This window comes from Hydrotalea sandarakina, assembly GCF_003254115.1.
Classification (GTDB): domain Bacteria; phylum Bacteroidota; class Bacteroidia; order Chitinophagales; family Chitinophagaceae; genus Hydrotalea; species Hydrotalea sandarakina.
Window position 1 is genome coordinate 1 of the sequence record NZ_QKZV01000008.1, and the last position, 57671, is coordinate 57671.

Annotated in this window: 46 protein-coding genes (1 of these 46 running past the window's edge); 17 read left to right on the plus strand and 29 right to left on the minus strand. The window is 36.0% G+C overall.

Annotated features, from left to right (window positions below):
• Window positions 1-99: 99 nt before the first annotated feature.
• Together LX80_RS11455 and LX80_RS11460 are read left to right on the plus strand one after the other, a co-directional pair.
• Window positions 100-1638, plus strand: a complete 1539-nt coding sequence (locus tag LX80_RS11455; RefSeq protein ID WP_111296236.1) for an IS1182 family transposase — start codon at window positions 100-102, stop codon at window positions 1636-1638.
• Window positions 1639-1830: 192 nt separating this feature from the next.
• Window positions 1831-3828, plus strand: a complete 1998-nt coding sequence (locus LX80_RS11460) for an alpha-ketoacid dehydrogenase subunit alpha/beta (protein ID WP_111296594.1) — start codon at window positions 1831-1833, stop codon at window positions 3826-3828.
• A gap of 9 nt (window positions 3829-3837) precedes the next feature.
• Here LX80_RS11460 and LX80_RS11465 read toward each other — a convergent pair whose 3' ends face one another.
• The 3 genes from LX80_RS11465 to LX80_RS11475 are packed head-to-tail and all read right to left on the minus strand — an operon-like array spanning window position 3838 to window position 8684.
• Window positions 3838-6009, minus strand: a complete 2172-nt coding sequence (locus LX80_RS11465) for a penicillin acylase family protein (protein WP_111296596.1) — start codon at window positions 6007-6009, stop codon at window positions 3838-3840.
• A 6-nt stretch (window positions 6010-6015) separates the two neighbouring features.
• Window positions 6016-7194, minus strand: a complete 1179-nt coding sequence (locus LX80_RS11470; RefSeq protein WP_111296598.1) for a dipeptidase — start codon at window positions 7192-7194, stop codon at window positions 6016-6018.
• 2 nt (window positions 7195-7196) lie between these two features.
• Window positions 7197-8684, minus strand: a complete 1488-nt coding sequence (locus tag LX80_RS11475; protein WP_245898052.1) for an N-acyl-D-amino-acid deacylase family protein — start codon at window positions 8682-8684, stop codon at window positions 7197-7199.
• A gap of 188 nt (window positions 8685-8872) precedes the next feature.
• On the opposite strand from LX80_RS11475, the gene prfA reads away from it, so the two are divergent.
• Window positions 8873-9934, plus strand: a complete 1062-nt coding sequence (prfA, locus tag LX80_RS11480; protein WP_111296601.1) for a peptide chain release factor 1 — start codon at window positions 8873-8875, stop codon at window positions 9932-9934.
• Window position 9935: 1 nt separating this feature from the next.
• Here the strand turns inward: prfA and nth are convergent, their stop codons facing one another.
• The 10 genes from nth to LX80_RS11530 form a co-directional block, all read right to left on the minus strand.
• Complete coding sequence (nth, locus tag LX80_RS11485) at window positions 9936-10601, minus strand: endonuclease III (protein WP_111296603.1); 666 nt, start codon at window positions 10599-10601, stop codon at window positions 9936-9938.
• A 39-nt stretch (window positions 10602-10640) separates the two neighbouring features.
• Window positions 10641-11570, minus strand: coding sequence for an alpha/beta hydrolase (locus LX80_RS11490; RefSeq protein ID WP_211307756.1), 930 nt, complete (start codon window positions 11568-11570; stop codon window positions 10641-10643).
• Window positions 11557-11790 (minus strand): hypothetical protein, encoded by a 234-nt coding sequence (locus LX80_RS11495; RefSeq protein WP_146250489.1) that lies wholly within the window; start codon window positions 11788-11790, stop codon window positions 11557-11559. The genes LX80_RS11490 and LX80_RS11495 overlap by 14 nt, the downstream gene beginning before the upstream one ends.
• 110 nt (window positions 11791-11900) lie before the next feature.
• A complete protein-coding gene (locus LX80_RS11500) occupies window positions 11901-12212 on the minus strand; it encodes an FtsB family cell division protein (RefSeq protein WP_111296607.1) in 312 nt (103 codons plus the stop codon).
• 220 nt (window positions 12213-12432) lie between these two features.
• Window positions 12433-13722, minus strand: coding sequence for a phosphopyruvate hydratase (eno, locus tag LX80_RS11505; protein ID WP_111296793.1), 1290 nt, complete (start codon window positions 13720-13722; stop codon window positions 12433-12435).
• A 67-nt stretch (window positions 13723-13789) separates the two neighbouring features.
• Complete coding sequence (locus LX80_RS11510; protein WP_111296609.1) at window positions 13790-14701, minus strand: ATP-binding cassette domain-containing protein; 912 nt, start codon at window positions 14699-14701, stop codon at window positions 13790-13792.
• 77 nt (window positions 14702-14778) lie between these two features.
• Window positions 14779-16044, minus strand: coding sequence for a DUF3570 domain-containing protein (locus tag LX80_RS11515; RefSeq protein WP_111296610.1), 1266 nt, complete (start codon window positions 16042-16044; stop codon window positions 14779-14781).
• A gap of 89 nt (window positions 16045-16133) precedes the next feature.
• A complete protein-coding gene (locus LX80_RS11520) occupies window positions 16134-16352 on the minus strand; it encodes a DUF4266 domain-containing protein (protein ID WP_111296612.1) in 219 nt (72 codons plus the stop codon).
• A gap of 4 nt (window positions 16353-16356) precedes the next feature.
• Window positions 16357-17307 carry an FAD:protein FMN transferase gene (locus LX80_RS11525; protein ID WP_111296614.1) on the minus strand — a complete coding sequence of 317 codons (951 nt, stop codon included), beginning with the start codon at window positions 17305-17307 and terminating at the stop codon, window positions 16357-16359.
• 1 nt (window position 17308) lies between these two features.
• Complete coding sequence (locus LX80_RS11530) at window positions 17309-17755, minus strand: thioredoxin family protein (protein WP_111296616.1); 447 nt, start codon at window positions 17753-17755, stop codon at window positions 17309-17311.
• 229 nt (window positions 17756-17984) lie between these two features.
• Between LX80_RS11530 and acs the strand changes: the two genes are divergently transcribed.
• Window positions 17985-19922 (plus strand): acetate--CoA ligase, encoded by a 1938-nt coding sequence (acs, locus tag LX80_RS11535; RefSeq protein WP_111296618.1) that lies wholly within the window; start codon window positions 17985-17987, stop codon window positions 19920-19922.
• A gap of 18 nt (window positions 19923-19940) precedes the next feature.
• Here the strand turns inward: acs and LX80_RS11540 are convergent, their stop codons facing one another.
• Complete coding sequence (locus LX80_RS11540) at window positions 19941-20996, minus strand: alkane 1-monooxygenase (RefSeq protein WP_111296620.1); 1056 nt, start codon at window positions 20994-20996, stop codon at window positions 19941-19943.
• Window positions 20997-21070: 74 nt separating this feature from the next.
• Here LX80_RS11540 and LX80_RS11545 point away from each other — a divergent pair, with 74 nt between their 5' ends.
• The 8 genes from LX80_RS11545 (at window position 21071) to LX80_RS11580 (ending at window position 31193) form a co-directional block, all read left to right on the plus strand.
• A complete protein-coding gene (locus tag LX80_RS11545; RefSeq protein ID WP_111296622.1) occupies window positions 21071-22516 on the plus strand; it encodes a POT family MFS transporter in 1446 nt (481 codons plus the stop codon).
• 222 nt (window positions 22517-22738) lie between these two features.
• Entirely contained in the window at window positions 22739-24034 is a 1296-nt protein-coding gene (purD, locus tag LX80_RS11550; RefSeq protein ID WP_111296624.1) for a phosphoribosylamine--glycine ligase, read from the plus strand.
• Window positions 24035-24268: 234 nt separating this feature from the next.
• Window positions 24269-25294: a rod shape-determining protein gene (locus tag LX80_RS11555; RefSeq protein ID WP_068245144.1), complete on the plus strand. Its 1026-nt coding sequence runs from the start codon at window positions 24269-24271 to the stop codon at window positions 25292-25294.
• A gap of 87 nt (window positions 25295-25381) precedes the next feature.
• On the plus strand, window positions 25382-26233 hold the full coding sequence (gene mreC / locus LX80_RS11560; protein ID WP_111296626.1) for a rod shape-determining protein MreC: 852 nt from the start codon (window positions 25382-25384) through the stop codon (window positions 26231-26233).
• Complete coding sequence (locus tag LX80_RS11565) at window positions 26226-26759, plus strand: rod shape-determining protein MreD (RefSeq protein WP_111296628.1); 534 nt, start codon at window positions 26226-26228, stop codon at window positions 26757-26759. The genes mreC and LX80_RS11565 overlap by 8 nt, the downstream gene beginning before the upstream one ends.
• A 139-nt stretch (window positions 26760-26898) precedes the next feature.
• Window positions 26899-29007: a penicillin-binding protein 2 gene (gene mrdA, locus LX80_RS11570; protein WP_111296630.1), complete on the plus strand. Its 2109-nt coding sequence runs from the start codon at window positions 26899-26901 to the stop codon at window positions 29005-29007.
• Window positions 29000-30355: a rod shape-determining protein RodA gene (gene rodA / locus LX80_RS11575; RefSeq protein WP_111296632.1), complete on the plus strand. Its 1356-nt coding sequence runs from the start codon at window positions 29000-29002 to the stop codon at window positions 30353-30355. Before mrdA ends, rodA begins: the two co-directional genes overlap by 8 nt.
• Before the next feature lie 91 nt (window positions 30356-30446).
• Window positions 30447-31193: an MBL fold metallo-hydrolase gene (locus tag LX80_RS11580; protein ID WP_111296634.1), complete on the plus strand. Its 747-nt coding sequence runs from the start codon at window positions 30447-30449 to the stop codon at window positions 31191-31193.
• 21 nt (window positions 31194-31214) lie between these two features.
• Here LX80_RS11580 and LX80_RS11585 read toward each other — a convergent pair whose 3' ends face one another.
• The 3 genes from LX80_RS11585 to LX80_RS11595 are packed head-to-tail and all read right to left on the minus strand — an operon-like array spanning window position 31215 to window position 33026.
• Entirely contained in the window at window positions 31215-31631 is a 417-nt protein-coding gene (locus tag LX80_RS11585; protein ID WP_111296636.1) for a hypothetical protein, read from the minus strand.
• A 31-nt stretch (window positions 31632-31662) separates the two neighbouring features.
• Window positions 31663-32442 (minus strand): hypothetical protein, encoded by a 780-nt coding sequence (locus tag LX80_RS11590; protein WP_111296638.1) that lies wholly within the window; start codon window positions 32440-32442, stop codon window positions 31663-31665.
• 38 nt (window positions 32443-32480) lie between these two features.
• Window positions 32481-33026: an RNA polymerase sigma factor gene (locus LX80_RS11595; protein ID WP_111296640.1), complete on the minus strand. Its 546-nt coding sequence runs from the start codon at window positions 33024-33026 to the stop codon at window positions 32481-32483.
• Window positions 33027-33136: 110 nt separating this feature from the next.
• Between LX80_RS11595 and LX80_RS11600 the strand changes: the two genes are divergently transcribed.
• The gene (locus tag LX80_RS11600) at window positions 33137-33568 is read left to right on the plus strand and encodes a YybH family protein (protein WP_111296642.1); all 432 of its coding nucleotides are present in this window, start codon (window positions 33137-33139) and stop codon (window positions 33566-33568) included.
• Here LX80_RS11600 and LX80_RS11605 read toward each other — a convergent pair.
• Window positions 33565-33795 (minus strand): hypothetical protein, encoded by a 231-nt coding sequence (locus tag LX80_RS11605; RefSeq protein WP_111296644.1) that lies wholly within the window; start codon window positions 33793-33795, stop codon window positions 33565-33567. The genes LX80_RS11600 and LX80_RS11605 overlap by 4 nt on opposite strands.
• Window positions 33796-33834: 39 nt before the next feature.
• Complete coding sequence (locus LX80_RS11610; protein WP_111296646.1) at window positions 33835-34806, minus strand: M23 family metallopeptidase; 972 nt, start codon at window positions 34804-34806, stop codon at window positions 33835-33837.
• 344 nt (window positions 34807-35150) lie between these two features.
• On the opposite strand from LX80_RS11610, the gene alaS reads away from it, so the two are divergent.
• The 4 genes from alaS to LX80_RS11630 all read left to right on the plus strand — a co-directional run bounded on the left by alaS (window position 35151) and on the right by LX80_RS11630 (window position 41685).
• Window positions 35151-37778, plus strand: coding sequence for an alanine--tRNA ligase (gene alaS / locus LX80_RS11615; protein WP_111296795.1), 2628 nt, complete (start codon window positions 35151-35153; stop codon window positions 37776-37778).
• A 164-nt stretch (window positions 37779-37942) separates the two neighbouring features.
• Window positions 37943-38929: a PDZ domain-containing protein gene (locus LX80_RS11620; protein ID WP_111296648.1), complete on the plus strand. Its 987-nt coding sequence runs from the start codon at window positions 37943-37945 to the stop codon at window positions 38927-38929.
• Window positions 38930-39076: 147 nt separating this feature from the next.
• The gene (gene gatB, locus LX80_RS11625; RefSeq protein ID WP_111296649.1) at window positions 39077-40522 is read left to right on the plus strand and encodes an Asp-tRNA(Asn)/Glu-tRNA(Gln) amidotransferase subunit GatB; all 1446 of its coding nucleotides are present in this window, start codon (window positions 39077-39079) and stop codon (window positions 40520-40522) included.
• Between the two features lie 38 nt (window positions 40523-40560).
• On the plus strand, window positions 40561-41685 hold the full coding sequence (locus LX80_RS11630) for a TlpA disulfide reductase family protein (RefSeq protein WP_111296651.1): 1125 nt from the start codon (window positions 40561-40563) through the stop codon (window positions 41683-41685).
• Between the two features lie 228 nt (window positions 41686-41913).
• Here the strand turns inward: LX80_RS11630 and LX80_RS11635 are convergent, their stop codons facing one another.
• The 10 genes from LX80_RS11635 to LX80_RS11675 all read right to left on the minus strand — a co-directional run.
• Window positions 41914-43317 (minus strand): RagB/SusD family nutrient uptake outer membrane protein, encoded by a 1404-nt coding sequence (locus LX80_RS11635; RefSeq protein ID WP_111296653.1) that lies wholly within the window; start codon window positions 43315-43317, stop codon window positions 41914-41916.
• 30 nt (window positions 43318-43347) lie between these two features.
• Complete coding sequence (locus tag LX80_RS11640; RefSeq protein ID WP_111296655.1) at window positions 43348-46368, minus strand: SusC/RagA family TonB-linked outer membrane protein; 3021 nt, start codon at window positions 46366-46368, stop codon at window positions 43348-43350.
• Window positions 46369-46601: 233 nt separating this feature from the next.
• Complete coding sequence (locus LX80_RS11645; RefSeq protein WP_111296797.1) at window positions 46602-48083, minus strand: RagB/SusD family nutrient uptake outer membrane protein; 1482 nt, start codon at window positions 48081-48083, stop codon at window positions 46602-46604.
• A gap of 28 nt (window positions 48084-48111) precedes the next feature.
• On the minus strand, window positions 48112-50952 hold the full coding sequence (locus tag LX80_RS11650) for a SusC/RagA family TonB-linked outer membrane protein (RefSeq protein WP_211307757.1): 2841 nt from the start codon (window positions 50950-50952) through the stop codon (window positions 48112-48114).
• 30 nt (window positions 50953-50982) lie between these two features.
• Entirely contained in the window at window positions 50983-51273 is a 291-nt protein-coding gene (locus tag LX80_RS14585; RefSeq protein WP_211307758.1) for a carboxypeptidase-like regulatory domain-containing protein, read from the minus strand.
• 148 nt (window positions 51274-51421) lie between these two features.
• Window positions 51422-52906 carry a RagB/SusD family nutrient uptake outer membrane protein gene (locus LX80_RS11655; RefSeq protein WP_111296657.1) on the minus strand — a complete coding sequence of 495 codons (1485 nt, stop codon included), beginning with the start codon at window positions 52904-52906 and terminating at the stop codon, window positions 51422-51424.
• A gap of 27 nt (window positions 52907-52933) precedes the next feature.
• Window positions 52934-55417, minus strand: a complete 2484-nt coding sequence (locus LX80_RS11660) for a SusC/RagA family TonB-linked outer membrane protein (protein ID WP_262509763.1) — start codon at window positions 55415-55417, stop codon at window positions 52934-52936.
• Window positions 55418-55446: 29 nt separating this feature from the next.
• Window positions 55447-56001, minus strand: coding sequence for a carboxypeptidase regulatory-like domain-containing protein (locus LX80_RS14670; protein WP_111296661.1), 555 nt, complete (start codon window positions 55999-56001; stop codon window positions 55447-55449).
• A 180-nt stretch (window positions 56002-56181) separates the two neighbouring features.
• Complete coding sequence (locus LX80_RS11670; RefSeq protein ID WP_111296662.1) at window positions 56182-57213, minus strand: PorP/SprF family type IX secretion system membrane protein; 1032 nt, start codon at window positions 57211-57213, stop codon at window positions 56182-56184.
• Window positions 57214-57283: 70 nt separating this feature from the next.
• Window positions 57284-57671 carry part of the coding region annotated (locus tag LX80_RS11675; RefSeq protein WP_170120450.1) for a PKD domain-containing protein on the minus strand (this coding region is incomplete at its 5' end). 1625 nt of the annotated region lie beyond the right edge of the window, so 388 of the 2013 annotated nt are shown.

Here is a 57671-nt window from a genome sequence, read left to right on the forward strand (position 1 = left end):
AGAAGCCGTCTCACAACTAGAGACGGTTTTTTTATGTTTTTTTCTTGTATAAAAGAGTGATTTTTTGTATATTTATATCTGATTTACAGACGATTATATATGAATTTTAAACATTACAATCAACGACAAATCACACTTTTGCCCTATTCGTTTGACGACCTTATTTCTAAGAAACATCCTGTTCGAGTAGTTGACCAAGTTGTGGAATCTATCAACATCCAACCATTATTAAAAGCATACAGTAAAGAGGGTAATCCAGCTTACCATCCAAAAATGTTGCTCAAAGTAATGTTGTATGCTTACATGACTAATACGTATTCTTCCAGGAAAATAGAATTAGCCATTAGAGAAAACATAAATTTTATGTGGTTAACCGGAATGACCATAGTTGATCACAACACTATTAATAGATTTAGAAGCAATAAGTTAAAGGATAGTTTTAAAGAAATTTTCAAACAAGTAGTATTAATGTTGGCTTCTGAAGGATTGATTTCATTAAAACAAATTTATATCGATGGCACAAAGATAGAAGCACAAGCAGGAAGATATACCTTTGTTTGGGGTAATAGCATCAAAACAAACAAAGCTAAAATGCTTACTCAGTTAGAGGAATTATGGAATTATACTCAAAGCATCTCCAATGATGATGACCCAAATCCAGAACCACCTGAGTTTAAAGAAATCAGTAAAGAAGTTATTCAAAAAACGGTAGAACAAATCGATGCCAAGCTCTCAGGGAATGAAAAAGCTACATCAAAAGCCAAAGCAAAACTGCGTTACATCAAACAAAATTTTGAAAAAAATCTTCAAAAATACGAAGAGCAAGAAGCTAATTTGGGTGAAAGAAACTCCTACAGTAAAACTGATCCTGATGCTACTTTTATGCGAATGAAAGAAGATCACATGCAAAACGGACAACTAAAACCAGGTTACAACGCACAAATATCTACTGAAAATCAAATCATCGTTAATTACACATTACACCAAAATCCAACAGATACTAAGACCTTACAACCACATTTAGAAAACTTCAAAGAAACCTACGGCGAAGAAGTATTTAAAGAATTAGAAGACATCACCGCTGACGCTGGTTATGGAAGCGAAGAAAACTATGATTACCTTGAAAAACAACAATTAACGGCTTATGTGAAGTACAATACTTTTGACAAAGAACAAGACAAAAATTATCAAAAGGAACATAAACCCTTTAGCAAAGAAAATCTTCATTACAACCAAGAAGAAGATTATTATGTATGTCCGATGGGACAAAAAATGCACAAAACTCACGAAAGTAAAAAAACTACCGAAGCTGGATACACACAACATTTATCACATTACCAAGCCAAAAACTGCGAAGGTTGTCCACTGCGAGTTCAGTGTTTTAAAGGAAAAGGAAATAGGAGTATAGAAAGAAATCACAATCTTGAAAGACACAAACAAAAAATAAGAGAACTACTTACAAGTGAAAAAGGTTTACAAAAAAGAAAACAACGCACAGCCGATGTTGAACCTGTATTTGCACAACTCAAACACAACCATAATTTTAGACGATTTTCTTTAAAGGGAATCCAAAAAACAGAACTTGAGTTCGGTTTAATGGCTTTAGCACACAATTTAAGAAAGAAAATTGCCGCTTAAAACTAAATTTTTCATTTATATATAAAAAAATAAACTTTTATCGAAGATATTGAAAAATAAAAAAACCGTCTCAAATTTTAGTAATGAGACGGCTTCTTTTTTATTTTTATTCATTTAGCATTCACTATTTTCAATTTGTTGTATTTGCCATAAAAAATATCAGGTAATTTTACGGCACAAAAATTTGCTGCCATGCAATTCAATAGAAAGGCATTAACCAATGCACAACTGATCAATTTTTATCATGAATTATTATATCCCAGACTAATTGAAGAAAAAATGTTGGTGTTATTGCGTCAGGGAAAAATCAGTAAATGGTTTAGTGGCATTGGTCAAGAAGCCATTGCAGTTGGTGCTACCTTAGCTTTGGAAAGCGATGAATGGATAATGCCCTTACACAGAAACTTAGGAGTATTTACTTCCAGAAAAATGCCTTTGCACAAATTATTCATGCAATGGCAAGGCAATCATGAAGGGTATTCTAAAGGAAGAGAAAGAAGTTTCCATTTTGGTTCTAAAGAACATTTTATTTGTGGCATGATTTCACATTTAGGTCCACAATTGGCCGTAGCCGATGGTGCAGGATTAGCCAATCAATTACAACAAAAACATAAAGTTGCATTAGCATTCACCGGCGATGGCGGTACAAGTGAAGGCGATTTCCATGAAGCCCTAAATGTAGCTGCCGTTTGGAACTTGCCGGTTATTTTTATTATTGAAAATAACGGATACGGACTTAGCACACCTGTTAATGAACAATACCGCTGCAAAAATTTGGTTGATAAAGCCATTGGTTATGGAATGGAAGGCGTTCAAATTGATGGAAATAATATTTTAGAAGTGTATGATACAATTAGCGGCGTAAGAAAATATTGTATTGAACAACAAAAGCCCTATTTAATTGAATGCATGACTTTTAGAATGCGCGGTCATGAAGAGGCCAGTGGCACAAAATATGTTCCCAAAGAGCTATTTGACATTTGGGCGGAAAAAGATCCAATAAAAAATTATGAAGAATATTTATTGAATGAGCAAATCCTTACCCCATCAGCCATTGAAGATATAAGGCATAACATGAAATTGGCTATTGAAGAAGAATTACAAATTGCTTATCAGGCAGCACCTATGGTTGCCAATACACGGGAAGAGTTGGCGGATGTTTATGCCCCTGCCCCACCTGTTGAAGAGCCTTCCGAAAACATGCGTAATAATTCAGCAACTACTGAGAAACCACATCGTTTAATTGATGCGCTTAAGGATGGTCTTGATTTGGCCATGCAAAAACATGATAAACTCATTTTAATGGGTCAAGATATTGCAGAATATGGTGGTGCATTTAAGATTACAGAAGGCTTGCTTGAGAAATATGGCAAAAATAGAGTACGCAATACACCCTTATGCGAAAGCGCCATTATTGGTACTGCATTAGGTTTAAGTTTAGAGGGGTTTAAGAGCATGGTTGAAATGCAGTTTGCCGATTTTGTTTCTGTAGGATTCAACCAAATAGTAAACAACTTAGCGAAAATACATTACCGTTGGAATCAAAATGCCGATGTGGTTGTTCGAATGCCAACCGGTGCAGGGGTTGGTGCCGGTCCCTTTCATTCACAAAGCAATGAAGCTTGGTTTACACATGTGCCCGGTTTAAAAGTGGTTTACCCGGCAACGCCGTTCGATGCAAAAGGCTTACTGTTGGCATCATTTAATGACCCCAATCCAATTTTATTTTTTGAACACAAAGCTTTGTATAGAAGTGTAACCGGTTATGTACCTAATGAGTATTATGAGATACCAATAGGTAAAGCAAGAGTTGCGCAAAGTGGAAGCGATTTAAGCATTATAACCTATGGTGCGGGTGTACATTGGGCATTGCAATATTGTGCTGAACATACCGATTCCTCAATTGAAATTATTGATTTAAGAACATTATTACCACTGGATTATGATAGTATTCGTAACACCGTTTTAAAAACAGGCAAAGTGCTGGTGTTGCATGAAGACACACTTACCGGCGGCATTGGCGCTGAAATAAGTGCCTGGATAACAGAACATTGTTTTGAACACTTAGATGCACCCGTAATGCGCTGTGCCAGTTTAGATACGCCTGTCCCTTTTAACACAACACTTGAACAAAACTTTTTAGCACATGCCCGATTAGCAGAAACTATTGAGAGATTGCTTAATTATTAAAGCACTCAACTACTCACCGGGATGATACTGTTTTGTAACGTGTTTTAATACATCATCTTTATAAAATAAAACATCTTTAAAAACACCATTGGTGTACATAGCTGCCTGGTCGGTAAAATGAGGTGAACTAACATGGCCGCTTTCACCACCGGTTAATAATGATTTAGCTTTCACTGTTTTACCAAACTCTACTGCACAAATAAAACTATTGCCATTATAACCATAACGTTTTTTAGTTCCATTGAAAGTTTTACTTACGAAAGAAGGAATGCAACCCCATGTTGAGGCCGCAAAGCCAACAGGTAAACTAGGCTTGTTATCATCAAAAATTTCATTGACATTACCCGTTAATCGTTGGTAACGATTAATATCGCCCCAAGCAACTTGCCAGCTTCCAAAATTTTGTGTTAGTTGTTCAATAACTCTTTGCAAGGGTTGCAATAAACTAACGGAACTGGCTTGCTGTGCAAAACGAATTGTTTTTTCAACCTGATCTGCTTCATCCTCTTCATCTTTATTTTTCATAATTTCAGGCAAAAGCTTTTGCCCCCATTCAATAGCCAAAGTTGTGGCAACAGAGGTTGCTGAGGCATTCCTATTCCAATGCTGTAATAGTTCAATGGGTTGCTCTAAATTCGGATAATTATTTTTTTCAAGATCATACGCTTTAAGCAAAGCCGGAATTAAAATGTCAAAGGCTGACAAATGGGTATTATAAGCAGTTTTAATTACCTTATCAAGCGTTAGCTGCGTAGCATTTTCCCACAATTTTACGGCCAACACGCCACGAAAATTTTGACCATCAGGTGCCATGTAGTGGGGATAATTTTGTTTTAAGGGGCTACTTGAACCTGAAACTGTAAACGGTGTAGAATTACAATTTTCTATAAAACCGGTGGCCGGATTATAAACATGAATTATCTCATTCAAAGTATGTAACCCTTTCCATTCGGTTGCAGCAATAGTTCCATCTACCGGCAATGCCCAATTGTACGCAGTATCGCGTCGTGGCATAAAATTACCATGCCAATAAGCTATATTTCCTTTATCATCAGCATAAACAGTATTGTTAGATGTGTTAGAATAGAGTTCCATTGTTTTTTTAAACTCATCAAAGTTGTTGGCTTTGGTTCGCATCCATGATTGGATAAGGCTATTCATGGAACGATTCATGGCTTTTACTGCAATCCATTGATGGTTGCGTTGTGCCATAACCGGACCATGATGTGTAAAATAGGTTGTAAATGTTTTAGCAATTTTATTGCTGCCATTCGAATAATAAATGGTTATTTGCTTTTGTTGAACGGGTAGCCATTGATGATTGTAATAATACATCCATTTCCCATTTTGTTGTTGCACCTTCTCGGCATATAAATCTGCTACATCTGCATAACTGGAAGTATGCATCCAACCACAATGTTCATTAAATCCTTGATATACAAAAAACTGCCCCCAGGTTACAGCACCATATGCATTTAACCCTTCCTTGCTCACCACCTGCACTTCGGGGCGAAAATAAAAAGTTACATGTGGATTAATGTATAAAATGGCATTTCCAGAAGCTGTTTTTGAAGGCGCAAAGGCAAACCCGTTAGAACCGGAAGTAAGTTGTTCATTTTCGGAAAATATTTTTGCAGTGGGTAAATGTTCATTACCATAAAAATTTTTAAGTTCATTAGTAGTAACTCCACCAATATCAATTGCGCCAATACTTCCATCCGTCCACAATAACGGATACCAAGGCTTGAATGGATTTAATAAAACAGGTTTTACGTCGGGATGTTTGAATAAATAAAAATTGATTCCATCGGCATAAGCATCCAATAATTGCTTTAGCCATGATGGTGCCTTTGCATAATCATTCTTTGCATCAATTGAATCAATTTGTAAACGAATCAATAAGTCATCATATAGGGAAGATTCTCCTTTTACTTCCGCCATTCGCCCCAGTTTTTCAATATAATTCATTTCAACCCTTTGAAAATCATCCTCACATTGCGCATACAGTAAACCAAAAACTGCAGCAGCATCGGTATTTCCATAAACATGCGGAATTCCCCAGTTATCGCGAATAATTGTTACTTGTTTGGCCATATTTTCCCAACGTTGTATGTTGGTTGCATTATTTTGTTGCGCATTTAGTTGCAATGGAAGCAAGAACAATAGCCATAAGTATTTCATACGCTTTTAATTTTCATTTTGTTTTAGCACTCTAAGTAAGTTTCCACCCAAAATTTTTTCAATATCTTTTTTGTTGTATCCTCGTTGCATTAAACCTTTGGTTATAAGGGCATAACTGGTAACATCATCCAATTGTTGTGGGGCTGAATTAATGCCATCAAAATCAGAACCCAAACCAACATGGTCAACTCCAATTAATCGAACAATATAATCCAAATGATCGAGTAATAAAGATAAAGATGGTCGCCAACCGTTTACTTCAGTTGCATATTTTTGAAATAACCATGTTAATGCATAATCGCGTTGCATGCCCTTATGTATTAAACTATCTAACTCCATTTTATGGCTTACAGAAAACTGTTGTTGCTTTTGCATGAAGGTGCTATCTAAAAATCCGGAATAAAAATTCAACTGAATAACACCGCCATTTTTACCAATTGCTTTTATTTGCTCATCTTTTAAATTTCTAAATACCGGGCAAATATTATACACATCACTATGCGATGCAATGATGGGCTTTGTAGTGGTATGAATAACATCCCAAAAAGTTTGTTCGCCGGTGTGTGATACATCAATCAACATTCCCAATGCATTCATGTGTCTTACTACTTGTTTGCCAAAATCGGTTAAACCCTTGTGTGTTATGGTTTTTGCATTCAGGGTTTCATCCATTGCCGAAGTAGCCCAGCTGTTAGAATTATTCCAAGTTAATGTTAAATAGCGTGCACCCCGGTTATATAAACTATCCAACTTTTTCAAATCGTTTTCAATCATGTGTCCACCTTCAACGCCAAACATTGCAGCCAGTTGATGTGCTTTTACTGTTTGCAATAGTTGTTGATAGTTTTTTACAATTACAATTTTATTCGGATTTCTTTTGGCTACAGCATATAAAGTATCCATTTCTCTATTAGCAAAGTCAAATGGATTCCGTTGGTCGCCATCGCACCATACAGAAAAAAACTGAACATCTACACCACCCTTTTTAAATCTATTTAAATCGGACATTGTAATATTCGTTAAATCATTATCTAACGAAACCTTTTTTTCAATACATGCGCTTAAGATATCGTTATGTGTATCAACCAAAATGGCATTTTGAGTAATACGTTCGTAGCGTTGCGCATGCACAGATAATCCAATGCAAAAGACAAAAAACAGTAAGCCGATTTTTGTATGAATCATTATTATAAATTTTGTAATGTATTATTTTTTAAAGTCACCCCATTACGTACTCCGGTATGCTTGCCATTTTGCAATGTAACAGCTCCATTTACAATAACGTATTGCACACCTTCTGAATATTGATGTGGACTATCATAAGTTGCTTTATCTATAATGGTGTTAGGATTAAAAACAACTACATCTGCCGCATAACCCGGCAATAATAAACCCCTATTGTATAAATGAAATTTTTGTGCAGGCAAGCCGGTCATTCTTCTAATAGCTTCTTCCCAACTAAATAAATGCAATTCCCTTACATATTTACCCAAAATTTTTGCATTACTACCGTAACCTCGGGGATGGGGTACCCCTTCGCCAAACACCCGAATGCCGGCATCGCAACCAAACATACAGAAAGGGTATTGCATAATGTATTGCACATCGCCTTCACTCATACCATGAAATACCATTGCAGCACCGCCATGTTGCATCATTTCTAAAACTGTTTCAGCTTCTGCTTTAGCAGTATGTTTTCTTCCTTTTAAAACATTAATGGCTTCAATACTTTTACCATTTAAAGTTGTATCGAAGTTATAATAGGCTACCACCGGATAACTAAAATGTTTCAGTTTTCGCTTATGCAGCCTTTCCAACATATAATCAATACACTGTTTACGAATAGCAGCATTACTGAGTCGGGCATTAATAGAATCTTTCCCATCCGCTAAAACCCAATCGGGCAGCAAGGTTCCCAAATTAGTACTGCTGGCTGTGTAAGGATATTGATCAATAGTTACGTCAATGCCATTACGTCGTGCATCTTTTATTAAGGCCAAAGTTTCTTTACTTCTACCCCAGTTTTGCTGACCACTTAATTTAAAATGCGAAATCTCAACAGGCAAACCGGCTGTTTCACCAATATACAAAGCCTCTTTAATAGCCGGTACAACGCTATCGCCTTCGTTGCGCATATGAGTAGCATAAACACCATTGTAAGCTGCAGCAATTTTAGCCAATGCCACAACTTCATTGGTATTGGCATAGGCACCCGGTATATAAATCAATCCTGTTGATAGTCCAACCGCCCCATCTTGCATGGCTTTTTGCATTATTTTTTCCATTTGCTGCATTTCCTGCGGTGTAGGTGCACGGCGGGCAGTACCCATTACAGCTTTACGAATGTCATTGTGACCTATTAGCGAAGCCACATTAGTGGAAAGGTGTACACTATCTAAAAAATGAAAATAGGCACCCATATCCGTTTTAGAAAGGCCGCAATTGCCGGTAATAACGGTAGTAACCCCATCATAAATAAAGTTGTCAGCAGTAGGATTTCTGGCTTCATCGCCTTCAATATGGGTATGCACATCAATAAAACCCGGTGAAACAATTAAGCCGGAAGCATCAATGGTTTGATGCGCTTTCCAGCCCGTTAATTGACCAACAGCTAAAATTTTACCATTAGCAATAGCCACATCGCCATAAAACCAATTATTGCCCGTGCCATTCATAATTTTGCCGTTTTTAATTAAAATATCGGCAGTTTGGGCGTTCAATGTCAAGGAAAAAAGGACATAAAGGCAACAAAATAAGGTACGCATGGTTGTTTTTTTGGGGATATTGAAATTAAGGATTCTTAATGTTACTACAAAGCATTGCTGAAAACTGTACTTTTGCCAACTGAAAATTTTTTGAGGATATGCTGGATAAATTAGAAGCCATTAAGGCAAGGTTTGAACAGGTTGGTATTGCATTAACCAATCCTGAAATTATTAATAACCAAGCCGAATTTGGTAAACTTAGTAAAGAATACAGGGCTTTAGAAAAAATTGTACAACCTTTTGAAGAATATAAAAAAGTGTTGAACGACTATCAGTTTGTAAAAGACAACCTGAATAGTAATGATGAGGATATGAAAGAACTGGCCAAAATGGAATTACCCCAGTTAGAGGAAAAGAAAGAAACCTTAGAAAAAACCCTTACTCAATTACTAATACCCAAAGATCCTCAGGATGATAAAAATGCCATTTTAGAAATTAGAGCCGGTACCGGTGGCGATGAGGCTAGCCTTTTTGCAGGTGATTTATTGGGAATGTATTTACGCTATTGCGCGAAAAAAGGTTGGAAAACAGCCATTGTAAGCGAAAGTGAAGGAACTGCAGGCGGTTATAAAGAAGTTGTAGTTGAAGTTACCGGCGAAGATGTATATGGCACTTTAAAATTTGAAAGTGGAGTACACCGTGTACAACGGGTACCTGCAACTGAAACACAAGGGCGTGTACATACATCAGCAGCTACAGTAGCAGTTATACCTGAGGCCGAAGAAGTTGACTTTGAATTGAAAGAGAGTGATGTAAAAATGGAAACAGCGCGAAGTGGTGGTGCCGGTGGCCAAAACGTAAACAAGGTAGAAACAAAAGTTTTCTTAACCCACATTCCTACAGGCACTGTAGTGGTTTGCCAAACCGAACGTACACAGTTAGGTAATAGAGAAAAAGCCATGCAAATGCTTCGTACTAAATTGTATGAAGAACAAGTACGTAAACAAGAAGAAGAAATTGCCCGCCAACGTAAAACTTTGGTAAGTACCGGCGATAGAAGCGCAAAAATTAGAACCTATAACTGGCCTCAAGGAAGGGTAACAGATCACCGCATTGGATTAACTTCCTATAATTTAGATGCGGTAATGAATGGTGAAATTGATGAATTTATTGAGGCATTGCAACTAGCGGAAAACACAGCTAAAATGGCCAATCAATAAGTTAATTGTTGGCAGTTTTTACATTTACCTTAGCTTGTTTTTTGTAATACAAACAAACTGCTGTTAAACCGCAACTGTTACATTTGGGATTTCGTGCCAAACAAGTATAACGGCCATGTAAAATAAGCCAATGATGCGCCTTATGTATTAAATGCTGCGGTATGTATTGAATCAGTTGTTTCTCAGCAGCAAGAGGTGTGGTAGCTTTTGTGGTTAATCCAAGTCTGGCGCTTACCCTAAAAACATGCGTATCCACAGCCATATTGGGTTGTTCATCAATTACACTGGTAATTACGTTAGCGGTTTTGCGGCCCACACCGGGTAATTGTATTAACTCATTAACAGTCATAGGTACTTCACCCCCAAACTTTTCAATAAGCATATTAGCCATGCCAATTAAATGTTTGGTTTTATTGTTGGGGTAAGAAATACTTTTTATAAGTGGAAACAACTCATCGAAAGTTGCGTTCGCCAATGCCTGTACGTTAGAATATTTTTTAAAGATGGCAGGTGTGGTTTGATTAACCCTAACATCGGTGCATTGTGCTGAAAGAATAACAGCCACTAAAAGCTGAAAGGGATTGGTATATTGTAATTCGGTTTGTGCATTTGGAATATTTTTTTCAAAATAGTCCAGCACAATTTGGTAACGTTCTTTCTTTGTCATGAGTGCAATAAATACAGCAAAAAATAAACGACCGAAATTTTACAAATGAAAACTTTGACCAATGAATTGTAAAGCATCTGTGATGCCTGAACGCCAGTATCCCCAAGTATGGGCACCATCGCGTACACGAAACTCATGTGGCACTTTTTTCGCAGTAAGTGCTAAGTGAAGCATACAGTTTCCTTTGGTTAAAAAGTCGTCATCACCGCAATCAATCCAATAGCGTACTTTTTGTAAGTTATCGGCAGGTGTATTTTCTACAATTTTTAAAACAGAATTTTGATACCAGGCATTATTCAACCGCTGTTTGCCGGGTGGAAAGTTGCCATATAGTTTAGGAAAAGAAAATTTATCCCAATGATCTTGAGGCATATTCATCATTTCATCATCAGTAAATACTGCAGCACTTAAGGGAGCTGCGGCTGAAAACAAATTGGGATATTTCATTGCATAAATTAATGCGCCATAGCCGCCCATTGAAAGCCCTGAAAGTCCTCTAAAACGTTTTTCTGCCTTAATGCGGTATTTTTTTTCAACAGAAGGCATAAATTCTTTTATAAAAAAGTCTTCATAATTTTCCTGTCCATTTAATGCATTTATATACCAGCTAGAATCAGCATTGGGCATAATAATAATCATAGGCGGTATGGTGCCTTCCGCAATAGCTTTATCGGCAAAACGATTTACTTCACCGTATTGTATCCATCCCGTTTCATTATCGGTATAGCCATGAAACAAATACACAACGGGATAATTTCTATTAAAAGTATTATAATCGAAGGGAAGATAGACTGCATATGCTACCTCTTTATGCAAAATGTTGCTTTGCATTACTTCATGCTCAAAAACAGTTCCATGCGATTGCGCATTTAGGCTTCCTACAGAAACAATAAATAGTACTGCAATCAAAAATAATTTCATACGGCTAACTTTTAATGAATCATTAAAAGTAGCATTATTTCTTTGCATGTTTCTTGGCGTAAGCTAAAATACTTTTCACTGATTCTTCGCGGGGAAGTTTGGATTGATTTTTTAAACGTTCCAATTGCTTAATACTGCGTTGTAACATTTTTAGCTTTTCCTGAAGGAAAATGTCATCTTCTAATGCAGCTTCAATTTCGCGAGTTAGTTTGGGCTCTGTTTCTTGATAAAGATATAGGATTAGGGTTTCTTCTGTGAACAAACTCATTGTTTTGAGGGGTTTTTGAATATTATGTTTGGGTAATTTTTTGGGCATTTTGCAATAGCACTAATGGCCTAAGTTAAACGCACATTTATAACAAATATTGCAGGCGTGCATTAATTGTGGATAACATCGCTTTCTACCACAAATACATCTTCATTAGGCTTCTTCATTAAATATTTTTCCCGTGCAAACTTTTCAATAGCGGCAGGATTATTTTGCAAGTTATTCAAATCGCTTTGCGCCATTTTTATTTCATTTTCGTAATATGCCTTCTTTTGTAAAAGCTCCTTTAATTGATGTTTTTGTTGCCAAACATAAAACACATCACGCTGATCGAAAAACAGCATCCAAACCACAAAAAAAGCAATGCTTAAAATGTATTTGTTATAAAAAATGGCGGGAATTTTTTTAAACTTCAGTAACATAATATTTACACAATTTACTAGGGCCTATGAAAAATAAATAATTGTTCAAACATTTAATCGCAATCATTCATTTAAGTATGAATGCCCTTTTTTCAAAAGTTGCTTTATTTTATTTGGTTCATCCTAATAACGAAACGCTTAGCAATTTATTGAGTAAATGGCTGTTAAAAAAAAGAGAGACTTTCGGGAGTCTCTCTTTTTAAGAAATTGGCTGTAAAAATTATTTCGCAAATTTAATTTTGCCGGAAGGGAATAATGCGGAAGCACCTAATTCTTCCTCAATTCTTAATAATTGATTGTATTTGGCTATACGGTCGGTACGAGATGCTGAACCGGTTTTAATTTGGCCGCAACCAAGTGCTACTGCTAAATCGGCTATGGTAACATCTTCAGTTTCACCGCTACGATGGCTCATAATAGTATTATAACCATTGTGCTGTGCCAATGTAACTGCATTAATGGTTTCAGTAAGGGAACCTATTTGGTTTACTTTTACTAACAACCCATTGGCAATTTTATCATCAATACCTTTTTGTAGACGTTGTACATTGGTAACAAACAAGTCATCGCCTACCAATTGAATTTTACTACCCAAAGTTTGGGTTAATAATTTCCAACCTTCCCAATCGTCCTCTGCCATACCATCTTCTATGGAAACAATGGGATAATTTTTTACCCAATTTGCCCAATATTCTACCATTTTCTCAATAGAGAGTTCTTTACCGTCCGATTTATGGAAATGATAAACTTTTTTATTGGCATCAAACATTTCACTTACAGCCGGATCCATTGCAATGGCAATATCAGTACCTGCTTTAAAACCTGCAGCTGCTATTGCTGCCATAACAGTATCAATAGCCTCTTCATTGCTTTGAATATTTGGTGCAAAACCTCCTTCATCGCCTACGTTAGTGCTGTATCCTTTCTTTTTAAGTACTGATTTTAAAGCATGGAATACTTCTACACCCCAACGTAAACCTTCGCTAAAGCTTTTGGCACCTATAGGCATTACCATAAATTCCTGAAAATCTATTTTATTATCGGCATGTGCACCACCATTCAAAATATTCATCATGGGAACGGGAAGTGTTTTTGCATTCACACCTCCGATATAACGATACAATGGCAAACCCGCTTCTATAGCGGCGGCTTTAGCAACTGCCAAACTAACTGCTAATATTGCATTGGCGCCTAATTTAGCTTTGTTAGGCGTACCATCTAAAGCAATCATTGCTTCATCAATGGCCACTTGTTGGTCAACTTCAAAGCCGGTTATTTTTTCTGCAATTGTTTCATTAACATTTTTTACGGCTTGCAAAACTCCTTTACCTAAATATATACTTTTATCATTATCTCTTAATTCAACCGCTTCATGAACACCGGTACTAGCGCCACTGGGTACAGCAGCACGGCCTAAAGTGCCATTATCGGTTAATACATCTACTTCAATAGTGGGATTTCCGCGACTGTCTAAAATTTGGCGGGCATGTACATCTACAATGTAGCTCATGGTTGCTTGATTTTTTGTTTTTAATGGCTGCGAAAATACAGCATCCATGCAACTTTTATCAAGTAATTTAGCTACCAATTGTTAGCTTTCTAAATACCTCTTCTAAACTTTGTTGTTCGGATTGAAGCGCAATAATGTTCAGATTTTCTTGAAGTGCAAACGCCAATAAATGTTTTCTTACCAACTGTTCTTGTCGTGTATACAATTTAAAAGTTCCTGGGGCAGTCATTTCAACCCTATCAACTTCCGGTAGTTGCAATGCTTGAGGTTGTAAATGTTGTTCGCGAAGTGAAATGGTAATAGTAGCAATGTCATTTTTTTGATGCTGCAAATTTTGCAGCGTATCATCTGCTACAATTTTCCCTTCATTTATAATAATGGCTCTGTCACAAATTGCAGTTACTTCCTGTAAAGTATGCGAAGAAAACAAAACTGTTTTTTCCGAACCTTGTTGTTTTATTACATTCCTAATTTCAACTATTTGATTGGGATCGAGGCCACTGGTAGGTTCATCTAAAATTAATACTTCAGGGCTGTTAATGAGGGCAGCAGCAAGGCCTACCCGTTGTTTATAGCCTTTTGATAATTGTGCTATTTTTTTATTTTTTTCAACCTGAAGGCCGGTTAATTCAATCACCTTTTTAATTTCTTGCCATTTGTTTTTTATACCTTTTATTCCTGCAACAAAATAAAGATATTCACACACATACATGTCATAATACAGTGCATTTGTTTCAGGCAGATAACCAATCATTTTTTTTGCGTCAATGGGATTCCGTTGTACTTCTATACCATTAACAGTTACCATACCTTCATCGGGCATTAAATAACCCGTAATCATTTTCATGGTGGTACTTTTTCCAGCACCATTCGGACCCAAAAAGCCGGTAATTTGGCCTTTTTGCAAATGAAAACTAATATTATTTACGGCATATTGTTGGCCATACTGTTTAACCAAATGCTTTACTTCAACCGACATGCATTGTGAATTTGCCCGAAAGTACAATTTTAACTGAATGTAATGCGCAACAAAAAACTTAAAATAAATGCATATTACTATTTAAACTGAAAAGCAAAAGACACAATATTAGCCAACAAGTCGGTGGTTTGTAAATAATGCCCATACCGAACTTCAATATTAGACAAGTGTGTTTTTAAAATACCATCAGGTGGCGACAATCGTAACCCCATGCCAAAAAAATTACTGCTTAAAGCTGATAAGGCATAGTTACTGGTGTAGTATTGGTCGGCTGCTGTATGCATACCATATGGTGCAAAATAACGGGCAGCCGTTTGTATATAATACCTGTAAAAAGGTGATAACGAAAAGAAAGGGGTAATTTTTACAGGTACTTCCAAATCAATTGTATGTGATTGTATGCCCCATTGATCAAAATAATAACGGTAATAAGCACGTATAATTAAATTATCGCCGGCAAAATAATTCAACCGAATACCAATAGGTATTTTATATCGTAAAGAAGGTAGATTTTCAACATGATCGGTACCGTCATTAAAATAAACCCGATGAAACGGCAAACCCAGATAGCCGCTTTGCGAAACCAAATCGAGCATTACACTGGCTTGCAAACGCTTATTAATAACTTGTGAAAAGGTAAGCGATGCATCATAGGTGTTACGAGGTGCTGATGGAATTTTAGGTTTTTCATCCGTATAACCTCCCCCACCACTTAATACTGTATTTCCACTGGCAGTAGTAATGTATGTTGCACCCGAACTGGTGGTTGGTGTACTGCTTACGGGAATAAGTTCAGAGGGATATATTAATTTAACTTGATCGAAGTAGGCCGATATTTTACCATCAAACTGGCCATTATTATTGGTTTTTTTGGAATAACTGGCATCTAACCCCAATGAATGATAGTTGTATTCAGCAGAATAATAGGCTCCCAAGCCAAATGATGTTCCTTTATTTTCATTTTCAACTAACCAATTGAAAGAAGGATAAACTCTTGTACCTCCGGTTTTTGAAGCGCCGGTTTTAGAAACATAAGCAGCCGATGCTGAAGTATGATGATCGAATCCTAGGCCTGCCGTAATAGTATGTTTATTTTTTCTTGCATCCCATCCAACAAAATTCAGTTCTAAACCATTTGCCAAATCCACTACATGCTCATTCCCAATGCCACCCAATATGGCCGAGTGGTCACCATTTTGATTATAATAGCTGGAAACCAAATTAATTTCATCTAACTTAAGTGGTTTGGGTTCATAAGCAGTATCAACGCTATTGCTGGTTTGTGCAAATGCGTGTAATAACAAAATATAAATACCAACTACAGTTAAGCAAATTTTTTTCATGAAACAATTGTTAAGGATGACTTAAGCAGGTTTAACATTGGATGATTCAACAAGATGATTGTGGAATTATAAGGATAAAAGCCATTGTTTTAATTACAACCACAACCTCCGCCTGTTTTTCCACCATTTGCGCCGGCAGAACCTTCACGATAGGTTTGAAAATTCAACTCATTTTTTTGTACTCTTCTACTGGAAAGGCTCATCTCTGCATCATTCAATCGATTTTTTTGGTATTCTTTCACCGGTGTGCAGGCCAATAAACTCATGCATGAAAACACAATTAATATTCCATAATACACTGATTTCATAATTTTAAATTTTTGTATACTTTTGTTTATTAATATGAATATTACGAGAAGTAAAAACCCTATTATCATCATCAACAATAATAGCTTCAATGTTATTCATTTGATTAATCATATTTAAACCGGCATCAACACCCATAATAGTAACAGGTGTAGCCATTGCATCGGCAATTTCAGCATGTGTGGTAATAATGGTAACACTTTTAATACCGGTAACCGGCAATCCGGTTTTAGGATTAATAGTGTGTGAATATTTTTTTCCATTTATCCATACAAACTTTTCGTAATTGCCTGAAGTTGCTACAGCCATATTGCTGATATTGAAATAAGAGAATACGGAATAAGCTGCATCGGGATGCGCAATACCAATTGTCCAAGGCTCACCATTGGGTTGAAAACCCCATGTAATTAAATCGCCGGAAGCATTTACAATACCGCTTTCAATACCACATGCTAATAATACTTGTTTGGCTTTATCGGCAGCATAGCCCTTTCCAATACCTCCAAACCCAATACGCATGCCTTTATGTTTTAACAAAACTGAAAAATCGTTTTCATTTAATTCAATATTTTTGTAATTTATCAGCCGAACCATTTTCTTTGCGGTATGTGCATCGGGTAAGGCTTGCATTTTTAAATTGAAGTTCCATAAGTTTTTATCAATAGAGCCATAAGTAATATCAAATGCACCTTGCGTTACATTTGAAATACGAATAGAACGTTGTATTAATCGAAAGGTTTCTTCACTAACTTGTACAGGATGTATTCCCGCCGCAGCATTAATTAAATTAGTTTCGCTGCAATCATTAAATGTGGTTAATAAATTTTCTATTCGTTTTATTTCTGCAACAGCCTTTGCAATGCAATCATGCGCATAGTTTTTGCTATCGGCAACCACACTAATTTCAAACTGGTTGCCCATTAATTTCATACATTCCTTGTATAATTGTAAAGGCATTTTAAAATGGGTTAGTCAAGGCTATGGCATTTTTCACTTGTTCAACAAAAGCTTCCGGCGATACATTGGGGAAACCATCCCATTCTTTCCAAACCTTTCCATTGGCATCAATCAACAAGGTTAAAGGAAATATGCCCTTTGTATTGTATAAGTCGGCTACGGCATCATTTTGTTTCTGTTGTTGGGCAGACAGCTGATTTTTTTTCATCCTGGGGAAATCGGCATTTACCATAATTAAACTGCTATCGGCAAACTTTTCGAAAACAGGCGTTTCCAATATTTCCTTATGCAGCCGAATACAAGGCCCGCACCAATCAGAACCTGAAAAATTCAATAGAATGAATTTGTGTTGCTTTTGAGCTAGAAGCTTTGCTTCATTAAAATTATTTTGCCAGTGTATGGATAGCGTCAATAAAATAATACCCGAAAGCAGAGAATTCCGAATCATATTATTTCAGTTTTACAGGTGATATAGTTTAATTATTCCTTAACAGATAAACCGCTTTTTATTTTTGATGCTCGCAGCGATCATTAAATTAAGCTTAAAGGGCAATTACTTGCAATAAAAACGAAATACATAATAACGCAAACCTTTGCTTATTCCGTTAAAAAAATCGGTAAAGCTATAGGGCAACCCAATCAATAATCTTAATTTTATTGCCTAAACATTGATTGCCATGTCTTATCCTTATCAAATTAAAACCTTTGAACAATACCAAGCCGATTACAAAAAAAGTATAGAGAATCCGGAAGCATTTTGGAGTGCCATTGCAGAAAATTTTACGTGGCGAAAAAAGTGGGATAAAACCTTAGAATGGAATTTTACAGAACCCAAAATTGAGTGGTTTAAAGGCGGAAAATTGAATATTACAGAAAATTGCTTAGACCGCCATTTAGAAAAAATGGGCAACATGCCCGCCATTATTTGGGAACCCAACGACCCCGAAGAACACCACCGTGTACTTACATACAGAAAATTATATGAAAAAGTGTGTCAGTTTGCCCACGTACTAAAAACCAATGGCGTTCAAAAAGGTGACCGTGTTTGTATTTACATGGGCATGATTCCTGAATTAGCCATTGCAGTGTTAGCCTGTGCACGAATTGGAGCCATTCACTCTGTTATTTTTGGTGGATTTTCTGCTCAAAGTATTGCCGACCGTTTAGAAGATGCAAAAGCCAGTTTCGTAATTACCTGCGATGGGGCTTTTAGAGGCGCGAAAGATATTCCTTTAAAAAGTGTAATTGATGATGCATTAATTGGCAATAAAACGGTGAAAAGAGTAATTGTTGCCACCCGCACCCGCACCCCCGTTTCCATGATAAAAGGACGCGATGTTTGGTGGGAAGATGAAATTAAAAATGTTGAAACTTTAGGACTTACCGATTGCCCCGCCGAAGAAATGGATGCGGAAGATCCCTTATTCATATTGTACACATCCGGCTCAACCGGAAAACCCAAAGGTGTTGTACACACCTGTGGGGGATATATGGTGTACACTAATTATAGTTTTGTAAATGTATTCCAATATCAACCCGGCCAAATTCATTTCTGCACGGCCGATATTGGTTGGGTTACCGGTCATAGTTATATTGTTTATGGCCCTCTTTCTGCAGGTGCCACTACCTTAATGTTTGAAGGTATTCCTACCTGGCCCGATGCGGGAAGGTTTTGGGAAATTGTTGACAAATACAAAGTGAACATTTTATACACTGCACCAACTGCTATAAGAAGTTTAATGGGATTTGGCTTGGGCCCCCTGGCCGGGAAAAATTTGTCATCATTACAAGTTTTGGGCACAGTAGGCGAACCCATTAATGAGGAAGCCTGGCATTGGTATGATGAAAATATTGGAAAAAAGAAATGCCCAATTGTTGATACTTGGTGGCAAACAGAAACGGGTGGTATTTTAATTTCAAATTTAGCCGGTGTAACCCCATCAAAACCGGGATGGGCTACGCTGCCTTTGCCGGGAGTACAAGTAACATTGGTTGATGAAAATGGGAAAGAAATTGAGCAGGGCGATGCCGATATTGTTTCCGGTAATTTATGCATTAAAGCGCCCTGGCCGGGCATTTTGCGTACTACTTATGGCGATCATGAACGATGCCGAACCAATTATTTTGCCACTTATCCCGGTATGTATTTTACAGGCGATGGTGCCATGCGTAATAAAGAAGGCATGTACCGCATTACCGGTCGGGTGGATGATGTTTTGAATGTAAGTGGACACCGAATTGGTACAGCCGAAGTTGAAAATGCTATTAACATGCACGCCGGAGTTGTGGAAAGTGCAGTAGTTGGTTATCCGCATGAAGTAAAAGGGCAAGGCATTTATGCTTTTGTAATCTATCAGGGTTCACATGGACAAGATACACATGGCACAGGCGATTTGGTAAGAAAAGATATTACCCAAACCGTTACCCGTATTATTGGCCCCATTGCCAAACCCGATAAAATTCAATTTGTGAGTGGTTTACCCAAAACAAGAAGCGGAAAAATTATGCGCAGAATTCTCAGAAAAATTGCAGAAGGCGAAACAGATAATTTAGGTGATACCACTACTTTATTGGATCCGGGAGTTGTTGAAGAAATTAAAAAAGGACGATTATAATTTTGAATTGAGCATACTTTACTTTTTTGCAGGCATTAATCCCAATGCCTGCATTTTTTTATGCACCAGGTAAAACCATATTGGCGGTATTAAACTTAAAAGCATCATACCCGGATAACCTGTTGGCATTTGTGGCGATTGTGGCTGATGCCGCAAAATTTGGTATTTACGAGATGCCAAATAATGATGGTCGCTATGACGACTTAATTCAAACAACATCAATCGCCCAATTACATGATTACTATTCCAACTATGCCAAGGCATTGTTCTTTCAAACTGCCCACTGGTTTGTAATTTGCGAAGCAGACCATAATGTTCTATATAATTTACTGTTTCCAGCAACAAGAAACCAATTATGGCGGCAGCTATGTAGTATAATGTAACAATTCCACCAACCGTTACATACAAAAATACCAGCCATAAAACTTGCAACAATTGTAACTGTAACATTTCATTTTTATAGTGTATAATGGGCAATCCTTGCTTTTTCATTTGCTTGTTTACTATTCGCCAGGCATTTATATAAGTACCTGTTACACTTCTTAACCAAAACCGGTAAACTGAAGTATGCAAAGGGGCCGTGCTGGGATCATATGGAGTAGCTACCCATTTATGATGTCCACGATTATGTTCAATAAAAAAATGGGTATATAAGCTGGTTAATAATGCAGCTTTTGCCAGCAATTGCTCATAACGATTAGAACGATGCCCCAATTCATGCGCCACATTTATACCGAACGTACCACATAATAAACCCATGGTAGCAATGCGAGCAATAATAACCTGTAAAGGCAAATCTGGCAATTGCATGCTTCGTAAAAATTGTACCAATAACAAATAATGTAAAACAACTGCTACGTACAATATTATATCGTACATATGGTCATTTTTAGCCACTTGCTCCTCTTGTTCCGTAAGATTGGTGATATCGGGCTTTAAGGTAAGTTCCACCAAAGGAATGAATACCCAAGCATACAACAAAGCACCCCAACACCAAAAATTGGTATGTGTGAATGCCATAAAGGCCAGAAAAAACAGTATAAATGAGATGGTATATTTTAGCCAATGCTTCATAACGAACGTTAATTTACGAAAATTTGGTTCGTGAATACAGAATTCCAATATCTTTAAAACCTTAAAATTGCACTATGAGTGAATTAAAAGAAACGATTGCCCCTAAACCCCGAATGCCAAAATCGGTGCCTTACATTATTGGTAATGAAGCAGCCGAACGCTTTAGTTTTTATGGCATACGATCAATTTTAGCAACTTTTCTGGTTGCCCAATTTTTTAATCCTACCCAAAATCCGGCATTAACCGCCACTGCGGAAGCACAAAGTAATGAGCTTACCCACATTTTCGTATCGCTTGCTTATGTTATGCCTTTAGTAGGCGGTATTATTGCAGATTGGTTTTTTGGCAAATACCTGGTGATTTTCTATGTATCTATTTTGTATTCTTTAGGAAATTTAACCTTAGCACTTTCCACCCATAATCTTTCCCTATTCAATATTGGATTGGTAATTATTGCAGTAGCTGCAGGAGGAATAAAATCCTGTGTTTCAGCCAATGTTGGCGACCAATTTGATAAATCGAACCAAAGCCTAATGAGTAAAGTTTATGGCTGGTTTTATTTTAGCATTAATGCGGGCTCAGTATTTTCTACTTTAATCATCCCTATTCTCTATAAATCATTTGGCCCCTCAGTAGCATTTGGCGTACCGGGCATTTTAATGGTGTTAGCTACATTTATTTTTTGGTTAGGCCGAAAAAAATATGTTCGAGTTCCTCCTGCAGGCATTAAAAAAGAAAACTATGCATTTATTATGGTGACTTACTTGGTTAAAGCCCTTAGTAATAGAAATGGCAAAACCATTTGGGAAGCAGTAGGCGAAACGTATAGCGCAGAAGCTATTGATGGTGTAAAAGCAGTAAACCGGGTATTGATGGTATTTGCCTTTGTGCCAATTTTTTGGGCAATGTGGGACCAAAGTCTTTCAGAATGGGTATTACAGGCCACAAAATTAGACCTGAATATTTTCGGCAAAACTTTCTTGCCCGAGCAAATTCAAACTGTAAACCCCTTGTTTTTATTAATCATGATTCCCATTTTTACCTATGGTGTTTATCCATTTGTTGAAAAAATTGGTATTAAGGTAACTCCGCTTAGAAAAATTGGCGCAGGCTTATTTTTAACCGGTGCATCATTCGTCATTATTGCATTAATTCAAACCAATATCGATCATGGTGGAAAGCCCAGTGTTTGGTGGCAAATCTTAGCTTATGCTGTTTTATCTGCATCTGAAGTAATGGTTTCCATTACCGGTTTAGAATATGCCTATACCAATTCACCCAAATCAATGAAAAGTACCATGAGTGCAATTTGGCTGCTAACTGTTGCCGTTGGTAATTTATTTACTGCATTTGTCAATAGTAGTATAGCTTCCGGAGGTATTTTTTCTAAATTCACCGGAGCCAGTTATTTCTGGTTATTTATAGCCATCTTAGCAGGATTTTTAATTGTGTTCATGGCGGTTGCCAAAATATTACCCGAAAAAAATTATGTATTGGAGGAAGCCAATTCAGATGTATGAACAAATTCATAAAATTATAAACCCAACCGGAAAAGCAGCTGAAAGGCTGCTTTTTTAATGCCTTGTTTTATGCCGGCTTTGAAGAATAATCTGCTACCTTTCTTAGAACGTATTAAATTCGCAACCGATAGTAATGAAGTTTAAAATTTTTTTGTTCATCCATTAGATGAAGAAAGTTTAGCAAGCAACTTATTATTAGCATTTCAAAAAACAAAACCTTACATGAACATTCTATTATTAGGCAGTGGGGGTCGCGAACACGCATTAGCACAAAAAATTGCAGAAAGTTACCACTGTCAACAATTATTTATAGCACCCGGCAATCCTGGTACCCAACAAGTGGGCACTAATGTAAACATTGGCATCAATGATTTTGAAGCAATACGAAATTTTTGCATTGAACAGAATATAGACATTTTAGTAGTTGGACCTGAAGAACCTTTGGTGAATGGCATTTACGACTTTATGCAACAAACCCATGTTGATGGCCAAAAATATTGGGATGGAATTGTTGTAGGACCTTCTAAAAAAGCTGCACAATTAGAAGGCAGTAAAGAGTTTTCAAAACAATTTATGCAGCGGCATCATATACCCACCGCTGCCTATGCCAGTTTTACTGCCGAAAATTTTGAAGCCGGCAAACAGTATATTCAACAACATAGCTTACCCATAGTATTAAAAGCGGATGGCCTTGCCGCAGGAAAAGGGGTAGTTATTTGCAATGATCATACCAGTGCTTTACAGGTATTTGAAAACATGATTCAACATGCGCAATTTGGCAATGCATCTAAAAAAGTGGTAATAGAAGAATTCCTCACAGGCATTGAACTGAGTGTGTTTGTGCTTACCAATGGGGAAGATTACCAAATAATTGGTCATGCCAAAGATTATAAGCGCATTGGAGAAGGCGATACAGGTTTAAATACCGGCGGTATGGGTTGCATTAGCCCTGTTCCATTTGTTGATGATGCATTTATGCAAAAAATTGAAACCACCATTATTCAACCAACCATTAAAGGGTTACAAGAAGAACAGTTGGTTTACAATGGCTTCATTTTTTTTGGTTTAATTAAAGTTGGCAATAATCCTTTTGTAATAGAATACAATTGCCGGATGGGCGACCCGGAAACGGAAGTAGTTATGCCGCGTCTTCAAACCGATTTGGTAGCACTTTTTGCTGCTATGCACAATGGCACTTTAGGAGATGCTAATATTAACATTGATAGCAGAACTGCAGCAACTATTGTTGCGGTGAGTGGTGGCTATCCCGAAGCTTATGCTAAAAACATTCCTATTTATGGCCTAGAAAATATTCCTAAACAAGAAAATATTAAAGTGTTTCACGCCGGCACAACCCTAAATGGCAATCAATTGGTAACCAACGGAGGAAGGGTTTTGGCTGTAACAGCATTAGCCAATCATTTACCCGAAGCTATTAATTTGAGTAAACAAACCTTACAAAACATTACATTTAAAGATATTTATTACAGAAAAGACATAGGTTACGAATTTTTATAAAACTGGCATGATTATTCGTATTTTCTGAGCCAATAAAACAACAAAATTTGCGTTAGGTAGGTTAGAATTGTCTTGCCAATCAGCATTTTAACACTTGCTGCATTTTTTGTGAAAAAAACTTTTTTCAATAAAACAAAAAATGCTGGTAATAAAAATGCAAATGGCTTTGATAGTTCACTTTTTTTCACACACCTTTGCAACTAATTTATTCAACCATAGAGAATCACTATTTACATGGGAGTTTTTAACTTTTTAACCCAGGAAATTGCCATCGATTTGGGTACTGCTAATACCCTTATTATTCATAACGATGAAATTGTTGTGAATGAGCCTAGTATTGTTGCCTTAAACCGTAATAACCCCAAGGAGGTTTTAGCGGTTGGAAAAAAGGCCTTACTAATGCACGAAAAAACCCATGAAAGTATTAGAACCGTTAGGCCGCTAAAAGATGGTGTAATTGCCGACTTTAATGCTGCCGAATTAATGATTCGGGAATTAATAAAATTAGTATATCCCAAAAAGCCACTTTTTCCACCCAGTTGGCGCATGGTAATTTGCATACCTTCATCTATTACCGAGGTTGAAAAACGTGCGGTACGCGATAGTGCTGAACAAGCCGGAGCCAAAGAAGTGTATATGATTCACGAACCGATGGCTGCTGCACTTGGTATTGGTATTGATGTTGAAGAACCCGTAGGAAACATGATTATTGATATTGGTGGTGGTACTACCGGTATAACCGTTATTGCTTTGGCGGGTATTGTTTGCGACCAATCCATACGTATTGCAGGTGATGAATTTACAGCAGATATAATGGAAGCACTTCGCCGTTACCACAGCCTGCTTATTGGTGAACGTACTGCTGAGCAAATTAAAATAAATGTGGGTGCCGCCATGAAAGACCTTGACAATCCACCGGATGATATGCCGGTAAACGGTCGCGACTTGGTAACCGGTATTCCCAAACAAATCATGGTAAGCTACCAAGAAATTGCTGAAGCATTGGATAAAAGTATTTTTAAAATTGAAGAGGCCATTTTAAAAGCATTAGAAACTACGCCACCGGAATTGGCCGGCGATATTTACCGTCGCGGGCTTTACTTAACAGGCGGCGGAGCGCTTTTACGTGGGTTAGATAAACGTTTAAGTGCAAAAATTAAATTACCCGTTCATGTAGCCGACGATCCATTAAAAAGCGTTGTACGTGGCACAGGGCTGGCACTAAAGAACTATCAGCGTTTCCCATTCATTATGCGTTAGCCGTATAACTGTACATAGTAAGCACTTTAAATTTGTGTTGATATGTAATTTTATCGGTTTTTTAAAGTAGCTTCCACATTTCGGAAAATGAAAAATATTTTTCTTTTTATACGGCGCTTCTTCGTGTTTATCTGCTTTATCATTTTACAGATAATCAGCATGGTATTTCTTTCAAAATACAGCCAAACCCATGAAGCTTTTTTTAGTGCCGTAACAGGCGATGTTACCGGGAAAATATATACAAAGTTTAATGATGTGTACAGCTATTTCTCTCTTCGCAAAATCAATCAGCAACTTGCTGAAGAAAATGCCGCTTTACGAAACCGCCTAAAATCTGATTTTCAAATACCGGATACCGGAAAATTCATTTTTACCGATACACTTAAAATTGATTCATTACAAAAAACCCGCAAATATTTATTTCTACCGGCCCGAGTTGTGGGTAATTCAGTTAGTTCTCAAACCAACTATTTAACCTTGCAAAGAGGAAGTAATGGTGGAGTAAAAAAAGGGATGGCTGTTATGGGCCCACAAGGTATTGTTGGCGTTGTGGTTGATGTAAGCCCCAACTACAGCAGGGTTATGAGTTTGTTACATCGCAACAGCCGCGTAAGTGCCATGCTAAAAAAAGATAATAGCTTTGGTAGCATTGAATGGGATGGCGATAGCCCTAATGAATTAACATTACGCAATATTTCTAAGGGTACTACCGTAAACAAAGGCGATACCGTTGTAACCAGCAGTTATTCGGCCAATTTCCCTCCCGGGTTAATGATTGGAACCGTAAGTGGTACAGAAAATGAGGCCTCATCTAACTTTTACACGTTAAAAGTAAAGCCGGCTACCAATTTCTTTACCCTTCAATATGTGTATGTAATTGCCAACAAATACTATAATGAGCAAACCAGCTTGGAAAACAATAAACTGAAAAATGAGTAACCTCATCAAAAATATTATCCGTTTTATCCTGTTCATTTTGGTGCAAGTATTTGTGCTGAATCGCATTCCGCCCATACACCAGTTTATTGTACCATACGTTTATTTTTTATTCATCCTTTGGTTGCCATTTTCAATCAATCGTCTTTTCTTACTGTTCACAGGTTTTGTTTTTGGCCTTTGCTTAGATTATTTTACCGGCACACCGGGCTTACATGCCGCTTGCTGCACTTTAATTGCTTACATACGCCCTTTTTTACTAAACATTTTAATACCCCAGGAAACCACTGAGCAAAGCTATTTAGAACCATCCATCAAAAGCATGGGATGGGCACCTTATAGTTTATACGTATTATTACTAACCATCATTCACAACACTTACCTTACATTAATTGAATGGTTGCAATTTGGAAACCTATTGTATTTTTTAGGAAAAGTAGCCGGTACTACAGCCATTAGTTTGTTACTCATTTTCATTACCGAAATGCTGTTTTTCCGAAAAGCCAAATACCGCACCAATGCTGCTTAAATTTCATTCAACACAGGTATAGTTTCAAAAGTCAATTACACCCAAAATAAATATGCTTTTAGGAAAAGATTATACAGCCATGTGTTGCTTTTGTGCATCTTTGTATTTCTTTATTTAAATTTCAAAATTTCAACAATCAATGCCGGTATTTAACCAAAGCAGAAGCAGGGTTATACAAATTTTATTTGGGGTGGTGTTTATTATCATAGCGGCACAACTGGTGAATCTGCAAGTATTTTCAAAAAAATACAAACTGCAGGCAGAAAACAATGCTATTTACCGCAAAGTAATTTACCCCGACCGCGGCATTATTTTCGATAGAAAGAAAAGAAGTCTATTGGAAAATAGCATTATGTTTGATTTGGTTGTTACCCCCTCAGAAGCAAGAGGAATTGATACTTTAGCGCTTTGTAATTTATTAGAAATAGATACCGCAGAATACAAAAAAAGAATGCGGGATATTATTTTTAAGAATACTTCCGTAAGACCAAGTGTGTTTGAACCATTGCTTTCGCAGGAATTGTATGCCCGACTAAGTGAAAACATATACAAATTCCCCGGATTTGAGCTAAGTGAACGTTCAGTTCGCAGTTATCCTTTACACATTGGTGCAAATTTTTTGGGTTATACGGCTGAAGTAAACCCTGCCTTTTTAGCAAAACATAAAGATGAAGGGTACGAAATGGGAGATTATACGGGTATGACCGGACTTGAACGTACTTATGAAAAGGTATTAATGGGTCAAAGAGGTATTAAGCGCTATATTAAAGATAACCGTAGCCGCATACAAGGTTCGTATGAAAATGGATTATTTGATACTGCTGCCATTGCCGGTAAAAACTTATATCTAAGCCTGGATGCTCAATTACAGGCATTGGGTGAAAAATTAATGACCAATAAAGTGGGAAGTATAGTAGCCATTGACCCCAAAACCGGTGGCATTTTGTGCATGGTAAGTGCCCCCAGTTATGATCCCAATTATTTAACAGGAAGTGAACGCAGCAAACATTTCAATAAATTATACAAAGACCCCCGCTTGCCCTTACTCAATCGCGCTATTTATACTACTTATTCCCCGGGTTCAACTTTTAAAACTGTTGTAGGTATTATTGGTTTATCAGAAGGCGTTATCAATGAACGATTCTCTGTAGTTTGTAATGGCGCTTTTTGGGGTTGTGGTAATGGCAGACCCAAATGTTTAGATAAGGGAACATTTAACCTTACAACAGCTATTGCCCATAGTGACAACACCTATTTTGCTACAGTGTATAAACGTATTCTTGACCAACCCCGTTATGGTGGTGCAGATAGTGCATTAAAAGTTTTTAATACCTATGCCTACACTTTTGGTCTCGGTCACAAGTTGGGAATTGACCTTCCCGGGGAGCAGCCGGGTAACTTACCTGTTTCATCATATTACCGTAAAATTTTTGGCAAAAACTGGAACTCCTGTAACGTTATTTCTAATGCCATTGGACAAGGAGAAGTAAGTACTACCGTTTTGCAGTTGGCCAATGTAATGGCCACAATTGCCAACAAAGGATGGTATTATACACCCCACATGGTTGACTCGATTGAAGGCAATGAATTTGATGACTTACTGGTACGTTTTAAAGAAAAACATTTTACTGATCGTGAAATTCCCGACTCTGTATATGATGCTGTTCAAAATGGTATGCAAGGCGTAATGGAATATGGTACAGGTGCAGCTGCACAAGTACCAGGTATTGTTGTATGTGGCAAAACAGGTACCGTGCAAAATTATTACCATGGAGTTGCACAAAAAGACCACGCCTTTTTTGGCGCTTTCGCACCGCGCAATAATCCTAAAATCGCTATTGCCGTTTTGTGTGAAAATGCCGGATTTGGTGCACAATCTGCCGCACCTATTGCCAGTTTAATGATTGAACAATATTTAAAAGATTCAATACCTGAACCCGACAGAAAACAAAAAGTTGAGGAAATTGCCAAGTTAAACTTAATACCTGCAAGAATGCGAGCTGAAATGAATAGGCTAGATTCCATTAAAATGAAAAAAGAAGAGGAAGAACAAAACAGACAAAATATTCAAGAGCAAATTTTGGATTCTACATCAGCCGAAACAACAATGGTTACACAACCTATTGTTGAACCAACTCAAAAGCCTCAATCCCCGCAAGAGCTTCCTGACAACCATCCAAAATCATGGATGGCCAATTTAATTACAACAGAACATAAAAAAAAGAAAATCACTGATATCAATGCCTAAAAGATACACCGCTACACAAACCATAACACCTGGTATTGACTGGACAGTAGTAATACTTTACCTGATATTGGTATCGATAGGTATTCTTTGCATTTTTATGGTGGAATATAAACCTAATACAGATGTATTGGCAACCTTTATTAGTGGCAAAACCAATTATAGCAAACAACTCATTTTTGCGGGTGTATGTATGGTTGCTGCTATCTTTATTCTGCTCACCGATAGTAAAATTTATACCGCCTTTGCCAATCTTTCATACACCTTTGGAATAATATTAATGCTGGCAACATTTGTTATTGGCAGAAGCATTAACGGTTCTAAAAGTTGGATTCCCATTGGTGGCGGCTTTAATTTACAACCGGCAGAATTATGCAAAATTTTTACTGCATTGGCTTTAGCCAAGTATTTATCACGACAAGAAACAGACTTTTCAAAAATTAAATCGCAATTAATTGGAGGTGCCATAGCAATGGCCCCGGCAGTACTATCTGTTTTTCAAAATGAAACCGGGTTAGCACTCGTTTACCTTTCATTCTTCATTGTAATGTATCGAGAAGGATTACCACCGGGTTTATTAATATTTGGCCTTTCATTTGGCGTGTTGGTAATTGCTACTTTAATTGTTGAGCCCAATATTTTGGCAATAGTATTAACAGCCATTGCCATTATTACTATTTACATTTTGCGAAAACAATTTAAACGCAATAGAAGACTGTTAACCATTATTATTGTTTTATGGGCATTAAGCGTAGGCATACAACGTTTTGCAGTTCCTTACATTTTCAATAACGTTTTTCAATGCTATCAGAGTACGCGCATTTACAGCATGGTTGGTAAGGATTACGATTGCAGTAAAAATCACCACCATACCAATGCTAACAAGGCCAATTATAAACCACCCCGTAAACCGGATGATTACAATGTACGACAAAGTAAAATTGCCATAGGTTCGGGTGGTATTTGGGGAAAAGGTTTTTTGAAAGGTACTCAAACCCGTGGTAAATATGTTCCCGAACAACACACCGATTTTATTTTTACTTCGTTAGGTGAAGCATTTGGCTTAGTAGGCAGTATTATTTTCTTACTGATTTATCTTTTTTTGCTGCTGAGAATTATAGTTATTGCCGAAAGGCAAAGAAGTACATTCAGTAGAGTTTATGCATATAGCGTAGCCAGCATACTATTTTTTCATATTGTGGTAAATGTGTGTATGACTATTGGTTTATTTCCAATTATAGGAATACCACTGCCTTTAATTAGCTATGGGGGTTCTTCATTACTTACCTTTACCATTTTAATTTTTATTATGCTTCGTCTTGATGCAGACCGACAAATGGTTTTACGATAATTCATTTATTAGCAGGATATTTGCGGAATAATTATTACGACTGCTTACCAACTATATAATGCCATTTTATTGAATGAAAATTTAAACACGCATGCAAATTATACCATTATCCGAAGGCAGTTTTACAATAGATAAATCAAAAATTTTTGTTCCTTTTAACCTTAATTCCGATGAGTTGCAAAGCAGACCGGTGGGAAGTTTGCTGGTAGAAGTACAACCTTTTGTTATTATTTCTGAAAATGACGTTTTACTGCTTGATACAGGATTGGGATTTAGCTATAACAATCAATTACAATTGGTTCAAAATTTAATAGCTCACAACATTCAACCCCAACAAGTTACCAAAGTATGGTTAAGTCATTTGCATAAAGATCATGCAGGAGGCATCAGCAAAAAAAATCATTTGGGTTTTTATGAATTAACTTTTCCCAATGCAAAATATTACGTGCAAAAAAAGGAATACGATTTTGCCCTTAGTACCGGCTTCCCTTCATACATGACGGAAGAAATTGAAGTATTGCAAAACAATACGCAGGTAGAATGGCTAAATGGCAATGGCAAGTTAGCTTTTACTGATTATAGTATTGAATATGAAATTACAGGTGCACATAGCCCCTATCATCAGGTATGTACCATTCAAACAGCACAGCAAACCATATTTTTTGGTGCAGATGATGCCCCGCAATTACAACAAATGAAAAGTAAGTTTATTGCCAAATATGATTTTGATGGCAAAAAAGCCATGCAATTAAGACAGCAATGGTGGGAACAAGGAAAAAATGAAAAATGGGCATTCTTGTTTTACCATGATATTAATACCCCCATTTTTCAATCTTAATAAAAATTATTCAAGTATTATTTATTGTTGTGGAGATGCAGCTCTTAGTTGCCTACGTTTTTCCAATTCATTTCTCAAAACCATTCTAAAATTTCTTTCACATAAAAACACCTTATTGGCACGTTCATTAGTACCCAAAATTTGTTTAAACTGATTATAATAGTTTTTTCGAATATTTAAAGTGGCCTCATCTAAAGCCAATGCATTGGTATTGTGCATATTATTTTTTCTAGCCTCTTTTAATTCATCTAAGTACGAATAATATACCGGCCAAAATTGCTGAGCTTCTGTAGTTGATAAATTTAATTGCTTGGTTATATATGCCACTTTTAACCCCTGAATGTTCGCATACCTATTGTTATTAGCAGGTTGCGCAATTAGTGTAAACCCGATAAATACAAACACCATGGTTAAACCTATAATAACAAACTTTTTCATCGCCGTAATTTCAATATATATTAAAAAAAAGTTAAATACCACTCTCTTTTTTTGTTTCTGCTGCCGGGGGTACATTGTTGTTCTCTTCGGTTGATTTTAAATATCCGCTTAATTCCTCATCACTAATATTTTGGAGCCCTTGTTGCACATCGGGCAAAGCTTCATCAGAATCAATGATAGAAGTATCATTAATGTAGTTGGAAGCAGTGACGTCATTATTCAAATAATTCTGAATAGCATCATCGCTAACATTGGTTATTTCTTTGTTTAAGCTGAAAACATTTGAACTATCGGTAAAGCTTGAATTATTCCATAAAGCACCGGTAATAAGCACGCCGGCAATAACAGCCGCAGCAGCGTATGAAAACCATTTTCGCGTATTACGCATGCTAATTACTTTAGCGGTACCATTGTTGTTTTTTTCTGAACCTTTAGCAATTGCAGTAAAATTGCTTTTTTCAAAATAATGAGCCGGAACACTAAAAACAGGCTTTTTTGAAATAGTTAATAAAGCAGGTGCAATTTGTTCCAATTCTTCCGAAACAGACAATGGCTTATTATCCGCTTTAATTTTATTGAGAATTTGCTGCGGTAAACTTTCAAAATAGCCCTTAGGAACAGAAAACGGTTGTTGAATAGCCGGTAATGTTACAGATTCAACAGTATTATCCGATATATTTTCTAATAATTGTTCGGCAAATTTGTCAAAATAGCCATTGGGAACCTTATATACTTGAATTCTGTAGGCTGGCAACAGTGCCGGAAAATGTTCTTTCAATTCCTCCAATATCATATCACTTCGTAACATCATGGTGTAAAGACTAATTTTAAGCTTGTTCGTTTAATTGGTTACATATTTTTAATAATTTCCTCAATTTTTTTGGCAGCATGGTGATAACTGGCTTTTAAAGCCCCCTCACTGGTATCTAATACTTTGCTCATTTCTTCATAGGGCATTTCATCAAAATAGCGCAAATTAAACACTACCCGTTGTTTTTCCGGCAGTTGTTGAATGGCCAATTGTAATTTCCACTCTAATTGATTGGCATTAAAATTTTCATCCGCTTTAATTTTATTACTTAGCCCACTTTCCATTTCATCAAAACTTAAAGCACCTTTTCGTTTTTGTTGCTCTAAATAAGTAAGGCTTTCATTTGTAGCAATGCGATATAACCAGGTGTATAGTTGGCTATCTTCTCTAAAATTTTCTAAACCGCGCCATGCTTTAATAAACACATTTTGCAATACATCATTGGCATCTTCATGGTTTATCACCATTCTTCGTACATGCCAGTAAAGTTTTTCCTGGTATTTTTTTACTATAGCGGTAAAAGCCCTTTCTTTTGTGGCAGGCTCTTTAAATTCATATAATAATAAAGCATCATCATTTTGCATGCAGGAAAATTAATAAAAATTACATTAAGTTGCTAAGACGTAACTTTATTCAAAAAGTTTATTTTTAGCTGTACACCCAACCCAATTGTAAATTTTGAAATGACATTTATATGAAAAAAAGATATTTTTTATTCATTTTGCTTCTGCTGTCCAGTACCTATTTGCCGGCACAAAATGCTAAAGCAACTAAAGCCATTACCAAAATATTACAACAGCAGGAAAATGCCTGGAACAATGGCAACTTGGATGATTTTATGTTGGGATACTGGAAAAATGATAGTCTTCAATTTATTGGCAAAAATGGCCCTGTATATGGATATGAAACTACGCTGAAAAATTATAAAGCGCATTATGCCACCAAAGCAGCAATGGGGCACTTTACCAGTACCATTTTACAAATGAAACCTCTCGGGAAAAAGTTTTACTATGTAACCGGTAAATGGCAGCTGGAAAGAACCGTAGGTAATTTGGAGGGCTATTATACCCTTCTTTTTCAAAAAATAAATGGTAAATGGGTTATTATTGCAGACCACAGCTCTTAATAGGGCAGCTTTATTTTATTGCGCCATAATCGTTTCACATAAAAAATAACTGCTATACCTGTTAAGAGGGCCCAGATATAAAACAACCAATTTATCCATGAAATATGGCTGCCAATTTCTGCCATTCTTAATTTTAAACCCAAGGCCATATTTATAAATAACCAAAGCAAAATGACTGCTATGGTGTTTACAATTCTTAAAAAGAAGGCTTTAATTTCTTTGTCCATTGCATTTTTTTTAAAACAATAACCTTTTTCTGATTAACATTAGTCTAAACTTTGGTTAGCAGTAGCCGCCAGCTTCAAGATTCTATCAAACTGAGCCGGGGTTAAATCATTATAAAAGTAATAAATGGGATCAACGGGTTTACCATTCTTATGTACTTCATAATGACAATGTGGTCCGGTACTTTTACCGGTACTACCTACATAGCCAATTACCTCGCCACGTTTAACAACCTGTCCAACATGAGCTTTAACTTTAAACATGTGCCCATATAATGTTTGATAACCATAACCGTGATTAATAACCACTTCATTTCCATAACCACCGGTATTAAAGCCAGCATTTTGCACCACCCCATCAGCAGTAGCATAAATAGGAGTGCCCATGGGTGCTGCAAAATCGAGACCTGCGTGAAACTTGGTTACTTTATATACAGGATCAATTCTATATCCAAACCCACTGGCTACTCTGTTTAAATTTTTATTACTTACAGGTTGTATGGCAGGTATTGCCAACAGCAATTTTTCCTTGTTTTTAATCATGTTATCAATATCGTTATAGCTTTTACTTTGATAAGCTACTCGCAAGGTTAAATTGTTCAATTGATTTTTAATATTATTCACCAGTTCTGTTTCCGTTTGTCCCTCAATTAATTTAATTTCATTTTTGGTTTCCATAATTTTTGTGCGGGCGCTATCGGGAATGGGGGTTGATTCGAAAATGGTACGATACACATTATTATCTCTATTCTCTAATTCCTGCATTTGCAATTCTAACTGTTTCACCCTTTCTTGAATTAAAGAATAATTTTCAGCCAAATCTTTGTTTTGTTGCCGTAATAATTTTTCTTTTGGGCTATCTACAAATTGAAATACCAGTAACATCAACAAAATACCCGTTACTAATGAAGCTGCTATAAAGCCAATTACCTGTAAAATTCTTACACGTAATGGCACCTCAAGTTTTTCAAAACGTAATGTATGTGTATTATAATAATATTTTATTTTTCGCATATTTAATTTGTTTTTAAAAACTGCATTTTAGCAGTTGGCTGGTTTACTTAAGGTACAGCACATAGAATATTCAATAAATTGGCAAATATTACCTTTCGCCTTATGAAGTGTATTGCCCAAAATGAATGCTGTATAAATTGCAATACAAATTCGAAAATGGTTCATTAAATACATTAACAAAAACATTCATTCAAACAACTGCATATACCTAAAAACTTATTCGTTAAATTTTAGCTATTGGCTACGGTAAGGGTTATGGTTTATACTTACCTTTGGCCACTGCCAAACAATTGGCAAAGGTAATTGTAAAGATTGCTAAACTTTTAGTAAAATTTAAACGCAATATGTTAACATCGGCTGAAATACGTCAACAATTTTTAGATTTTTTTGCTTCAAAAGGGCATAAAATTGTGCCTTCGGCACCCATTGTTTTAAAAAACGACCCCACCTTATTGTTTACCAATGCGGGAATGAACCAATTTAAAGATGTATTTCTGGGTATTGTCCCCCCGGCAGCCCCTCGTGTGGCCGATACGCAAAAATGCTTACGTGTAAGCGGTAAACACAACGATTTGGAAGAAGTTGGGGTTGATACTTACCACCATACCATGTTTGAAATGCTGGGCAATTGGAGCTTTGGCGATTATTTTAAAGCCGAAGCCATTGCCTGGAGCTGGGAATTATTAACTGAAGTTTATAAAATTGATAAAGACAGGCTATATGTTACTGTTTTTCAGGGCGATGAAGCAGAAGGGCTGCCGGAAGATATAGATGCCAAAGCAGAATGGAGTAAATGGATTAGCCCCGAAAGAATATTACCCGGAAATAAAAAAGACAATTTTTGGGAAATGGGCGATACCGGCCCTTGCGGTCCTTGCACAGAAATTCATATTGATTGCAGAAACAACGAAGAACGCCAAACTACCGATGGTAAATTATTAGTGAATAAAGATCATCCGCAGGTAATTGAAATATGGAATAATGTATTTATACAATACAATCGCTTAAAAAATGGGAAGCTGGAACCTTTACCGGCAAAACATGTAGATACCGGTATGGGCTTAGAAAGATTAGTGCGGGTTTTACAAAACAAAAACAGCAATTATGATACAGATTTATTTACACCCACTATTCACCTAACAGAAAAAATTACGCACCAGCAATATACCAATACACAATCTAAACAAGATATAGCTTTTAGAGTAATTGCCGACCATATTCGCGCTATTGCATTTACCATTGCTGATGGACAATTACCCTCTAATAACGGAGCCGGCTATGTTATACGTCGTATTTTGCGCAGAGCTGTTCGCTATTATTTTTCGTACTTACAATACAAACAACCCTTACTCTTCCAATTACTTCCTTCTTTAGCAAAACAGTTTGAAAATGTATTTCCTGAATTACAACAACAAATTGACTTTATAGTAAAAGTAATTAAAGAAGAAGAAGAAGCCTTTTTACGAACACTTGATAAGGGCTTGAAAAAAATGGATGAATTAATGCAGCAAGCCCAGAAAAATAATGCAGTTGTTGACGGTAAAAATGCATTTGAATTGTTTGATACCTATGGCTTCCCTATTGATTTAACTAAATTAATTGCCGCAGAAAATAATTTACAAGTTGATGATGCAGGGTTTGAAGCGGAAATGCAACAACAAAAAAATCGTTCTCGTGCAGCAGCAACTGTTGATGCAGATGATTGGGTTGTTTTACAACCACAGGCATTTACTGAATTTGTGGGATATGATACTTACAATATTGAAACACAAATTGTACAATACAGAAAAATAACAACAAAGGGCAAAAATGCTTACCAAATTGTATTAAATGCAACCCCTTTTTATGCGGAAAGTGGCGGGCAAGTTGGAGATACAGGTTGGCTTAAATCAGAAAACGAAAGCATTGCTGTAATTGATACCCGTAAAGAAAATAACCAAATTATTCAATTTACAGAAGCCTTACCTTCTAACATTCATGCGAACTTTACAGCAAAAATTGATGTTGAAAGACGAAAAGCAATAATGGCACACCATACGGCTACCCATTTGTTGCATGCTGCTTTAAGAAAAGTGTTGGGTACACATGTTGCACAAAAAGGCAGTTTGGTAAACGAACAAAATTTACGTTTCGACTTTTCGCATTTTGCTAAAGTTACCCCCGAAGAATTAAATGCAATAGCGGCTTTGGTGAATGAAAAAATTAGAAGTAATATTCCTGTAGTAATTAAAACACTTCCTAAAGAGGAAGCATTACAATTGGGTGCAATGGCTTTATTCGGTGAAAAATATGGCGATTTAGTTAGAGTAGTCATTATTGACCCCAATTACTCTATTGAATTGTGTGGTGGAACTCACGTAGCCAATACCGGTGAATTGGGATTGTTTACTATTCAGCACGAAACTGCCGTTGCTGCCGGCGTTCGCCGTATTGAAGCAGCCTGTGGTATTGCATCTGAAAAGTGGGTAATGCATCAATTAGAACAATTACAGCAGGCAAAAACATTGCTTAAAAATCCAAAAGATTTATGTAAAGCAATTGAACAGCAAATTGAAGAAAATACTTTACTAAAAAAACAACTATCCTATTTAGAACAAAAGAGTATAGACCAAATTGAAACAAGCTTGCTTCAGCAAGCCATAACCGTTAATGGCACTACATTTATTGGGCAACAAGTAGAAGTACTGCAACCCGATATGTTGAAAAAAATATGTTTTCAGTTAAAAAACAAACTAACCGATTTGTATGTAGTTGTTTTAGCTGCTAATATCTCAGGGAAGCCATTTGCAGCTATACTTGTTTCAGAGAGCTGGATACAGCAGAAACAAATGGATGCTAATCAACTAATTAAAACCCAAATTGCCCCCATTATAAAGGGAAGTGGCGGAGGTCAAAAAACTTTGGCTACTGCCGGCGGGCAAGATGCAAGTAATATTTCCAATATATTTAACGCGGTTAAGGCTCTTTTATAATTGTCTAAATGTTTTGCTTAATTAAACCGGTATGCCTAACAGGTGATTACCGGTTTTTTTATGAATATAAGCATTGTTTTTTAACATTTCCGAAACTTTTCGTAATTCAGAAATTACACTACTTTTGAACTACTAAATTTTTCGTACACATAAAATTAGCCGTTATGAATAAAAAAATTTTCATTCTACCCTTGTTATTAATGGGAACAACATTCTGTTTGCAAGCACAAACGCAACAAAATGAAGACATTATTATTCACAGAAAAGGAAATCCACAGCAAAAAACCACTATTGTTATTGACGGTAAAAACATTACCGTAAATGGCAAACCTGTTGACCAGTGGAAAGATGGTTCGGTAGAAATAATGAAAACAGATACCAGCGACAATTCCTTTGACTTAGGAAACCTGCAATCAGAATTGGAAAAAATGTTTCGCCAAACCATGCCCAAAGGCGGTGTACAATATTTTAGAAGAATGGGGCCCGGCAATAATACTATTTCAACCAACAAAGCCAAATTAGGTGTTTACACTGATAAAGCTGAAAATACAAAGGGTGTGATAATTAAAGAAGTAAGTGAAGAATCACCTGCAGCTAAAGCAGGTTTAAAACCAGGTGACATTATTGTGAAAGTAAATAATACAGACATTGAAACGAGCGAAGATTTATATAAAACTATTGGAAAATACAATGCCGGCGACACAATTAATATCACTTATTTACGCGATGGTAAAACCGGCAACACAAAGGCAGTTTTAGAAAAAAATAATTCATTTCAACTCGGCAATGAAAATCAATGGGGTATGAGAAATTTTAATTTTTCCATACCACCTATGCCGATGAACCCTGATTTTAATTTTAGGCCAAATAATAAACCAATGTTAGGCGTGCAAATTGAAGAATTAAATGATAACTCAGGAGTGAAAATAAATGATGTAAACAGCAATTCACCTGCTGAAAAGGCCGGATTAGAGAAAGGCGATATTTTAACACAAATTGACGGTAATGCCGTAAAAAGCATTGAAGATTTAAAACAAGCATTAAACAGCAAAAAGGAAGGCGATTCAGTTGACATTACTTACTTACGCAACGGCAAAAAACACAATACTACTGTAGTTTTCCCTAAACCCATTAAAAAAGCAACTTTATAACAACAGCATTCATGCACCCCCAATATAATAGCTTACAGCCATGCCTATAATAGCATGGCTGCGCTATTTTTATGAGTTAACCTGTCAATACCCGATAAAATGATACCTTTACGGCAACAATTTTGATGTGTAATTTTTAAAAAGCGAATGGATTATTCAAAATATGAACCTGTAATTGGCCTTGAAGTACATGTTCAATTACAAACAAAAAGTAAATTGTTTTCAAGCGATGCCAACCAATTTGGGCGTAAGCCTAACACCCAAGTTAATGCTATTACCTTAGCTCATCCGGGTACCTTACCGAAAATGAACAAAAAAGCTGTTGAATATGCAGTTAAAATGGGCATAGCCTGTAATTGTAGAATTGAATCACTAAACTGCTTTGCCCGAAAAAATTATTTTTATCCCGATTTGCCCAAAGGGTATCAAATTTCACAACACACCACACCAATTTGCGTGGGGGGGTATATCACCATTAGTGTTAACGGAAATGAAAAGCAAATACATTTAAACCGCATTCATTTAGAAGAAGATGCGGGCAAAAGCATTCATGATGCAGTTGATGGTTTTACTTGTTTAGATTATAACCGTGCCGGAACGCCACTTATTGAAATTGTAACAGAACCATGCATTCATTCAGCGGAAGAAGCATTTCAATACTTAACTGAAATTAGAAAATTAGTTCGATGGATAGAAATTAGTGACGGTAATATGGAGGAAGGCAGTTTAAGATGCGATGCCAATATTTCAATTCGTCCTACCGGTTCATCTGAACTAGGAACGAAAGTAGAAGTAAAAAACTTAAATTCAATTCGAAATGTAAAAAAAGCCATAGAATATGAAATAGAACGAATGATAAACCTGGTTGAGAGTGGCCAAATAATTACACAACAAACCCGTAGTTTTGACGCTACTAACGATACCACCTTTGCGATACGCGAAAAAGAAGAAGCCAACGATTATCGATATTTCCCCGATCCTGATTTAGTTCCTTTTTTCATCAATCAATCATATATAGATGATATAAAAAAAAGCATGCCGGCTCTACCCCATGCATTAAAAAGTACATTTCAAACCCATTATGGCTTAAGTGCTTACGATGCACATCAGTTATGTGAAGATAAACACACTGCATTTTACTTCATTGCTACCACTAATTACAGCCATAATTATAAAGCTATTGCTAACTTTATACTGGGACCACTGAAGCAACATGTAAATGAGCTGGGTATTGATTTTGAAAAAATATCCTTACTACCGCAAACATTAGCAGGCATTATTGCCTTAATTGATGATGGAAAGATTAATTTTTCTACCGCAGCCAATAAACTTTTACCTGCAATTATCAACAACAATGATAATCCGGCAATTACTGCAGAAAAATTAAACTTAATACAAGTTTCAAACGAGGATGCCATTAGCACTTGGGTTCAGCAAGTAATTAATGCCATGCCGGACAAAGTGAATGAATACAAAAAAGGGAAAAAAGGGTTAATAGGTTTATTTGTAGGTGAAGTTAAAAAAATTAGCAAAGGCAAAGCAGATCCAAAATTAACAACCAGTACTTTGGAAAAAATTTTAAATGAGCAATAGCATATCATTCAAATACAGCAATCAATAAACAATTATTTATGAAACAATTTTTATCCGTTGTTATTTTGGGCATGGCGTTAATAGCATGCCAACAAAAAAAATATGGTGCCTTTATTGTAAGCGGTAAAATTCAAAATTCACCTTCCAATAAAATTTTATTAGAAGCATTACCTTTTGGTGCCCAACAACCGGTGGTAGTTGATTCAACTACGCTGGCCTCAAATGGCAATTTCGAATTAAGAGGAACAGCAAGCGCAGAGGGTTTATACTTATTAGCCATTGACAATGGTCCTCAAATTTTATTTATCAATGATAGCAAGGATATTAAAGTTGAGATGGATGCTCACAATTATAAATCTTATACCACTAAAGGTTCAGCCGCATCAACAGCCTTACATCAATTTTTAGAAGCATACATTAACAAATTTGGCCCCTTAGCCGATGCCTATTTACAGGCAGATTCTTTGCAAAATACGCCGCATCCGGACAGTGCCTTACTAGCTTCTATTAATTTAAGAAAAGAAACGCTTCTAAATAACTTCAACAACTTTTTAGCACAAACCATTAAAGAATCTAACAGTGCCGCATTTACGTATTATGTAATTGGTAAGGCATTCAAAACCATGCAACCCGATGCTATTAAACAATTGGTAGATATATCTGCTACTAAATTTAAAGATAACGCAGGCATTCAAAGGTTACAGGAAATCATTAATGCACAATTGGCCTCTGATCCAAAAGTTGCTTTACTAAACAAACCTGCGCCAAACTTTACTTTAGCAGATACTTCCGGTAAAATGGTATCACTCAATAATTTTAAAGGTAAGTATGTATTAGTTGATTTTTGGGCCAGTTGGTGCAGTCCTTGCAGACACGAAAACCCTAACGTAGTTGCGGCCTATAATAAGTTTAAGGATAAAAATTTTACCATATTGGGTGTTTCGTTAGATAATGACAAATCAGCGTGGCTAAAAGCCATACACGATGACAAGTTAACCTGGACTCAGGTAAGTGATTTAAAGCAATGGCAAAGCAGTGTGGTTGATTTGTATAAAATAAGTGGTATACCTTTTAATGTGTTGGTGAATCCACAAGGAATAATAATTGGTGTTGAATTAAGAGGAGAGGAATTACAAAATAAGTTAGCAGAGGTGTTGAAATAGTATTTGATTGATTAGGCAAGTAAATTCTCAATAATTAAATCGAAATAATAATCATTAAAAGTTAAGCAAAGCAAAAAAATTTAATTAACTCATTGAAAATTAAACTTTAATAAAACCCCAAATTATTTAGGATACTCTATAAAGCGATTATGAAGCATATGCTTTAATAAAACAAAAGAAGCATTTCAATTGAAATGCTTCTTTTGTTTTAAAGTTATTAAGATTAAATTAATATCCAGGATTACCTACCATATTTTTATTAGCATCTAATTCTTGTTGTGGAATGGGGAAAAGACGTTTAAAGCTAGAATAAGGTAAAGTTAAAGCAATACCGGGATAATTATTACTTCTATTGATGTCTAATTTAAGTCTGCTTAAATCACCATATCTATCACCTTCAAAAGCTAATTCCTTTCTTCTTTCGGTTATAATGTCGTTAAATAGTTGAACACCAGTAGATGTATAACCGGGGAATGCCGGATCCCTTCTAGATACAACATAATTTAGATATGTTCTTGCCGAAGTTTCATCACTAGGAAGTGAGGCTTCTGCAGCTATTAAATAAACATCACTCATTCGCATGATTTTAGTATCGTCTGGATCTGCAGAACCAAAGACGTTTTTATATTTATTTATAAAAGTTGCAGGTAAACCACCTCTAGTACCAAATGACAACCAAGTTGTATATCTCACATCAGTTGTAGAATATAGTGCAGTTAAAGCATCAGAACAAAGTAAATCTCCATAACCTAACTGATTGTAAATATTAGCTAAGCCATCGTAACCATTATTATTAATTGCATCTGAACTAACTTCAAATAATGTTTCCAATTTATCTGTACGCACAGCACCACTACCCCAATAAGAAACAAAATTAGAGGTGTTTACAACAGTAAACCCACTATTGTTAATTACATCTAAAGCTGCGGTTTTTGCATTAGCATTATTTGCCATATACAAATATACCTTAGCTTGCAAAGCTCTTGCAGCATATTTACTAAATTGACCAGAACTAGTAAATTTAGTCATGTTATTATAAGCATTTGTAAGATCACTTATAATTTGATTATAAACATCTCCCACGGAACTTCTCGATGCTTGTTGAGTAACATCATAAGATAAGATAATAGGAACTCCCGGAGAAGTAGGATCATCTGTATAAGGCTTAGCAAAATATCGCACCAAATAAAAATAACATAAAGCTCTAATAGCATAAGCCTCTCCTTTGTATTGGTTTACATTAGCAGAACTCGCTACATTAGCATTAATAATATTATTTGCGCGTAAAATAGTATTATAAGCTGCATTCCAAAAGCCTGTAACGTTACCGTCTGAAACCACCATATTATAAGTATTAAACTGAATATAGCGTCCAGAGTTTTTTACAGATACATATACATTGTCTGGATACAAATCACCAGCAACAGGAACAGTTCTGCCAAATAAATCGGTGTTCCTCAAACCTGCATAAGCTCCCCTCAATGCAACTAACAAATCCGCTTCAGTTCCCAAAGCAAGATTTGGAGGCAGGGAGGTATAAGGATTTCTATTTAAGAAATCTTTTTTACAACTTCCTAAAAGGCCAATTAATACTAGAAGTATTAAAAGTCTATTAAATATATTTTGTTTCATAATCAATATTTTTGATTTCTCAACTTTTAATTAAAATGAAATATTTACACCTGCAGTAACTGTTTTTGGAATAAATACTTCCAAATTTGTTTGTGCTGAAACGCCTTGCTCAGGGTCAAATGGCATATTTGAATCAGCTACCCAAGTCCAAAGGTTAGTTCCTCTCACATAGAATCTCATAGTACCAATATGATACTTACCTAAAAGTGATTTCGGCATATCGTATCCTAATTCAATATCTCTTAAACGAATGAAATCACCTTTAAATAAATAGAATGTAGAAAAGCTTTGAGCACTTTTATTTCCGCCATATACATATTTGGGAATGTCTGTAATTTGACCCGGGGTAGTCCAACGCTTCATAATTCTTTGAACTTTATTGAAGCCTCCACCAAATCCAGCTCCATTATAATATGAGCCCCAAGTATCTCTTAAATAGTTACCAAAGTTGTAATAAAAATTAGCACTAAAACTAAAGTTCTTAAATCTGAAACTATTGCCGAATCCACCAAAGAATTTGGGAGATGCACTTTGGTAAAGCGCTCTTTGAGCAGCACCATAGTTATTTGTAGTAGCTTGTTTGGTTGCATCAGTATACCAAAGTGGATCACCATTTGCAGGATCAACACCCGCATATATACGAGCATAATAGGTTTGGAAGTCATAACCTACTCTACGAATAAAGACTCCAGATAAAATATCTTGATTATTTACCAACGCTGTAATCCTATTTTGGTTAGCAGCAATATTAAAATTCAAATTCCATCTAAAATCGCGAGATTGAATAGGAACAACATTTAAAGTAAATTCAACACCTTTATTTTCCATTGCTCCAATATTCTTGGTTACACTTGTAAATCCAGTACTTGGTGGAACAGGTGCAGCAAGTAACAATGATGTAGTATTTCTTTTGTAATATTCTATTGTGAAACTAACTCTATTTTTTAATATAGTTACATCTAAGCCAACATTGAATGGTTTATTTATTTCCCAAGTTAAATCTATATTACCAGCTTGAGAAGGTGCACTTCCAGGATTACCAATATAGTTGGAACCATAACCATATAATGGTAATGCATCATAGTTACCAATTCCGGCGTTACCATTTGTTCCATAGGAAGAGCGCAATACTAACTGATTAATAAATTTAATATTTTGCATAAATCTTTCCCTATCAATATTCCATCTACCACCAATTGACCAGAAATTACCATAACGACGGTTTAATCCAAAACGAGAAGATCCATCATTTCTAAAACTTCCTGTTATGATATATTTATCTTTAAAATTTAAATCAGCAGATGAGAATGCACCAACAAATGCATAATCACTTGCTGTTTGTGAAGCCGTTTTTGGTGTAGCACCAATTGCCGGAACTGTTAAGATTGTTGTGGGAGGAAAATTTGAATTTTGAACAGAAACAAAATATCCCTTACTCAACTGAGACTCGTAACCCACTTTTAAGTTCAAGTTCAAATCACCAGAACGCAATAAACTTTGTTTAAAATCTAAAGTATTCACCCAATCCCAGTTTGTATACCTAGTATAATATGCAAATGCACGACCACCACTACTTTGACCATCTCCGTAAAAAGGATTGTTGTATTGATTTTCCTCTAAAGTATTATAATCAACACCATACTGTGTTTTAAAACGAAGATTATCTAATATTTTATACTCTGCATAAACAGAACCTCTTAAACTTAACCCATGCAGATTTCTTTTATCCAATGCAGCAACTGCAACAGTATTATAAGTTGAAGCATTTGGAAAATCGCCGGTTAAATAGTTAAGTGTACCATCTGGCTTATAAGGTGATAAAGTAGGTAACAAGAAAAATGCACTAAGAACCGGATTACCGAAGGCTCCTCCATTTAATGGTGTATTTTGATCAGTAACTCCACCATTTAAAGTAAAACCTAAAGTTAACTTATTGGTTGCCCTATTCTCAATTCTTGCATTTCCATTAATCCTGGTAAAATCAGTAGCAATAGTAGTACCATCCTGTTTAAACATACCTCCGGATAAGAAAAACGTAGTTTTTTCATTACCCCCACTTGCACTTAAATTGTATTGCTGTTGCCCTCCAACTCGAGTAACGGCAGAAAGCCAATCAGTGTTTACTGGAGATGGGTAAGTGAATACTGATAAAAAGTTGGCGTTATAAATTGCATCTACATTTGATGGTGTAGCTTGACCAGCATTTATTAAACCTTCTTTAGTTATTGTACCATATTGATCGGCTGTAAGTGGCTGATAGGCACTATTTTTATAAGCAATTGAATTTTGGCCTACTTCTGCATCAAACTTAAAGCGTGTTGCTCCGGGCCTACCTTTTTTTGTAGTAACCAAAATTACACCATTAGCTGCACGGCTTCCATATATCGAAGAGGAAGCTGCATCTTTCAACACTGTGATATCCTCAATATCATCTGGATTTAAAGTAGAAAGTAAGTTAGCAGTAGTTGTTAAACGCGATACATCTCCGGAGTTTACTGGAATTCCATCAATCACCCATAAAGGATCTGCAGAAGCTGAAATTGACCCAATTCCTCTAATTCTTATTGCCTGAGATGAGCCGGGAGCACCAGAAGCAGCAGCAGATTGCAAACCAGCTACAGCCCCTTGCAAAGCTTTATCGACAGATGTAAAAGGTTTATTTTCTACAACAGCACCCTTAACAGAAACCTGAGAACCTGTTACTGTGTTTTTCTTTTGGGTTCCATAAGCAACTACAACCACTTCATCTAATTTTGAATCAAGTGGATTCATCTTTATTTCAACTTCATTCTTCCCTTCTATGAATACTTCCCGTCTTTCAAAATTTAAAGCAGTGATTACTAAATATTTTGCTGTTGGCGGAACAGTTAATTTAAAAGTTCCATTCTCTTCTGTACTGGTACCAATTTTCGTTCCTTTTACCACAACAGAAGCTCGTTCAATGGGTTTACCATTTTCATCTAACACCGTACCATGTATAGTACGATTTTGTGCCCACAATTGACCCACAGTCAACAATGCACACATGAGAAGCATTAGCAGTTTTCTCATAATTCTCTGTGTTTTAGTTTTAAAAAAGTTAAAAAGGATTTCAAATATAAGTTAACAAAACATTAAAGACATAAATTTTTATTAAAAAGTTGCAATAAAATTTATTTTTGATTAAAAAATAGATTTAAAATTGATTTTAAATAGAAAAGCTTAATTTTTTTTGAAAATTTCAAAAAAAATTAAGCTTTAACTAGAGTATTATTCAGGATATACTTAAAAAATTTTCACCCAAATTAATTATCGGTACATAAATTATTTAATGCCAATTCATTAGCTGAAATAGGCCAGATGTATCCAACATCATTAGGTCCTTTAGATTGTGCACTACCTTTAGCAGGAATAGTTTGTAACAAACGCATTAAATCGTTATTACGTAAACCTTCCCCTAAAAATTCAATTCTTCTTTCTTTCAAAATGGCATTAATTAAATCATTAGCAGAGGCAAAGCTGGCAACTGTATAAGTTGTAGCAGCATCTGATCGGTTACGAACTGCATTTAACAAGGCAACTGCTTGAGGATCAATTGTATTAGTGCTGCGTACCCTTGCTTCAGCAAGATTTAATAGCACTTCAGAATATCGAATTACAGGCACATAATCTGTATATGGGCTTGGCGCCTTATATTTAGTTAACCAATATTTTAATGATGAACCAGAACCAGTTTGAAGAATAAAACTTCTTCTTGCATCAGTAGGTAACCAAGTGGGATCGGCAATTATCCCATTGGCATTTAATGAATATTCTCCATTACCTACACCACCTAAAGAAGCAACAGGAGTATAATAATAAGCTAATTGATTTTGTGTTCCGGGATAATCACCGGCTGTAGAGGTCATGGGCATTGACAATATTGATTCAGTTGTAGTATAAGGCGTTTTAAATACTTGTGTAATATCAGCTTGTAATGCATTAGCTACACCTGAAGTGGCTGTGAAAGGTGCAGTTGCTGAAACTATTTTATTAGCTTCGGTAATAACAGCCGAATAGTTCTGCATACTCAAATACACCCTTGTCTTCAAAGCAATAGCAGTATTGCGGTGTGCACGTGTGGTGTTGTTATAAGCACTGCTGTAATTCAGCGGTAATCCGGTTTCAGCATCATTTAAATCTTTTATTACTTGCGCATATACATCAGCAACTGTACTGCGGGCCAAGTTTGACTGACCAACACCTTTAATACCTGTTAATCGAAGCGGCAAACCGGGTTTGCTGCCATTACCATCTGCATAAGGACGAGCATAATATTGTAATAATGAATAATAACAAAGTGCCCTAATTAATTTAGCCTCAGCTATGTAATTGGCTGATAGAGTTGGTCCGGCAATAGCGGATCCGCCTGCATTCATTCCATCAATAAATATATTACAACTATTAATGGTATAATAAGCTTGAGCCCATAAGTTAACAACAGCTGTAGCACTATTGGTTGGGTTTAAAGCCCACACATCGGAACCTGTAACCAGGTTACTGGTTTGGTTTATAAAATCCTCTCCACGTATGTCTCCATAAATTACATAGCGACCTCCATATAAATTACCATTTTTTAATGCACCATATAGCCCTAATACTGAAGCCTGAATACGGCTCAATGTACTAAAAGCTGATGCATCGGAAATAGAGGTTTGAGGAACAGGATTTAGTAAATTACGTTGGCAGGAAGCAAACAATAAGCTTGCTCCAAGTGCCAAAACTGATAGATATTTATATTTTTTCATTGCAAATTCAATTTTGTTGTGAATGAAATTAGAAACCAACATTTAAACCTACAGTAATAGTGCGTGCATTACCGGCTGTATTTCTGTCAACACCTTGTGCTGTAGCAGAGTTTCCATTTGAAGATACCTCTGGATCAGGACCGGGATATTTTGTAATAATGGCTAAATTCTGACCACTTACATATACTCTTAATCTACTAATTTTTGCACGAGATAATACACTCTGAGGAATATTATATCCTACAGAAAGGTTTCTCAATTTTACAAAGTTTCCTTTGAAAACATTGATATCTAATGGCATTGCTGATCCATTAGAAACATTATCGCCAAATACAGGTTTAGCATATAGTTTATTAGCGTCACCCTTGTTCTGCCATGCTTGTGTTAACATGTCAGTTGCATTATTCCAAAAGCGTTGGTCATGTAATCCGGCATTGGTTCCATAATACACGTAAAAACCAAGTTGGTAAGTAAGCATCACATTTAAATCGAAGTTTTTATAACGGAAATCGTTATTCCAACCACCATATTGCTTAGGTTGAACATTGCCATACATTACAGCATCATTAGCCTGAGAAATAGAGGTTGCACCGGTTGGCCCAATATATTTTGTGCCATCTGCATTTGAATAGTTAAACTGACCGGATGGAGCATAGTATTGATAATATACTTTATTACCCTGAGCATTTAAGAAAATTCTTCTACCAGTTTCAGGATCAACGCCGGCAGTTCTTACTACCCACAAATATCCTACTGCATAACCTGGCGCTGTTCGGTTTACTGTTTCTAGGCTAGAAGTTGAAGTTTGAATATTCGTTAAACCAGGCGCCAAAGCTGTAACCTGATTGGTATTGAAACTAATATTAAAGTTAGAATTCCAACTGAAATTTTTAGTTTCAATAATGCGAGCATTCAAATCAATCTCAACTCCTTTATTGTACATTGAACCAATGTTTTGCGGAGGATTAGAGGGCAATCCTGCAGAAGGAGCTTGAGCCACATTCAATATTAAACCATCAATATTATTGCGATAATATGCAACCTCTGCACTCAAACGCTCTCTTAACACAGAGAATGAGAAACCAACATCGGTTTTTTTACTGGTTTCCCACTGTAATGCAGGGTTTCCAACAGTATTAAAAGTTAAGGTAGAGGCTCCACCATACAAGCCTGAAGCAAAAGTAGAATATGGGGTATAATCACCTATACCGGCAATATTACCTACTTTACCATAGCTTCCTCTAATGCTAAAGCTGTTGAAAATATGATCTAATTTAGCTGAACTCCAGAAGTTTTCTTTAGAGATATCCCATCTACCGGATACACCCCAAAAGGTACCTTTTTTAACACCTAAAGCTGAGTATTCATCCTGACGTAGGTTACCACTAATAAAATACTTCTTATTATAATCGTAATTTAAACGACTGAATTTAGATAACAGGTAATTTTCACCATAACCCATTCCAGTAGCATTATTATTTATCCAACCTGCTTGAATCAAATTATAATTGGGGTCTGATAAACCTTGACGATTAATGCCATATGCTAATGATGTTCTACGGGTTTGCTCTGAACCAACCAATAAACTTACATTATGTTTTTTGGCAAAAGTATAATCGAATTGAGCAGTATTAGTCCATACCCATGTCTTGTATTTACCAAATATTGCACTTGCATAACCATTATAGCTGTAACCATCGCCTGTAACAGGTGACCAGAATAAATCGTTATCAATATTCAAGTAATCAATACCATAAGTACTGCGTAATGTAATCCAGTTTAAAGGCTTTAATTGCAAATAAGCATTAGACTGTATATGATTAACCTCATTATTAGAACGATTGAGATCTAATTGAGGAACAGGATTATAATAAGGAACTGAAGTACCTACAATATTGGCATATCCAATACTTGCACCATTAATATTATAAGAACCATCGGGGTTATAGGGCGAAATACTAGGAGGTAATACCAAAGCTAAACGACCTAAACCTGCTGTATTAAATGCTTCGCCACTCAAAGAGCCTGAAGAAGTAGCAGCCAAGTTCTTTTCGTTAGAATAAGATATTTTACCTCCAACTGTCATCACTTTATTCACCCTACTATCAACATTGAACAAAACATTTAAACGGTCGAAATTATTTTTACGAATAATACCTTGTTGAGCAGTATATCCTGCAGAAAAATAATAAGTTGTATTATCTGACCCACCGGATACACTTACATTGTGATTTTGTGAAATGCCTTGGCGATAAACATAATCATACCAATTGGTATTTACAGGTGCACCATTTGCGCCGGTGGCAATATTAAATTGTACTGCAGATTGAGTAGGGTTATTTGCTACTGCTGCATTTTTAAAATTAGTGTATTGCTGTGCATTCATCATTGAAGGTAAGCGATAAGGATTGCTAAAACCGACCCAACCATCATAAGTAACTTTTGCTTTTCCTGCTTTTCCTTTCTTAGTTGTAATAAATACAACGCCATTGGCTGCACGGCTTCCGTAAATAGCAGTAGCTGCAGCATCCTTAGCAACATCAATGCTTTCAATATCATTGGGGTTAATACTAGCTAATGGGTTTGCAGCTGCATTGGTTGAAGAGTAATCGTTTGTAAAACTGGGAACCCCATCAATTACTATTAAAGGATAAGAACTAAGTGAAATGGAGTTGGTTCCTCTAATTCTAAAAACTGGCGGTGAATTCAATACACCATTAGGTACGGTAATTTGCACTCCCGGAGCACGACCGGCAATACCTGCTTCAAAACTTTGAATAGGTTTGTCAGCTACTACTGCGCCTTTAATAACAGCAAGATTACCGGTTACCTCTTTCTTCTTTTGAACGCCATAACCAACTACAACCACTTCAGAAAGATCGCGACTGGTAGAAGAAAGTTAAACATTGATTTGTGTTTTATTCCCAAGTGGAACAAATTGTTCGTCCAAACCCACGTGGCTAAATTGTAATCCACGGGTTTTTTCGGGAACATGAATTGTAAAATGGCCGGAAGCATCAGAAACAGCAGAGGCTAAAACTTTTCTGTCGGGGCCAAGAGCATTAATAGAAACTCCGGCAATGGTAGCCCCTTTATCGTCGGTAACAGTACCGGTAATTGTGCGGGTTTGTGCCAATAATTGAAGTGAAACAATTATTGAGCACAAGAGCAACCAGAATGATTTTCTCATGTACGTTTAGTTTTGGGTTAAAAAATAAAATTTTAAATGGCAATTTAATTAAAAAGTATTAAGGGCAATATTTTTTATTAAAAAGTTGCTTTGAAATAAAAAAAAAGCCAAAATTTAATTTGGCTTTTTTAAAAAAATATAAACATTATTAATAACCATTATTTTGAGTAATGTTTGGATTTACTAGGATTTCATCTTTAGGAATTGGAAATATAATGTTTAATGTTGTTGGTGTAACTGTAATACTTTGAATTATGGCATTAGAAGCATCTTGAGCCTGTGGTTTTACAAAAGAACGTTGTAAGCGATAGAAATCCCAAAAACGATATCCTTCCCAAGCCAACTCTTTACCTCTTTCTGTTAAAATGTCTTCTAAAATTTGTGGTCCGGTTGAGGTATATCCGGAAAAAACAGGATCGCGTTGCATAGCGACCATATTCAAGTATTTCAATGCATTGATTGGGTCGTTCAAATTATAATAAGCCTCTGATAATATTAAAAGAACTTCGGCATAACGAACAATTTTCACATCATCATAATTAATAGGATCAATGGGATATTTCGTGATATAGTATGCAATACCCAATTGACCAGAACGAGTACTGGGATTATATAACTGACGCCTTACATCAGTGAGACTGTGGGAATTATAAAAGTCTTGAGTAGCTAATATATCTCCATAACTTCCAATCGGTTTGGGTACATATAAATTTGCAAGTGTGCCATCTGAAACACTATTATTTGCATCAGACGTAACCTCAAACATGGTTTCAACTCTATCAGTTCTTGGGGTAGTTCCTTTCCAATAGTTCACCAATCCAGTACTAGGAACTAGTGAAAAACCGCCATTATTTACCACATCTAAAGCAGCATTTTTTGCATTCGCCCAATCGCCCATATGCTGATATACTTTCGCTAACAAACCAGAAATAGCATATTTAGAGCAAAAGGAAGAATTTACAGTCCGAGACTGGCCAGTACTTTGAAATGTCATTGTTGTTCCTTGATTAAACTTGGCCAATGAATAAGCTTTGTTTAAATCGGAAATTGCCTGCGCATAAACATCTTTGATAGAACTTCTTGCAGGTTTTGCATTCTGATTAAACGATAGTACAATGGGCACCCCAGGTCCATTAGGATCTTTTGCATAAGGCAAAGCATAATTTCTACATAAATCAAAATATACCATACCCCTTATGGCATAAGCTTCTGAAAACAACTGACTAATATTATCGTTAGTGATCGCTAAACCGGAATTAATAATAAGATTTGCGTTTTTAATTGCTTGATAGGCATTAAACCAAATATTGCTCGCATAACCATCTGTTACAACCATATTGTACAAATTGAAGCCGGTATAACGCCCAGAGTTCTGGCTAGAAAGAAAAGCATGATCAGCCATCAGGTCGCCTTTTACTGCAAAAGTTCTTCCATAAAAATCTGTAGCTCTTAAAGAAGCATACAAACCATTTACTGCTGCATTTAAATCAGCCTCAGACTTAATAGCATCACTTAAAACAGAGGCGTTGTAAGGTTTTAAATCCAAAAAACTTTTTTGACATGATGCGAAAAGTAAAATGCCAAACAAAAGACCAAGTTTTGAAAATTGATAATTTATGATATATTTTTTCATTGCCTAAAATTTTAAAATAAATATAATTTAGAATGTAACATTTAAACCAACTGTTACTGATTTTGAGGGTGCAACAGATTGGTTATTGAAACCTTGTACTCCCTGCTCAGGATCGCTTGTTAAATTGTTATCATATATTTTTGTCCATAGATTACTGCCTCGAACATAAAATGCTAAAGCACTTAAATGAAGCTTGGTTAACACTGTTTTGTTTGTAAGTCTATAACCCACTTGAACATTACGTAACCTTATATAATCACCTTTATAAATAATTCTATCTGATCCTGTAGCTCCATTTGTAGCATCACCATAAACATATTTAGGCACATTAGTTACATCACCTTTTTTCTGCCAACGATTCATCATAAATGCATATTTACCTCTGGTTGGGAAACTACCGTCAGTAAAGAATCGTGCATAGTTATCGATAATATAGTTACCATAATTATAATAAAAATCAATACCTAATGTAAAATTCTTATAGTTGAAAACATTTCCCAATCCTCCAAAATCGGTTGGTGATGCTGATTTCCCTACTAAGAATAATTTTGCTGATGCGAAAGAAGTTGTTGTAGTAGATTTAGTGCTATCAGTATACCAAAGAGGACTTCCTGAATTAGGATCTACACCTGCCCATGCACGTGTATAAAATGAATAAAAGGGCTGACCAACACGCATTAAGAATGCGCTGCTTTGAGGATTATATTGATCTCCAGTTGGCAAATTACTTACATAATTTTTATTCCTAGCGTAATTAAAATTGATTTGCCAGCTAAAATCTCTTGTTTGTATAGGTGTAACTGAAATGGTTAATTCAATTCCTTTATTTTCTAAACCACCTAAATTACTAATTACACCTGTAAATCCTGTTGTTCTTGAAATTTGCTGACTTAATAAAGAGCCATCTGTTTTTCTAACATAGTAATCAGCAATTACATTAATTCTATTTTTTAATAAACCTAGATCAAAGCCAACATCAAATTGTTTGTTTTTTTCCCAGGTTAAATTGATATTACCAATATTATTAAATGTTCCACCTGCTACCCCATTATAATTATACCCGAATCCATATGATGGACGCCATTGATAGTTCCCTATTTCAGCATTTCCATTAGTACCATATGATGCTCTTAATTTTAAATTATTAATCAATTCTATGCGTTTCATAAAGTTTTCGTTCATAACATTCCACGCAAAGCCTACTGAATAAAAATTTCCATATGGGTTGCTACTTCCAAATCTTGAAGATCCATCCCTCCGAAAACTTCCATATAATGAAAACCGATCATCGTAAGTAATATTGGCATTTGAATAAGCACCAGTAAAAGCATAATCAGAAGAAATTTGTATTCCCAAAGTTGAAGTAGCTGCATTTTGTGAAGAATACAAATCAAGTTTTGGCGGAAAGCTTTGTGCAGATCCTTGTTGTTGTAAATAAGCATTTCTAGTAGCTTCATACCCTACCTTCACATCTGCAGAAAATTTTTTATTTCTATTAATGTCAAAATGATAATCAAATTGATTATACCAATTCCATAAAAAATTTCGAGTATAAATGGATAAAGCATATCCGGCAGTACCTGATCCATCTCCATGAAATTGATTATTGAACTGATATTCTTCATTCCCGTTATATTGCAATCCTAAATTGCTTGTGAATTTGAGTGATTTCCAAATTTTATATTCAATATTTTCTGAACCAAGAATTGTTAAAGCTTTCAGCCATCTTTTATCATTAGCAGCAATATATAGAGGATTATAATGGGCTGGGAATCCGAGATTATTATTTGATATGTTAAGTGTTCCATCTGGATTGAATGGATTTTGCGTAGGCCTTAAGACAAGTGCTACATAACCGGGATTGCCAAAATATCCACCACCTCCAGAAATGCCACTTGATGCCAATGCAGAATTTTGAACCACATCACCAACAGTTACTTTTGTTGTGAATGTAAGTCTATCAGTTGCAGCATGTGATACTTTAATGTTACCACTATACCTTGTTAAATCAGTCCCTATTGTTGTTCCCTGCTGTTTAAAATATCCACCTGATATAAAGTATTTTGTTTTTCCATCACCACCTGAAGCACTTAGATTATATTGGTTTTGAACACCCGTTCTTGTTACTAAATCAAACCAATGAATATCAACACCATTTCCATAGCCGTACGAAGCCAAGGTATTATTAATAGTAGTTTGACTAGCGTTAGCATTCACTAGTCCTTCTTTCAATAAGGTAAACCAATCATTCGCCTGAAGTGGTCGCCCTGCAGGTGGTGGCAGTATTACATTGTTGCTTCCATATTCTGCACTAAAATTAAATTGTGTTTTACCATTTTTTCCACTTTTTGTAGTAATGATAATAACACCATTTCCACCCCTTGAACCATAAATTGAAGTTGCAGCGGCATCCTTTAAAATGGTAACACTTTCGATATCATCCGCATTTAAAGTAGCCAATACATTTGTACTAGGATTTATATTAAATCCGCCTCCATTCCCGTTTGACAAATCACCACCATTCATTACAACCCCATCAATTACATATAAAGCTGCGATGCCGCTAAGGAGAATGAACCCACACCACGAATCCTAACTTGCTGGTTAGCACCTGGCTGACCCGTGGTAGCAACGGCTTGAACACCTGCAGCTGCACCTTGTAACATTTGATCGATTGATGCAAAAGGTTTATCGGCTAATTGTTCGCCACCTACTTTTACAATAGCAGCTGTGGTATTTGATTTTTTTTGCAATCCATATCCGGTAACCACCACCTCTGACAAATCTTTACTAGAAGCAGATAAACTTAAGTTAATTACCCCTTTGTTACCAATCGGAATATATTGTTCATCCAAACCAATATGGCTAAATTGCAAACCTTTTACACTTTCGCCAACATGAATTGTGTATTCACCATTACTTCCTGAAACTGCCGTTGCAATTACTTTTTTATCAGCCCCTAATGCATTAATAGATACACCAGCCAATGGCTGTCCTTTATCATCAGTAATTTTTCCAACAATTGTGCGGTTTTGTGCAAATACTTGTATTATCAAAAAAATAGATAAAAGCAACAAAATGAATGTTTTTCTCATTGAAGCAGTGTTTAATTTTGATTAATAAAACAATATTATTAATAAAATTTTAACAATCAAAAAAAAATTTTAGTACTTTTTAGTGAAAAGAGATACAACCTTAATAAAAGATTAAGGCAAAACACTACAAAACAAAAATTAAATAGTGAAAATCAGACAAAAAACGCAATAAATTAAGAATCAAAACCTAGTACACCTTAATTTTTCAAGTGTGCTATTGGTTACTTTTAAAAATCCATGATAGGAGGCTGTAAGTTCAAATCCGCCACGAAAGTTTGAAACAGTTTTTAATTTGGATACATTAACATCATAACTCATACCAATAGTCATATGCTTAAAATCCATTTTTATTACCGGAACAAAGGCATCGCCCCAGCGCAAAAAACTGCCAAAATAAATAGTATAAGGATCATCATTGTAAAACTTTTGAAAATCAAAACCATATAAAAAGCCGCCTAAAAGTTGACGGTATCCGTTTTGAGTAAAATAATCCGCAAAAGCTATGATTCGGTTTCGATCAGTTATTGGTGTATTCAGGCCAATGTTAAAAGTAATTTTTGGATATAAAAAATTTTCAATGGTACCTGTTACACTATGAATAATAGGCTTATTAAAATGCGCATAACCGGCACCGATATAAAATCGACCTGCATCGCCATATGAACTACTATAACTGATACCTGTTGCCAAGTCCCAATAGTTATATCCATTGTTTGTAAATATTTGCGATGAAGGTGCATTTGGATTATAGCTTCCACCCTGAAATTGATCGCCGGTTCTTACCAATGTGGGATCGAACTGGCTATATACCGGCCCCCCCATAAAAGCAATGGATAAATAAGAATCTTTATCATCACTTAACGATTTGCTATAATTAACAACCGGTAGAAATTGGGTTCTTTTCAATTGAATATCACCTGCCTGATCGAGTGTCATTTGAGCACCTAAAGTTAAAACGTCATTACTTCCTTGCATAGGTCTCTTATATTCAATACTCATGGCTTCTGTTCTAAATGGAACTGTTATACTTGACCATTGGTCGCGATACACTGTTGACACTCTTAAATCACCGGTAAAAACACCGGCTAAAGCAGGATTTCTCAATAAGGGTTGTTCATAAAATTGAGAAAAAGTAAGATCTTGTGCTTTTACATTTTGTACAAGCAAAAAGATTAGCAGGCAATAAAAAATTGGTGAGTAGTATTTTTTCATACCAATTGGATTTTGGGGCTTATTGGCCCATGACACAATTTAACCAAATCCTTTCATTTTTTTATATTTTTTATTTTAATATTGCAACATTTCCTTTATAAATATTCGGTAATCCTTTTTCGCATAAAACTTCACACACATATACAAACACATCGGGTGTAGCTGGTTTGCCTCGTACTTTCCCATCCCATCCGTAAGCGGGATCGCCGGGCATGAAATTGCTTCTTTCAAATAATAATTCACCCCAGCGATTAAATATCATGAAATGTTTTACTACTTTAATGCCTTTGCCTTGCACCATTAAAATATCGTTGATTCCATCACCATCTGGAGTAAATACATTTGGAATATATACTTCAGTTGTAGGGCAAAAAGTTTTAATACAAATTGTATCTGCACTTTGACAACCATAAACATTGGTAGCAACACAACTAATACAAGCATCTTCAACAATTTTA

Excerpts from the sequence above, each read along its gene's own strand:
- LX80_RS11460 (WP_111296594.1), top strand. The coding sequence starts at position 1,831 with ATGCAATTCAATAGAAAGGCATTAACCAATGCACAACTGATCAATTTT.
- LX80_RS11515 (WP_111296610.1), bottom strand. The coding sequence starts at position 16,044 with ATGAAAAAAATTTGCTTAACTGTAGTTGGTATTTATATTTTGTTATTA.
- alaS (WP_111296795.1), top strand. The coding sequence starts at position 35,151 with ATGTTAACATCGGCTGAAATACGTCAACAATTTTTAGATTTTTTTGCT.
- LX80_RS11580 (WP_111296634.1), top strand. The coding sequence starts at position 30,447 with ATGCAAATTATACCATTATCCGAAGGCAGTTTTACAATAGATAAATCA.
- gatB (WP_111296649.1), top strand. The coding sequence starts at position 39,077 with ATGGATTATTCAAAATATGAACCTGTAATTGGCCTTGAAGTACATGTT.
- LX80_RS11470 (WP_111296598.1), bottom strand. The coding sequence starts at position 7,194 with ATGATTCATACAAAAATCGGCTTACTGTTTTTTGTCTTTTGCATTGGA.
- LX80_RS11555 (WP_068245144.1), top strand. The coding sequence starts at position 24,269 with ATGGGAGTTTTTAACTTTTTAACCCAGGAAATTGCCATCGATTTGGGT.
- LX80_RS11595 (WP_111296640.1), bottom strand. The coding sequence starts at position 33,026 with ATGCAAAATGATGATGCTTTATTATTATATGAATTTAAAGAGCCTGCC.
- purD (WP_111296624.1), top strand. The coding sequence starts at position 22,739 with ATGAACATTCTATTATTAGGCAGTGGGGGTCGCGAACACGCATTAGCA.
- LX80_RS11525 (WP_111296614.1), bottom strand. The coding sequence starts at position 17,307 with ATGCCTTTACAATTATACAAGGAATGTATGAAATTAATGGGCAACCAG.
- LX80_RS11545 (WP_111296622.1), top strand. The coding sequence starts at position 21,071 with ATGAGTGAATTAAAAGAAACGATTGCCCCTAAACCCCGAATGCCAAAA.
- LX80_RS11565 (WP_111296628.1), top strand. The coding sequence starts at position 26,226 with ATGAGTAACCTCATCAAAAATATTATCCGTTTTATCCTGTTCATTTTG.
- LX80_RS11635 (WP_111296653.1), bottom strand. The coding sequence starts at position 43,317 with ATGAAACAAAATATATTTAATAGACTTTTAATACTTCTAGTATTAATT.
- LX80_RS11500 (WP_111296607.1), bottom strand. The coding sequence starts at position 12,212 with ATGTTACTGAAGTTTAAAAAAATTCCCGCCATTTTTTATAACAAATAC.
- prfA (WP_111296601.1), top strand. The coding sequence starts at position 8,873 with ATGCTGGATAAATTAGAAGCCATTAAGGCAAGGTTTGAACAGGTTGGT.
- LX80_RS11590 (WP_111296638.1), bottom strand. The coding sequence starts at position 32,442 with ATGATGTTACGAAGTGATATGATATTGGAGGAATTGAAAGAACATTTT.
- LX80_RS11585 (WP_111296636.1), bottom strand. The coding sequence starts at position 31,631 with ATGAAAAAGTTTGTTATTATAGGTTTAACCATGGTGTTTGTATTTATC.
- LX80_RS11655 (WP_111296657.1), bottom strand. The coding sequence starts at position 52,906 with ATGAAAAAATATATCATAAATTATCAATTTTCAAAACTTGGTCTTTTG.
- LX80_RS11495 (WP_146250489.1), bottom strand. The coding sequence starts at position 11,790 with ATGAGTTTGTTCACAGAAGAAACCCTAATCCTATATCTTTATCAAGAA.
- LX80_RS11600 (WP_111296642.1), top strand. The coding sequence starts at position 33,137 with ATGAAAAAAAGATATTTTTTATTCATTTTGCTTCTGCTGTCCAGTACC.
- LX80_RS11620 (WP_111296648.1), top strand. The coding sequence starts at position 37,943 with ATGAATAAAAAAATTTTCATTCTACCCTTGTTATTAATGGGAACAACA.
- LX80_RS11490 (WP_211307756.1), bottom strand. The coding sequence starts at position 11,570 with ATGCAAAGAAATAATGCTACTTTTAATGATTCATTAAAAGTTAGCCGT.
- LX80_RS11510 (WP_111296609.1), bottom strand. The coding sequence starts at position 14,701 with ATGTCGGTTGAAGTAAAGCATTTGGTTAAACAGTATGGCCAACAATAT.
- nth (WP_111296603.1), bottom strand. The coding sequence starts at position 10,601 with ATGACAAAGAAAGAACGTTACCAAATTGTGCTGGACTATTTTGAAAAA.
- LX80_RS11630 (WP_111296651.1), top strand. The coding sequence starts at position 40,561 with ATGAAACAATTTTTATCCGTTGTTATTTTGGGCATGGCGTTAATAGCA.
- LX80_RS11540 (WP_111296620.1), bottom strand. The coding sequence starts at position 20,996 with ATGAAGCATTGGCTAAAATATACCATCTCATTTATACTGTTTTTTCTG.
- LX80_RS11610 (WP_111296646.1), bottom strand. The coding sequence starts at position 34,806 with ATGCGAAAAATAAAATATTATTATAATACACATACATTACGTTTTGAA.
- LX80_RS11605 (WP_111296644.1), bottom strand. The coding sequence starts at position 33,795 with ATGGACAAAGAAATTAAAGCCTTCTTTTTAAGAATTGTAAACACCATA.
- LX80_RS11645 (WP_111296797.1), bottom strand. The coding sequence starts at position 48,083 with ATGAAAAAATATAAATATCTATCAGTTTTGGCACTTGGAGCAAGCTTA.
- eno (WP_111296793.1), bottom strand. The coding sequence starts at position 13,722 with ATGAGCTACATTGTAGATGTACATGCCCGCCAAATTTTAGACAGTCGC.
- LX80_RS11670 (WP_111296662.1), bottom strand. The coding sequence starts at position 57,213 with ATGAAAAAATACTACTCACCAATTTTTTATTGCCTGCTAATCTTTTTG.
- LX80_RS11520 (WP_111296612.1), bottom strand. The coding sequence starts at position 16,352 with ATGAAATCAGTGTATTATGGAATATTAATTGTGTTTTCATGCATGAGT.
- LX80_RS11465 (WP_111296596.1), bottom strand. The coding sequence starts at position 6,009 with ATGAAATACTTATGGCTATTGTTCTTGCTTCCATTGCAACTAAATGCG.
- LX80_RS11475 (WP_245898052.1), bottom strand. The coding sequence starts at position 8,684 with ATGAATGGCACGGGCAATAATTGGTTTTATGGCGATGTGGCTATTGCT.
- LX80_RS14670 (WP_111296661.1), bottom strand. The coding sequence starts at position 56,001 with ATGAGAAAAACATTCATTTTGTTGCTTTTATCTATTTTTTTGATAATA.
- LX80_RS11640 (WP_111296655.1), bottom strand. The coding sequence starts at position 46,368 with ATGAGAAAACTGCTAATGCTTCTCATGTGTGCATTGTTGACTGTGGGT.
- mrdA (WP_111296630.1), top strand. The coding sequence starts at position 26,899 with ATGCCGGTATTTAACCAAAGCAGAAGCAGGGTTATACAAATTTTATTT.
- LX80_RS14585 (WP_211307758.1), bottom strand. The coding sequence starts at position 51,273 with ATGAGAAAATCATTCTGGTTGCTCTTGTGCTCAATAATTGTTTCACTT.
- acs (WP_111296618.1), top strand. The coding sequence starts at position 17,985 with ATGTCTTATCCTTATCAAATTAAAACCTTTGAACAATACCAAGCCGAT.
- mreC (WP_111296626.1), top strand. The coding sequence starts at position 25,382 with ATGAAAAATATTTTTCTTTTTATACGGCGCTTCTTCGTGTTTATCTGC.
- LX80_RS11530 (WP_111296616.1), bottom strand. The coding sequence starts at position 17,755 with ATGATTCGGAATTCTCTGCTTTCGGGTATTATTTTATTGACGCTATCC.
- LX80_RS11455 (WP_111296236.1), top strand. The coding sequence starts at position 100 with ATGAATTTTAAACATTACAATCAACGACAAATCACACTTTTGCCCTAT.
- rodA (WP_111296632.1), top strand. The coding sequence starts at position 29,000 with ATGCCTAAAAGATACACCGCTACACAAACCATAACACCTGGTATTGAC.